Source organism: Thalassotalea sp. Sam97 (genome assembly GCF_041379765.1).
Lineage (GTDB): Bacteria > Pseudomonadota > Gammaproteobacteria > Enterobacterales > Alteromonadaceae > Thalassotalea_A > Thalassotalea_A maritima.
The window spans coordinates 1,037,336-1,095,006 of sequence record NZ_CP166919.1; the positions used below are offsets into that span (position 1 = coordinate 1,037,336).

General features: G+C 43.9%; 43 protein-coding genes, 4 rRNA genes and 1 pseudogene (1 of these 48 cut by a window edge). 30 read left to right on the forward strand and 18 right to left on the reverse strand.

Going from position 1 to position 57,671, the window contains the following annotated elements:
* From ACAX20_RS04575 to ACAX20_RS04610, 8 genes are all read left to right on the forward strand, one after another.
* On the forward strand, nt 1–486 hold the 3' end of the coding sequence (locus ACAX20_RS04575) for an amidohydrolase family protein (protein WP_371188917.1). 810 nt of this gene lie to the left of the window's left edge; 486 of the gene's 1,296 nt are visible here — the last part of the coding sequence; the start codon falls outside the window, past its left edge; the stop codon is at nt 484–486.
* A gap of 385 nt (nt 487–871) precedes the next feature.
* Nucleotides 872–1,777, forward strand: coding sequence for a 30S ribosomal protein S6--L-glutamate ligase (gene rimK / locus ACAX20_RS04580; RefSeq protein WP_371189580.1), 906 nt, complete (start codon nt 872–874; stop codon nt 1,775–1,777).
* A 101-nt stretch (nt 1,778–1,878) separates the two neighbouring features.
* Nucleotides 1,879–2,913: a succinylglutamate desuccinylase/aspartoacylase family protein gene (locus ACAX20_RS04585; protein WP_371188919.1), complete on the forward strand. Its 1,035-nt coding sequence runs from the start codon at nt 1,879–1,881 to the stop codon at nt 2,911–2,913.
* Nucleotides 2,910–3,341 carry an ATP-dependent zinc protease gene (locus ACAX20_RS04590; protein WP_371188920.1) on the forward strand — a complete coding sequence of 144 codons (432 nt, stop codon included), beginning with the start codon at nt 2,910–2,912 and terminating at the stop codon, nt 3,339–3,341. Before ACAX20_RS04585 ends, ACAX20_RS04590 begins: the two co-directional genes overlap by 4 nt.
* Nucleotides 3,342–3,581: 240 nt before the next feature.
* Nucleotides 3,582–4,352 (forward strand): ion transporter, encoded by a 771-nt coding sequence (locus ACAX20_RS04595; protein ID WP_371189581.1) that lies wholly within the window; start codon nt 3,582–3,584, stop codon nt 4,350–4,352.
* A gap of 169 nt (nt 4,353–4,521) precedes the next feature.
* Nucleotides 4,522–5,943, forward strand: coding sequence for an alanine/glycine:cation symporter family protein (locus ACAX20_RS04600; protein WP_371188922.1), 1,422 nt, complete (start codon nt 4,522–4,524; stop codon nt 5,941–5,943).
* A gap of 210 nt (nt 5,944–6,153) precedes the next feature.
* Complete coding sequence (locus ACAX20_RS04605; RefSeq protein ID WP_371188923.1) at nt 6,154–7,467, forward strand: DEAD/DEAH box helicase; 1,314 nt, start codon at nt 6,154–6,156, stop codon at nt 7,465–7,467.
* A gap of 39 nt (nt 7,468–7,506) precedes the next feature.
* On the forward strand, nt 7,507–8,142 hold the full coding sequence (locus ACAX20_RS04610; protein WP_371188924.1) for a hypothetical protein: 636 nt from the start codon (nt 7,507–7,509) through the stop codon (nt 8,140–8,142).
* Between the two features lie 29 nt (nt 8,143–8,171).
* Here ACAX20_RS04610 and ACAX20_RS04615 read toward each other — a convergent pair whose 3' ends face one another.
* Together ACAX20_RS04615 and ACAX20_RS04620 are read right to left on the reverse strand one after the other, a co-directional pair.
* Nucleotides 8,172–8,654 (reverse strand): hypothetical protein, encoded by a 483-nt coding sequence (locus tag ACAX20_RS04615; protein ID WP_371188926.1) that lies wholly within the window; start codon nt 8,652–8,654, stop codon nt 8,172–8,174.
* Between the two features lie 89 nt (nt 8,655–8,743).
* On the reverse strand, nt 8,744–11,158 hold the full coding sequence (locus ACAX20_RS04620) for a tetratricopeptide repeat protein (RefSeq protein WP_371188928.1): 2,415 nt from the start codon (nt 11,156–11,158) through the stop codon (nt 8,744–8,746).
* Nucleotides 11,159–11,373: 215 nt separating this feature from the next.
* Between ACAX20_RS04620 and ACAX20_RS04625 the strand changes: the two genes are divergently transcribed.
* A complete protein-coding gene (locus ACAX20_RS04625; RefSeq protein WP_371188930.1) occupies nt 11,374–13,341 on the forward strand; it encodes a cation:proton antiporter in 1,968 nt (655 codons plus the stop codon).
* A gap of 15 nt (nt 13,342–13,356) precedes the next feature.
* Here the strand turns inward: ACAX20_RS04625 and ACAX20_RS04630 are convergent, their stop codons facing one another.
* Nucleotides 13,357–14,511 (reverse strand): patatin-like phospholipase family protein, encoded by a 1,155-nt coding sequence (locus ACAX20_RS04630; protein WP_371188932.1) that lies wholly within the window; start codon nt 14,509–14,511, stop codon nt 13,357–13,359.
* An 85-nt stretch (nt 14,512–14,596) separates the two neighbouring features.
* The gene (locus ACAX20_RS04635; protein ID WP_371188933.1) at nt 14,597–15,178 is read right to left on the reverse strand and encodes a TetR/AcrR family transcriptional regulator; all 582 of its coding nucleotides are present in this window, start codon (nt 15,176–15,178) and stop codon (nt 14,597–14,599) included.
* Nucleotides 15,179–15,409: 231 nt separating this feature from the next.
* On the opposite strand from ACAX20_RS04635, the gene ACAX20_RS04640 reads away from it, so the two are divergent.
* The 3 genes from ACAX20_RS04640 (at nt 15,410) to ACAX20_RS04650 (ending at nt 20,424) form a co-directional block, all read left to right on the forward strand.
* Complete coding sequence (locus tag ACAX20_RS04640; protein WP_371188935.1) at nt 15,410–16,471, forward strand: efflux RND transporter periplasmic adaptor subunit; 1,062 nt, start codon at nt 15,410–15,412, stop codon at nt 16,469–16,471.
* On the forward strand, nt 16,471–19,503 hold the full coding sequence (locus tag ACAX20_RS04645; RefSeq protein ID WP_371188937.1) for an efflux RND transporter permease subunit: 3,033 nt from the start codon (nt 16,471–16,473) through the stop codon (nt 19,501–19,503). The genes ACAX20_RS04640 and ACAX20_RS04645 overlap by 1 nt, the downstream gene beginning before the upstream one ends.
* A gap of 447 nt (nt 19,504–19,950) precedes the next feature.
* The gene (locus tag ACAX20_RS04650; RefSeq protein ID WP_371188939.1) at nt 19,951–20,424 is read left to right on the forward strand and encodes a GNAT family N-acetyltransferase; all 474 of its coding nucleotides are present in this window, start codon (nt 19,951–19,953) and stop codon (nt 20,422–20,424) included.
* Nucleotides 20,425–20,579: 155 nt separating this feature from the next.
* On the opposite strand, the gene ACAX20_RS04655 is transcribed toward ACAX20_RS04650, so the two are convergent.
* The 6 genes from ACAX20_RS04655 to ACAX20_RS04680 all read right to left on the reverse strand — a co-directional run bounded on the left by ACAX20_RS04655 (nt 20,580) and on the right by ACAX20_RS04680 (nt 27,708).
* Complete coding sequence (locus ACAX20_RS04655; protein ID WP_371188940.1) at nt 20,580–21,506, reverse strand: hydroxymethylglutaryl-CoA lyase; 927 nt, start codon at nt 21,504–21,506, stop codon at nt 20,580–20,582.
* 19 nt (nt 21,507–21,525) lie between these two features.
* Nucleotides 21,526–23,538, reverse strand: coding sequence for an acetyl-CoA carboxylase biotin carboxylase subunit (locus ACAX20_RS04660; RefSeq protein WP_371188942.1), 2,013 nt, complete (start codon nt 23,536–23,538; stop codon nt 21,526–21,528).
* A 29-nt stretch (nt 23,539–23,567) separates the two neighbouring features.
* A complete protein-coding gene (locus ACAX20_RS04665) occupies nt 23,568–24,413 on the reverse strand; it encodes an enoyl-CoA hydratase/isomerase family protein (RefSeq protein WP_371188944.1) in 846 nt (281 codons plus the stop codon).
* Between the two features lie 12 nt (nt 24,414–24,425).
* Nucleotides 24,426–26,033, reverse strand: coding sequence for a carboxyl transferase domain-containing protein (locus ACAX20_RS04670; protein WP_371188946.1), 1,608 nt, complete (start codon nt 26,031–26,033; stop codon nt 24,426–24,428).
* A 68-nt stretch (nt 26,034–26,101) separates the two neighbouring features.
* A complete protein-coding gene (locus ACAX20_RS04675) occupies nt 26,102–27,271 on the reverse strand; it encodes an isovaleryl-CoA dehydrogenase (RefSeq protein WP_371188948.1) in 1,170 nt (389 codons plus the stop codon).
* Between the two features lie 32 nt (nt 27,272–27,303).
* Nucleotides 27,304–27,708 (reverse strand): MerR family DNA-binding transcriptional regulator, encoded by a 405-nt coding sequence (locus tag ACAX20_RS04680; protein ID WP_371188950.1) that lies wholly within the window; start codon nt 27,706–27,708, stop codon nt 27,304–27,306.
* Nucleotides 27,709–28,049: 341 nt separating this feature from the next.
* Between ACAX20_RS04680 and ACAX20_RS04685 the strand changes: the two genes are divergently transcribed.
* The 11 genes from ACAX20_RS04685 (at nt 28,050) to rrf (ACAX20_RS04735) (ending at nt 40,782) form a co-directional block, all read left to right on the forward strand.
* Nucleotides 28,050–29,237 (forward strand): acetyl-CoA C-acyltransferase, encoded by a 1,188-nt coding sequence (locus ACAX20_RS04685; protein WP_371188952.1) that lies wholly within the window; start codon nt 28,050–28,052, stop codon nt 29,235–29,237.
* A gap of 253 nt (nt 29,238–29,490) precedes the next feature.
* The gene (locus ACAX20_RS04690) at nt 29,491–30,648 is read left to right on the forward strand and encodes an acyl-CoA dehydrogenase family protein (protein ID WP_371188954.1); all 1,158 of its coding nucleotides are present in this window, start codon (nt 29,491–29,493) and stop codon (nt 30,646–30,648) included.
* A 9-nt stretch (nt 30,649–30,657) separates the two neighbouring features.
* A complete protein-coding gene (locus ACAX20_RS04695) occupies nt 30,658–31,434 on the forward strand; it encodes an enoyl-CoA hydratase (RefSeq protein WP_371188956.1) in 777 nt (258 codons plus the stop codon).
* Nucleotides 31,435–31,442: 8 nt separating this feature from the next.
* On the forward strand, nt 31,443–32,561 hold the full coding sequence (locus ACAX20_RS04700; RefSeq protein WP_371188958.1) for an enoyl-CoA hydratase/isomerase family protein: 1,119 nt from the start codon (nt 31,443–31,445) through the stop codon (nt 32,559–32,561).
* A 65-nt stretch (nt 32,562–32,626) separates the two neighbouring features.
* Nucleotides 32,627–33,520 (forward strand): 3-hydroxyisobutyrate dehydrogenase, encoded by an 894-nt coding sequence (gene mmsB / locus ACAX20_RS04705; protein ID WP_371188960.1) that lies wholly within the window; start codon nt 32,627–32,629, stop codon nt 33,518–33,520.
* Nucleotides 33,521–33,536: 16 nt separating this feature from the next.
* The gene (locus ACAX20_RS04710) at nt 33,537–34,298 is read left to right on the forward strand and encodes an SDR family oxidoreductase (RefSeq protein ID WP_371188962.1); all 762 of its coding nucleotides are present in this window, start codon (nt 33,537–33,539) and stop codon (nt 34,296–34,298) included.
* Nucleotides 34,299–34,461: 163 nt separating this feature from the next.
* Nucleotides 34,462–34,998 (forward strand): D-glycero-beta-D-manno-heptose 1,7-bisphosphate 7-phosphatase, encoded by a 537-nt coding sequence (gmhB, locus tag ACAX20_RS04715; RefSeq protein WP_371188964.1) that lies wholly within the window; start codon nt 34,462–34,464, stop codon nt 34,996–34,998.
* A 476-nt stretch (nt 34,999–35,474) separates the two neighbouring features.
* Nucleotides 35,475–37,014, forward strand: a 16S ribosomal RNA gene (locus ACAX20_RS04720).
* Between the two features lie 367 nt (nt 37,015–37,381).
* Nucleotides 37,382–40,263, forward strand: a 23S ribosomal RNA gene (locus ACAX20_RS04725).
* A 175-nt stretch (nt 40,264–40,438) separates the two neighbouring features.
* A 5S ribosomal RNA gene (gene rrf / locus ACAX20_RS04730) occupies nt 40,439–40,553 on the forward strand.
* A gap of 114 nt (nt 40,554–40,667) precedes the next feature.
* A 5S ribosomal RNA gene (gene rrf / locus ACAX20_RS04735) occupies nt 40,668–40,782 on the forward strand.
* The 16S, 23S and 5S rRNA genes sit together here, the layout of an rRNA operon.
* Before the next feature lie 261 nt (nt 40,783–41,043).
* On the opposite strand, the gene ACAX20_RS04740 is transcribed toward rrf (ACAX20_RS04735), so the two are convergent.
* Both ACAX20_RS04740 and ACAX20_RS04745 read right to left on the reverse strand, forming a co-directional pair.
* Nucleotides 41,044–42,204 (reverse strand): IS256 family transposase, encoded by a 1,161-nt coding sequence (locus ACAX20_RS04740; RefSeq protein WP_371188966.1) that lies wholly within the window; start codon nt 42,202–42,204, stop codon nt 41,044–41,046.
* 572 nt (nt 42,205–42,776) lie between these two features.
* Nucleotides 42,777–43,427 (reverse strand): HAD family hydrolase, encoded by a 651-nt coding sequence (locus tag ACAX20_RS04745; RefSeq protein WP_371188967.1) that lies wholly within the window; start codon nt 43,425–43,427, stop codon nt 42,777–42,779.
* Nucleotides 43,428–43,662: 235 nt separating this feature from the next.
* Here ACAX20_RS04745 and ACAX20_RS04750 point away from each other — a divergent pair, with 235 nt between their 5' ends.
* The 5 genes and pseudogenes from ACAX20_RS04750 to ACAX20_RS04770 form a co-directional block, all read left to right on the forward strand.
* A complete protein-coding gene (locus tag ACAX20_RS04750) occupies nt 43,663–47,346 on the forward strand; it encodes an ATP-binding protein (RefSeq protein WP_371188968.1) in 3,684 nt (1,227 codons plus the stop codon).
* Nucleotides 47,347–47,366: 20 nt separating this feature from the next.
* The gene (locus tag ACAX20_RS04755; RefSeq protein ID WP_371188969.1) at nt 47,367–47,978 is read left to right on the forward strand and encodes a condensin complex protein MksE; all 612 of its coding nucleotides are present in this window, start codon (nt 47,367–47,369) and stop codon (nt 47,976–47,978) included.
* Nucleotides 47,975–49,195 carry a phosphoenolpyruvate carboxylase gene (locus ACAX20_RS04760; protein WP_371188970.1) on the forward strand — a complete coding sequence of 407 codons (1,221 nt, stop codon included), beginning with the start codon at nt 47,975–47,977 and terminating at the stop codon, nt 49,193–49,195. The genes ACAX20_RS04755 and ACAX20_RS04760 overlap by 4 nt, the downstream gene beginning before the upstream one ends.
* A gap of 24 nt (nt 49,196–49,219) precedes the next feature.
* Nucleotides 49,220–49,591, forward strand: a complete 372-nt coding sequence (locus tag ACAX20_RS04765) for an HNH endonuclease (RefSeq protein WP_371188971.1) — start codon at nt 49,220–49,222, stop codon at nt 49,589–49,591.
* A 17-nt stretch (nt 49,592–49,608) separates the two neighbouring features.
* Nucleotides 49,609–49,659: pseudogene (locus tag ACAX20_RS04770) on the forward strand (hypothetical protein); the annotation flags it as partial.
* Between the two features lie 43 nt (nt 49,660–49,702).
* Here ACAX20_RS04770 and ACAX20_RS04775 read toward each other — a convergent pair.
* Complete coding sequence (locus tag ACAX20_RS04775; RefSeq protein WP_371188972.1) at nt 49,703–50,425, reverse strand: NAD-dependent deacetylase; 723 nt, start codon at nt 50,423–50,425, stop codon at nt 49,703–49,705.
* 98 nt (nt 50,426–50,523) lie between these two features.
* On the opposite strand from ACAX20_RS04775, the gene ACAX20_RS04780 reads away from it, so the two are divergent.
* Both ACAX20_RS04780 and ACAX20_RS04785 read left to right on the forward strand, forming a co-directional pair.
* Nucleotides 50,524–51,096 (forward strand): tRNA-(ms[2]io[6]A)-hydroxylase, encoded by a 573-nt coding sequence (locus tag ACAX20_RS04780; RefSeq protein WP_371188973.1) that lies wholly within the window; start codon nt 50,524–50,526, stop codon nt 51,094–51,096.
* Nucleotides 51,097–51,135: 39 nt separating this feature from the next.
* Nucleotides 51,136–52,362, forward strand: coding sequence for a hypothetical protein (locus ACAX20_RS04785; protein WP_371188974.1), 1,227 nt, complete (start codon nt 51,136–51,138; stop codon nt 52,360–52,362).
* Between the two features lie 52 nt (nt 52,363–52,414).
* On the opposite strand, the gene ACAX20_RS04790 is transcribed toward ACAX20_RS04785, so the two are convergent.
* The 5 genes from ACAX20_RS04790 to lipB form a co-directional block, all read right to left on the reverse strand.
* A complete protein-coding gene (locus ACAX20_RS04790; protein ID WP_371188975.1) occupies nt 52,415–53,071 on the reverse strand; it encodes a 3-oxoacid CoA-transferase subunit B in 657 nt (218 codons plus the stop codon).
* Nucleotides 53,072–53,073: 2 nt separating this feature from the next.
* On the reverse strand, nt 53,074–53,784 hold the full coding sequence (locus ACAX20_RS04795; protein WP_371188977.1) for a CoA transferase subunit A: 711 nt from the start codon (nt 53,782–53,784) through the stop codon (nt 53,074–53,076).
* 218 nt (nt 53,785–54,002) lie between these two features.
* Nucleotides 54,003–55,769, reverse strand: coding sequence for a mechanosensitive ion channel domain-containing protein (locus tag ACAX20_RS04800; RefSeq protein WP_371188978.1), 1,767 nt, complete (start codon nt 55,767–55,769; stop codon nt 54,003–54,005).
* Nucleotides 55,770–55,990: 221 nt separating this feature from the next.
* A complete protein-coding gene (gene lipA / locus ACAX20_RS04805; RefSeq protein WP_371188979.1) occupies nt 55,991–56,971 on the reverse strand; it encodes a lipoyl synthase in 981 nt (326 codons plus the stop codon).
* Nucleotides 56,968–57,582, reverse strand: coding sequence for a lipoyl(octanoyl) transferase LipB (gene lipB / locus ACAX20_RS04810; RefSeq protein ID WP_371189582.1), 615 nt, complete (start codon nt 57,580–57,582; stop codon nt 56,968–56,970). Before lipB ends, lipA begins: the two co-directional genes overlap by 4 nt.
* Nucleotides 57,583–57,671 lie beyond the last annotated feature (89 nt).

The following is a 57,671-nucleotide window of genomic DNA, read 5'->3' on the forward strand; positions in this document are numbered from 1 at the left end:
GAGCACGGTAGCTATGCGGATGCCGATTCGATTCAGTTGTTTAAGCAAACTGGCGCTTATTTAGTTCCAACATTACTTGCCGGTGATACCGTGGTGCAAATGGCAAAAAATAGCGACTTTATGTCACCTGCGATAAAGGAAAAGGCATTACGGGTTGGTACCGATATGATGAAAAACTTTAGTCGCGCGTACGAAAATGGGGTGAATATAGCCTTTGGCACAGACTCTGGTGTCTCTAGCCATGGCAATAACGCTTATGAAGCCGTGTTAATGCAACAAGCCGGTATGACACCGATGGATATCATTATATCAGCGACTGTTAATGCCGCGGACTTGGTGGATTTGAGTGATAGCTTAGGAACACTCGAACCGGGTAAGTTGGCCGATATTATCGCGGTTGATGATAACCCTCTGCAGGATATTAGCATGCTACAACAAGTGAACTTTGTTATGAAAGATGGCCGCATCTACAAGTATGTTCGTTAAATCACACCACCGTCCAGGACAGCCTTGCTGATTATATCTGCTTATCGCAAGGCATAAAAAACGATCAACAAAGACTTGTGAGCAAGCTATTTTAGCATCTCTACCCGGCAAGCAAGTCTCGTTGCAATAGAAGGTTAGCCATAAAGGCTAACCTAAACTAAAAACACTTAATCTACTAATTTTTCTAGCTTTTAATTGATTTTGCATATATTGTGCGGCCAATTTTGTGACACGTACCGTGAGCAGCTGAATAATGCTTGATAATTCTTGTTATCAATTTTGTCCTGCGCTGGACGAATGGCGCATTAACTACAACAATTAAACAAACCTTAATAATTAATTTGTGCCCCCTCACTTTTATATTGGCACCCCAACAGGAGAAATGATGAAAGTTGCCATTTTATCTCGTAATGCAAATTTATATTCCACTCGACGCTTGAAAGAGGCGGGTGAAAAACTAGGGCATCAAGTGGATATTATCGATACCTTGCATTGTTACATGGATATAACCAGTAGTCGCCCTGCTGTGCGTTACTACGGCGAAGAATTACCACTATATGATGCGATTATTCCACGTATTGGTGCTTCGATAACCTTTTATGGCACAGCGGTTGTGCGCCAGTTTGAAATGATGGGCACCTTTAGTATTAATGAATCGGTAGCGATCAGTCGTTCTCGCGATAAATTACGTTCGTTGCAATTACTGTCTCGTAAAGGTATCGGTCTACCGCGAACTGGCTTTGCGAGCCGGCCTGACAATATTAAGGATTTAATCAAGAATGTCGGGGGCGCACCCTTGGTGATTAAGTTATTAGAAGGTACACAAGGCATAGGTGTGGTATTAGCTGACACCAACAAAGCAGCCGAGAGCATTATTGAAGCATTCTTAGGCTTACAAGCCAATATTTTGGTGCAGGAGTTTATTGCTGAAGCTGGAGGCGCGGATATTCGTTGCTTGGTGGTGGGGGGTAAAGTCGTTGCCGCCATGAAACGTCAAGGCGCAGAGGGAGAGTTTCGTTCGAACTTACATCGAGGTGGCAGTGCGGAAGTGATCAAGCTTAGCAAAGAAGAGCGGGCTACCGCCGTCAATGCTGCCAAAGTTATGGGGCTTAACTTTTGTGGTGTCGATTTACTGCGTTCCAATCAGGGCCCAATGGTAATGGAAGTAAACTCATCGCCAGGCTTAGAAGGTATTGAAACCGCAACAGGGTTAGATGTTGCAACTAAAGTGTTTGACTTTATTGCGAAAAATGCCAAGCCACATGCTAACCGTACGCGCGGTAAAGGCTAGGTAGCTTAGTCTGGTTGCAAATGGTCAACATGCGCTGCGAGGAGCGTGTTGACTGACTCGGGCTCTAAAAGCTCGCCAATTAATAAAACAAGTGAAACAGTATGACGGAATTGACCATAGGTGAATACACCATCATGCCAGGTGAAACGAAAAAAATCGATTTACCTGTTGCTAAGTTGTATACAGACTCAGATATTCACATTCCTATTTACATTATTCGATCGAAGCGCAAGGGGCCGACGATTTTTATCAGTGCCGCGGTTCATGGAGATGAGTTAAATGGTATTGAAACCATCGGTCGGTTAATAACCATGAAGGGCTTTAAAATAACCTCTGGCACACTTATTGCGGTGCCTATGGTCAATGTTTATGGTGTTATTAACCAAAGTCGCTATATGCCGGACAGGCGCGATTTAAATCGCTGCTTTCCAGGCTCAGCAAAAGGGTCCCTAGCGGGGCGTCTGGCCAATACCTTTTTGACTGAAATTGTCAGTAAATGTGATTATGGGATTGATTTACACACAGGGGCGATTCATCGCTCTAACTTACCACAAATACGTGCCGATTTGTCGGATCCAGAAACCTTAGAGATGGCTAAGGCTTTTGCGGTACCGGTTATTTTAAATGCCGATATCCGCGATGGTTCTCTGCGCCAAGCGGCGGTTGCTAATGGCACCAAGGTGCTGCTTTACGAGGCTGGCGAAGCATTGCGTTTTGATGAGTTTTCAATTCGTGCCGGTATCAAGGGTATTATTAATGTGTTAAGGCATTTGAAAATGATGTCCAAACGTCGCTCCCGCAAACAGCAAGAAAATTACTTTATTGCTGATAAGTCGGGCTGGATTCGAGCCAGTGAAAGTGGCATGGTAACGCATCATTTTAAGTTGGGAGATCATGTAAAAAAAGGCGAGGTATTAGCCTCCATTGGTAGTCCCTATGGCGAATTGCTGGGTAATGTGATCGCCAGCAAAAGTGGGGTGATTATTGGCAAACAAAACATACCTTTGGTGCAAGAGGGCGAAGCTATGTATCACATCGCCTATTTCCAAGATGACAACGAAGAAATCGCCGAGCAAATTGAAACCATAGAAGATGAGCTCGTTAATAATGTTGAAGAAACCGAGGAATTACTATGAGCGATAAAATGATTATTGGCCATATTGAAAACCTTGACTTGCCTGAGTTAGGGATCACTCAGCTTACCGCTAGGGTTGATACTGGGGCGCAGACATCATCGCTTCATGTCGATAATATCCAGCGCACCCAACAAGATGGCAAACCGGCCATTTCATTTGATATTCACCCTGAAATTCATAATGTCGATAAAACCAAGCGTTGTACAGCGGTACTCATCGATGTACGTAAAATCAAATCATCAAATGCCCAAGTTGAGCAACGTTATGTTATCCAAACAAAAGCTATTTTGGCTGGTTATCATTGGGACATTGAAATTACCTTAACCGATCGTTCAGACATGACCTATTTAATGTTACTTGGTCGTCAAGCACTACGTGGCCACTTTTTAGTGGATGTCTCAAGCCCATTTATTGTATCGAGCCAATAATTACTGCCACATTCGCAACAGAACGAGCAAAGGCCGTTGCTCGTTTTTGTTATTGACATGTCTTTCTTTCGTTATTTCTTTTGGTAACCGCCTTATAGCGAAATATTTTGCGCAAAGATATTGCCTTTAAGTGAAATTCGAGGCAATCTTCGGGGTTTTCATTTCTGTCTGCATTTTACGAGAACCATAGTGAATATTTCAGTTTTACAGGCAACGCTAAAGCGTATCGATTCGAGCAAGATGTTTCAGGGCGTTGTGATCTCTGTAATCGTCTTGTCGGCTTTGTTAATTGGTGCACGCACCCATGATTTACCGACCGAGGTATTAACCACACTGCTGATAATGGATATGGCAGTAACGGTATTTTTTGCTGCTGAGTTGTTGATTCGTTACGTTGCGATGAACAATGCCAAGCAGTTCTTTCGTAGCGGTTGGAATATCTTTGATACCTTGATCGTCATCGGTAGTCTTATTCCTGCTGGTGGTAGTGGAGTGCTATTAGCTCGTTTATTACGTGTATTCAGAGTGCTGCGCCTTGTGTCAATGATTCCAGAGTTACGCTCATTGATTAATGCCCTGATCAAAGCCATCCCAAGAATGGGCTACATTGCTTTGTTGATGTTTGTCATTTTTTATATTTATGGTGCTATTGGCAGCATCATGTTTGCTGACATTAACGAGTTTTTATGGGGTGATGTAACCGTCGCTTTATTAACCTTGTTCCGTGTTGCCACCTTTGAAGATTGGACCGACGTAATGTATGAAACTATGGAGGTATATCCTCTAAGTTGGATTTTTTATATCAGTTTTATTTTCTTTACTGCGTTTATCTTTTTAAACATGATGGTTGGTACCATTTTAGAAGTGATGGGCGAAGAACACGAACTTGAACGTGCTCGTGCGCATGGCGAAAGTAAAGAAGGCGGAGAGCCTGCAACACGTGCCCAAATTGAGCAGTTACAGCAACAAATTGGCGAGTTAACGGCGTTAATCGCAGAAAAAAATAAATAAATATAAGTCGAGAGGACTAATATTTATTTTAGCATTGCTAACTAGATGCTATCGCTAGCCTACTTGAAGCGAATACCATAACGCTTTAGTCGGCTACATTATCGAAACCAAATCTAAAAAAGCGTAGCCACTAGTGCGCGCTTTTTATTGAAAATTGAAAGGAAATACTTTGTTGAGTGATGTTGTTGGTTTTTTAAATAACCTGCTTTGGGGGCAGCTGTTAGTGCCTCTGTTGTTACTGGCTGGCTTATGGTTCACTGTGCGTTTGCGCGGGATTCAATTTCGTCACTTTGGTCATATGTTTTCGGTTATGAAGCATAGCCGTAGCCATGACGGTCATGGAATATCATCTTTTCAAGCCTTATGTACATCACTGGCAGCTCGTGTAGGTACAGGCAACCTAATGGGGGTTGCCGTAGCGATTTCGTTAGGAGGCCCTGGCGCGGTATTTTGGATGTGGATGATTGCCCTTGTTGGTATGGCTACCGCGTTTGCTGAGTCAACATTAGGCCAATTGTATAAAGAAGAAAACCGCCAAGGTAATTATCGCGGTGGGCCGGCTTTTTATATGCTAAAAGGCTTAAAAAGTCCGGTATTAGCTGTGATTTTCTCGGTGTGTTTATTCATTGGTTATGGTGTGGTTTTTTCTGGACCACAAGCATACTCGATTGCCGAAGCATTTAAGTTTTCTTACGGTATTGAACCTTGGATCACCGGTGCGGTGATCACCATTCTCGCAGGTATTATCGTCATGGGCGGGATGAAAAAGATCGCCCGTTTCTCCGAAATGGTGGTGCCTTTTATGGGCGTTATTTATTTCATTGTTGCAATCTGGGTTGTGTTTAGCAATCTACAACAAATACCTGGTATTTTGTCTGATATTGTCATGTCGGCATTTGGCTTACAAGAGGCTGGCGCGGGTATGCTAGGTATGGCGATGATGCAAGGTATTAAGCGAGGTTTATACTCTAATGAAGCGGGTATGGGTTCTGTACCGAACGCGGCAGCGGCTGCTACGCCTTATCCGCCACATCCGGTATCGCAGGGTTATGTACAAATGTCTGGGGTATTCTTTGACACCATAGTGTTGTGTACCTGTACCGCATTTATCATTATGCTCAGTGGCATTGAGTTAGGGCAAACATTTGGTATTCAACTAACCCAACAAGCCATGGAGAACCTAGTGGGTCCTTGGGGCGGTGACTTTATTGCCCTTGCGATTATGTTTTTTGGCTTTACTTCAATTGTTGCTAACTACGCCTATGCCGAGAACGCGCTGCCATTTATGAAGCTGAATAATAAAATCGGCCGATTGTTATTCATAACCGTATTCTTAGGGATGATCTTCTACGCATCCATTGCCACTTTAGGCGAAGTGCTTGGTCTGGCTGACTTAGCAATGGGACTGATGACAGTGATTAACATCGTAGCCATATTATTGTTAACGAAAGTATTGGTTACGTTGGCTAAAGATTATAATCGCCACATCGATAAAGGCGAAGTTCCACGCTTTGTTGCCAGCAAGCAACAAGAGCAGGAGATGAACTTAACCCCTGGTATTTGGAGCGAAGAAAATACCCGCTTACCATAGTCATGATTTGGTATTGTTGCGTGGTTAGCAGGCGATAATCTTAGCTTTGGCTTGACCAGTCGCACGACGACAGCAGTATTTTAAGGTTGTGCGGTATAGGCTTATACTCATTAATAGCGCCATTTTACGGCGCTATTTGTTTCAATATGTGGGCATTTTTGCTATTCTCGCCGACAATTTATTTACCACCTCATTATTATCAGGATAAACATGAGTTTCGATACCATTGGCTTACCAGAACCGCTATTACAAGCCGTAAAAGAATGTGGCTACAAACAAATGACGCCGATTCAACAACGCGCTATCAGCGCTGTAAGAAGTGGTCAAGATGTACTTGCGAGTGCGCAAACCGGTACCGGTAAAACGGCGGCATTTTCGTTACCTATTATCGAGCAATTGTTAACGGCGAAACCATCAACTGTGCCAGTTTTTAAAGCGTTAGTGTTAGCACCAACGCGAGAGCTAGCAAATCAGGTTGCCGAGAATATCAACAATTATTGTAAACACACGCATTTGCAAACTGTGGTGGTGTTTGGTGGCGTCGGCTCAGCGGGCCAAGAAAAACGTTTACGTGCTGGTGGTGATATTTTAGTGGCAACGCCTGGCCGTTTACTTGAGCATGTGCAAATGCGCCATGTAAATTTATCGCAAGTAAAACACGTGGTGCTTGATGAAGCCGATCGTATGTTGGATATGGGCTTCTTAGCGGATATCGAAAAATTGTTTATGCAACTTAAGCATAAGCATCAGACATTACTGTTTTCGGCGACGTTCTCTAATAAAGTGAAGTTGCTTACCAAACAGATATTAGATAACCCGCGTATCATTGAAACGGCCAAGCAAAACGCTACCAATGCTAAGGTTAAACACTTTGTTTATCCTGTTGAAGAAACACGTAAAAGTGAAATGCTTGCTGAACTTATCGGTGTCAATAACTGGCGCCAAGTGATGGTGTTTGCTGGTACCCGAGAAAGTGCCAACCAAATTGCTAAAGAGTTAAAGCTTGATGGTATTAAAGCGGCGTTGTGTCATGGTGATATATCACAAGGCTCGCGTAATAAAGCGTTGCAAGACTTTACCGAAGGTAAAGCGCGCGTATTGGTTGCCACTGATGTTGCCGCACGGGGCATCGATATCCCAGACTTAGAGTACGTGGTCAATTATCACTTACCGTTCTTGCCAGAAGATTATGTACACCGAATTGGTCGTACGGGGCGAGCGGGTAAAACAGGTACGGCAATTTCATTATTATCACCAAAAGATAATAAATTTTTGGCTAATATTGAAAAAACAATTGGCCAGAAAATCGTCCAAATTAAATTACCTGGTTACGAATTTGATCCGCTTGCTTATCAATCAAACGACGAAGCAACAGCGGCTAAACCTTTAGCTAGGAACCGCCATCAGGCGCAACGCGATAAGAACCGAGCGATAGCACAAAAGCAAACCGCTAAACCGAAAAAGTCTAGTACCTCTAAAAAAGCGGTTAAACCTAAAAAGCGTAGCCGTTATTCAAGTAAGTAATGTGCTTGTAGGGTCAAGACACATAGCTAAAGGATGAGCATGTTATCATATCAAGCGATCGACGTACCGTTTGCTAACCGACATCAATGTTGGTTTTGTGGCGAGCCTTACTTACGGTCGCTTGCCTTCCCAGCATCTAATTCATTGCACCTTGATTGTCCTCACCCAGCGATTTTCATTAACGCTTGTGGTGAGTGTTTTGAGCTTGCCAGTCAAAGCAATGGTCACACTATATTTAGCTGCCGACAAGATGTAAAACTAGCACTGTTAAAGCGCTATCATAAAGATTTAGCGATAGGTCAAAATTGGACGCAGCAAGAGCTCGCTGATGCAGGTTTTGAAGGTGGCAATTTTGCCGGCTTTGCCAAGAGTGCCTGGTTTATGTATGAAGTTGCCAAACAACGGGTCAATTTTGCAGGGTGGCCGATACAAGTTGCGGGGCAGGTAGTCGATGATACCTATCAAGGTAAGCAGTTTCACTTTGATGGGGTGACTTATCCTGACATTTATCAAGCGGTGGATTTTTATCGCAAAGCGTTTGATGTTAACAAAGACTTTGTTTTGGCATTATTACAAAAACTCGGTACGAACAAATTTGCTGTTGCGATTCGTATTGCTCGTCAATGTGTCGGCTTTACGCCACAGGAGCGACAACAAGTATTACGCGATTTGTAATACTATGTTATCGCCCAGCGTTTTATACTCTAGCGCGCATGACCAACGATAATGATCGGATCGTAACCGCTGCCTTCACATGCTTTAACCGCAACTTCGTATGTATATGTGCCTTTGTGATGCACCTTGCATTTAAGATCACCATCGCTACCTGACTTTAAATCACACTGTTTAAATGGTGTTTTGTGATTTGGGTTTGATGAGCTTGTCAGCTGAATTTCAAATTCCTGTGCAGGCACGATTTGCCAAGTAATGTGTTTATCTTTGTTACTGCAAATACAGTCTTTTTTCCCCTTACATGGATTATTTTCGTCGCCAAACTCCGCTTGACAATTATCGTGTTGATCGGCGGTGATGCTCTCGACGCAATTATCGGCATTGACGTTAATGGTTAGGGTTTGATCTTTTATTTTATGGTCATCGGCCAGTGCATCCGATAAGGCAAGGGATGCGACAAGCACTGATAAGCCGATTAAGACATAACGAACCGTGGTTGTTACAGTGGCATTCATATAGATTTCCTCGTTATATGACCCTAGTGGCCGATTAAGAAATCGAATAGACGCCAAAACGCAGGGTAGGTTGTACTCATATTTTGTTATTAAAATATGTTATTAAGTTGATGTTTATAGACCAAAAACTGAGGATCTGCCAGTATCAGGTCTTTTGGATAACCTAGTTCAATCGCTTGCAATAAATGCTGCTCTGTAGACAATAACTGTTGACAATTTATGCCCACCAGCGCCAGCGAATAATGTGTATAAGGATCGCTAATCGCCGATTTGAGAAGCTCTTTTCGATAGGCGTTGGCATTGTTACAGTCGCCAATCTCCGAGTAATAACGACTTATTTTCGAACGCAAGCTTTTGCTTTGCGGATTTACCAATTGTAGCTCTTGCGCCATGGTAAGCGCGGTTTGATAGGTCTCTAGTGCCAAGTGCTGCTGATCGTGAGAATACTTGTATGCATCGGCTAAATTTGCCCAGACAATATGATTATTTGGCGCGAGTTCTAAACTTTTTTGATATGTTTTTGCGGCTTGCTCAAATTTTTGGTCATAAAAATAACTGGTTGCCAAATTCGCATAGGTCATTGCTGTGGGCTCCAGTGCTAACGCTTGTGACCAATTATCACTGGCACTTTGCCAATTCATTAACAAAAAGTAGGTACCCCCTAAAGCGTTGAATAAATTAGCCGCTTCACTGTTTAACGTTAACGCCTTATTAAATTGTTCTATCGCCTGTTGATATTGACCGCTTTCAAAAAACATTAAACCGTAATCGTAATAGTTTTGCCAAAAGTCGGGTTCTAGTTTTATTGCTCTTAAAAATAACTCTTGTGCTTTCTCTATTTGCTGTTGTTTGGCAAATGTCTTTGCCAATGTTTTCAGCATGGGAATGGACTCGCTGTCAATCTCAAGTCCTTTGTAGAGGTATTGCTGCGCTTTATTAATGCGACCCTTGGTGAGATTCAATTTACCTAAGGATAAATACGAGGCGACGCTACTTGCTTGATAACTTGCCGTCATTTCGCATACGTCGCTACCTTGTTGGAAATATGACGTATCACTTGAGAGTAAATAAATTTCCATGTAGGCCTGACACAAGGAAGCAGAGGCATTGACAAAACTGGGATCTAAAACCAAGGCTTGCTTTAAGCTATTAATTGCGTCGGTTAGTGAGTTGATGGTTTTGTTGTCGCGTAGTTGTGCTTTACCTTGCAAGTAATAGTCAAACGCGTCGCTGTTTTCGGTAGGCATGGTCGCTATCTTACTGATTTCGTTACTGGGAATCGCTTGTGCTAAGGCGTTAATTACCTCCCTCCCTAAACGCTGGTAAAAGCTATAAATATCGTTACTTGCAGTGGCAACCTTGCCTCCCCAAATCTGAAATCCGGATAGGGTATCGATAAGCTGTAGGTCGGCAGTGATATTGTTATTGATAACACTTGCTGAGCCTTCAATTAAATAACGTACCCCTAGACGATTTTTAATGGTCGCCAAATTATCGGTTGCTGAAAGTACCTGCACGGCGCGTAAAGACGCCACTTTGTACTCTGGACGATTCGCCAATATGGTTATTAATTCATCTTGAATCTGCGCTAATGCGTAATTGTCTGCATCATTTAGCTTAAAGGTCATAACAGCCACAGCATTGTCACTGATTGGTTTTGTTATACTGGCGCTAACAGGTGTTGCTGAAGCAACCGCTTCTTCGTCGATGTAGGTAATAAGGTGGGTCGATAAAAAGTAAATAACCACCAACACAATACCGACGAAAAACGAATCGACAGCCAGCTGTTGATAAAAAAAACGTGAAGGCTGACCATGTTGTTGTGCGCTACGACGCTTTTGTCTAAGGTCGCTAAACCACTGAACGGTTAACACCAGCGGAAAGCCGATGATAAGGATCAAAGTGACGGCTTTTAACGTCCAATCGGGGGCAGAGAATATGGGTAAAATAACCGCAAACACTTGCAGTAAAACCCAACTGATAATGACGTAAGCAACGCTTGCTTTAAATAAACGGCTACTTTTTAGAATCGATAACGGTAAGCTCCAGCGCTGATGAGAACCTTGAGCTTGGTGTTGTAGCGCATAGACATTGGCCATGGCTTTTTCTTCACACGGCACCATTAACCGATAACCTTTTCGAGGTACGGTTTGAATAAACGTGGGGCACTCAATATGATCCCCTAGGGCATGACGTATTTCGCTAATGGTGTGGGTGACATTGGTGCTTGAAAGTGATTTGTCGCCCCAGCCAAACTCTAGAATTTCTTGACGGGACACTAACTGACATTCTTTACTTGCCAAAAATACTAATACTTCCATTGCTTTGGGGGCTAAATGAAAGCGTTCGCCATTACGGATCACAACACCACTGTCGGGTTCGACAATCACATCAGCTAGGCTAAAGCCTTGATGCAATCTTAATAGTGATGCACGCCCCGCTAGATTTGACTTAGCGCCGTTGTTATTGGTATTTGATTTAGTTATTAAGTCTTTGCCACTCACACAAGTTGCCTATCAACAGGTTGTTGTCATTTAACAGTGCCTCGCTAAATTAAGTATGAATGCAGTCTAGGGGTTTGCAACACGGTAATCGTAAACAATTGGCAAAGCAGACGTTGTCACTGCATTTCATCGCTAACTTTGATACAGTGGTTTGTAAATACTTGGTAACAGACTCGGCGCTAGCAAAGAGCGACCCCTAGTGAAAAGGACCTAATGTGGAACACTTGTCAGAAGTTTTGGTCATGTTACTTGCTGCCGTTGTGGTGATTTGGCTGTTTCGACGCATTCATTTACCGGCAATTTTAGCTTACCTTGTGGCAGGAGCCCTCGTAGGTGAGCATGGTTTAGCAATGACAGGGGAGACCATAAACTACGATTTATTCGCAGAGATCGGTATCGTATTTTTATTATTCACCTTAGGCCTTGAGTTTTCGTTACCTAAATTATTGGCCATGCGCCATTTAGTGTTTGGCGTCGGCTCAAAACAAGTCGTTATTTCAGGGCTGTTATTTTTAATTATTGCTATGACGTTTGGGATCAGCTTTGAAACCGCCTTAGTTATTGGTGGCATTCTTGCGTTGTCATCAACGGCCATTGTTATTCGTCAACTCAATGAAAGTGGTTCAATTAAGCGTAAGTCGGGGCAAATATCGGTTGCTGTCTTGTTATTTCAAGACATCGCGGTCGTCCCCTTATTGATCATCATTCCTCTTTTGTCTCTTGGCAATGACAGTTCAATGCTTACAGCGTTATCAGTTGCCTTGTTAAAAGGAGTGTTTGTTATAGCCTTGCTCCTAGCGATCGGTAAATGGGTGTTGCCTCGTATTTATAACCAAGTCGCCCAGGTGCGTAGCGATGAGTTATTCGTACTTACCACGTTATTTGTCGCTTTATCGGCTGCAGGTATTACCCATGGTTTTGGCTTATCTATGGCACTCGGCGCGTTTGTTGCGGGGATGATGCTGGGAGAGTCACAGTATAAATATCAACTGGAAGCCGATATTCGCCCATTTCGCGATATCTTAATGGGGCTATTTTTTATTACCGTTGGCATGAAAGTCGATGTAATGACCATCATTAATGAGCCACTTATGATAGTCGCTCTGCTGGTGTTTTTCATGGCGGTGAAAATTTTAGTGGTACGTTGGGTAGCGGTGCGTGCTGGCGAGTCAAAAAAAGACGCTTGGGCAAGTGCGTTCATGTTGGCGCAAATGGGCGAGTTTGGCTTTGTGCTGATTTCTCTAGCAGCAAGCCATCAAGTGTTAACCAGTGAGCAAACCTCGATTTTATTAGGGGCTGGTATTATCTCGATGGCAATCACCCCATATATGATAAAAAATGCTCGCTCTTGGGCTGTGGCAATCGCGTACGATGGCAAACAAGACGATGATGACGAGTTGCAAAAGCGCAAAACGAGAACCTTATCTAATCATGTGGTGATTTGCGGTTTTGGTCGTGTTGGTCAAACCGTGAGTCGGTTTTTAAAACAAGAAGATATACCTTTTGTTGCCATAGACATTGATCCGCTTCGTGTTAATGAAGCACGAGAAGCCGGTGAGCACGTGTTGTTTGGCTCTGCTCGGCAAACAGAGGTTTTGCAAGCAGCGAATCTAGCAAAAGCGCGCTTAGTGGTGATATCCTACGGTGCCGCAGAGCAATCACTAGAGGTTGTACAAAAGGTCAGAGCTATGTCGAATGACGTACAAATTCTGGTACGTACCCGCAATGACGATGCCTTAGAGTCATTAAAGACAGCGGGCGCTAATGAAGTCGTCCCTGAATCGTTAGAGGGGAGTCTTATGCTGGTCTCACAAGTACTGAATTTGTCAGGCATCCCGTTTGCAAGGATCGTCAAACGCATGCGTGCAGAGCGCAAAAACCATTACAATCGTTTGCATGGCTTTTATCCCGGTGTTGATACCAATATGAGTGCTGAGGCAATTGAGCGGCTTGAGTTTATTCATCCCACTTTACTATTAGATAATGCATGGGCCAATGGGCGCACCATTGCCGAATTAGATCTTAGAAGGCGTCGAGTGGGCATTATAGCCATCCGCCGTGATGAGCAAGAGATCACTACATTTGATGATAGTTTCACCTTTCAAGCACAAGACACCGTGGTTTTGCAAGGTAAGCCAAGGCGTGTCGAACGACTAGAGCGCTTGTTACAGCAAGGAATATAACGCAGTTACGTGCGTTTACAAATCAAGAAAGTCGATGATTTCTTGCTGTCGCTCCATGCCATCTTCAAAGCCAATTTGAATTAGCCGCTTACAGTAGTTTTGTTGGAACAAAATATAAGACATTAATGTGGAGTCGGAACCTCGGCCACTGCCCATTAACCTTAAAATGGCGCGCAAAGCCCATTGTAATTCGTCATAATGTTCGTTAGCGAGCACATGGAAGTTTTTACTGGGGTTGATGAGCAAACTGTCGATATGCTTTAGTGGCGATTGCTGTTTTGCCTCATCATCAATAAGAGATAAGGTTTGATTAATACGCTGTAAACGCTCTAAATCACCGTTAAGTGCCTCACTAAATACGGTATCCATTAAATGGCCAGTAATTTCGGCGCCACTAGGCGGTTGATGAAACGCCACAGCTTGGTGAATGTGTTGCCTAGGTTGTTCAACACCAATGATAAAGATACGTCGTGCGCCTAAGTGGATAGGCGCACTTAATGGCGATAGCTGACTAACAGAACCATCACCAAAATGCTCATGCTTAATCTTCACCGACGGAAAAATCAAAGGTATCGCACTGGATGCCAGTAGATGAGTGGCATTTAATGTCGTTTGTACGCCACGGCGTTTGGCTCTAGCCCATGGCTTAATCGACTTATCTGCTTGATAAAAGCTAATCGAATCACCGCTGCTATAGCTTGAGCAGGTCACCGCGATCGACGACAAGTAATCTTTACTAATATTGGCGTCGATGCGGCGAAAGTCGACAACTTGATTTAATAATTGCCGTAAAGGCTCATTATTGAGCAAACTTACGGGCCGTTTACTGGCGTAACCAGCACGCATACCGTCTAAAATGCCTCTGGCAATATGCGAAAAAACTAACCAAGCATCTGAGTGATAAATTTTACTGGTATGTAAGTTGTTATAAACATATTCGAGTTTGCGTACCCCTAAGTGGTAACAGGATGCGTAACAGGCGATGGTAGTTGCATTAATGGCGCCTGCGGATGTTCCACAAATAATGGGAAAAGGAATGCCATGATTGCGTGGTAAAAATCGAGCGATAGCTTTTAAAACACCTACTTGATATGCCGCCGTTGCACCACCGCCGGTGAGTAACAACGCAGTTTTATATCCTTTGTAGCTTTTCTTTTCGGTAGCTAGCATCAGTGGCGATCTTTGTCGGTGTTATTATTTACTTCTTATAATAACTATGTAAAAAGATAGCGGTACTGTAAAGTTTATTATTGGTTTAACTGTTGTTTTCAATACGGGTTGCTTGACGATACACGCTAATTAACTGATCAATGCGTTGTTCGATGCTTAATCGTCGGTTGGTATGGATCAATCCTTTAAAGTTAATCTCTATCATTTCAGCCAGTTCAAAACTGGACACGTTTAACGTATCTAGACGTATTTTCTTGGTATCTATCGCATCTTCAAGCAAGGATTGAATGTAGCTGACGTGATTTTGCCTATGTTGATCAATGATATCTTGAGCGTATTTACGGCCAGCATAAAGCAGTTCATTGCGGATCATATCTTGTTTTATGTCGTTAAACATAGGCTCGGCAATTGCTTTTAATGCCGTTGCTATAGTTGCCCAAATATCTTGGTTTTGTTGCTTTAACTGAGCAAATAACGCGTTTTGTCGTTGACAGTGATGCTCAATAACAGCACGCAGTAACACATCTTTTGAACCAAAGTGTTTATGTATCGTCACACGAGAAATCTCCGCATAACGACTGATCATAGAAATGTTGGTCGCTTGATAACCATGCTGTAAAAAGCATGCTGTTGCAGCGTCTATGATTTGTTGCTTACTTTTTGCCACGTAACTGCGTCTCTCATTACTGTTGCTTCAATCATAGCAAAAAACGCCATGCTATTGCCGAGTCAATACAGAGCATAAACATTTGTTTAACACAATTCAATGTTTACACTTTTTGTAAAGGTGTTAACATTGTCGGCCTAAATCTATGTGTTGTTTAAATTTTCAACTTATACTTGGTAGGTAATCTTTTATCGTTGCCTGCACCTTACCGAAATATACCTAAGGATATCTATGAATATCGTTGATAAAGCTATGATTTTCGCTATTGTTCTACTAGTAGCTGGTTGTGGAGACAAGGCGACAGATGATGCGCCAACAACTGTGCAACCGCCCGTTGTGCAATTACGCGATGTGGTTGCCACACCACAGCAAAATCACTATACCTTTCCTGCTGAAGTATCTGCGGTAAAAACCCTAGATTTAAGTTTTGAGGTATCAGGGCGTTTGGTTAAAACCGATTTACTGACGGGCTCAACGGTTAAAAAAGGAGCGCTACTAGCGGCAATTGATGGTGCCCCGTTTTTAAGAAAGGTAAAAGAAGCACAAGCGAAACGTGATCAAGCCTTACGTGAGCGTAAGCGTCTAGCCGCATTGATTGAAAAAAATCTTATTTCCCGCTCATCAATGGACAAAGTTACCACCGAGTTGGAGCTTGCCGAAATTGCGCTACAAAAAGCGAAACAAGATTTAAGTTATACCAAATTGTATGCGCCATTCGATGCACAGGTATCTGAACGACTCGTAGATAACAGTAACTTTGTTAGCTCAGGCCAAACGATTGCGACATTGCAAGACATGTCACGTATATTCTTTACCTTCAATGTGCCTGAGCGACTAATCACCAACTATAAAGACAATACGATTTTATCGGCGAAAGCGCGTTTAGTTCACCAAACGGAGCAGTTTGATATCGTTTATGTTGAGCACTCGACTGCGGTTGATCCTATCACCCAAACCTACGAGGTGGTATTTGCTATGAACCCGATTGCTGGGCGCAATATTCCTCCTGGCGCACGTGGCATTGTCGATATTATTTTTGCCAGTGAATTAAATAACGACGGCTTGATGATCCCGTTTTCTGCACTTATTGGTAGCGAAGAAAGCGGTTTTTCCGTGTTCAAATTTGATGCCACAACTCAGCAAGTACAAAAACTTGCAGTGAAGCCCACCAAAATCGTTGAAGGTTATGCCGTGATCCGCTCTGAATTAAAGGTTGGCGATAAGGTTGTCGCCGCTGGTGCTAATCAGCTTAGCGATGGCATGGTCGTGCGTCAGTATCAGGGTGAGCGCTAATGAATATTGCCCGTTACGCAATTAAAACACCCGTAAATGTATGGCTGGTTATTATTCTATGCTTACTCGGCGGTATTATTGGTTTGAGCAATATTGGTCGTCTTGAAGATCCTGCATTCACCATAAAGCAGGTGAAAGTCATTACCACCTTCAATGGTGCAAGTGCCGAGCAAGTTGAGCGAGAAGTGACTGAGCCAGTGGAAATAGCCCTGCAACAAATGCCACAACTAAAGCGCTTAACATCAGTGTCTAAACCCGGTGTTTCAGAGGTTATGGTGGAGATCAAATCGCATTACGACGGCGATACCTTACCGCAAATTTGGGATGAATTAAGAAAACGCCTGACTGACCTAAAACCGCGTTTACCTAAAGGCACCGGAGCACCGCAAGTCTATGACGATTTTGGTGAAGTCTATGGTTTATATTTTGCGTTAACTGCGCCAGACTTTAGCGCTCGTGAAATGCGCGAATTCGCGCGTATTATTCGTCGTGATCTGCTCACCGTAGAGGGCGTCGCCAAAGTCGAGGTGACCGGTGTAACCCAAGAACAAATTGTCGCTTATATGGATCCCAACCATATAGCCGGGTTAGGTTTGTCATTTCCTGATGTGGTTAACTTACTTGCTAATAACTTGCAACCCGCACCTGGGGCGCGGATTCGCGTTGAAGATAAAAAGGTGCGCATTATCGTTGAAGAGCCCACCAGTAGCATCGACGAAATTAACCAGCTAACATTGGTTGCGCCTGGCACCAATAGTGCCACTAAATTACAAGATATTGCTCGCATGGTCATAGAGCCTGTCGATGTGCAGCGCAGTATCATTCGTTATAACGGCAGCCCAGCGATAACGTTAGCCGTTGCAGCGATCAGTGATGTCAATATTGTTGAAGTGGGGCAACGTGTTGATGTGAAAATTGCGGAGATATTAGCGAGTTTGCCACTGGGAATTGAATTGCAGCCAATATACAACCAGGCCAGCATTGTAGATGAAGCCGTAGGCGGTTTTATCATGAATTTGTTTATGTCTGTGGCCGTCGTTGTGATCACCCTATGTATTTTTATGGGCTGGCGTTCAGGTATTGTGGTTGGGTCGATATTGCTGGTGACCGTAATGGGTACCATATTGATCATGTGGCTAATGAACTTACAACTACAAAGGATTTCTTTAGGTGCCATGGTTATTGCCATGGGGATGTTGGTAGACAATGCCATTGTTGTAGCCGAAGGTATGATGTTACGCATGCGCCAAGGCAAAAACGCCATTGAAGCCGCGAGCTTTATTGTTAAACGCACCCAATGGCCGTTGCTTGGGGCAACGGTTATCGGTATTGCTGCGTTCTCGGGCATTGGCTTGTCTGATGACGCCACGGGTGAATTCCTCTACTCGTTGTTCGCAGTGATCATGATTTCCTTGTTGTTGAGCTGGGTATTAGCGGTATTGGTCACGCCACTATTTGGTTCGTATTTATATCAGCAAGGCACAGGTCAAGAAGAATCATCACAAGGTTTTTTACTGAGCGGCTACCGAAAATTTTTACGGCTAGCTTTAGCGCATCGTTGGTTAACGGTGGTGTTTTTGGTTGCCGTGACAGTCATTGCCTATGCAAGTTTTGGTAAGTTAAAGCAAGGCTTTTTCCCGCCATCTAATACACCTATCTTTTTTATGCATTATTGGGGACCGCAAGATCAGGATATCCGCACCACCAACAGCATAATGGAGCGAGCAGAGGAGTTGGTATTAGCACAAGAAAACGTTGACTCGGTGGCAAGTTTTGTCGGTCAAGGCGCGAGTCGTTTTACCTTAACTTATGGGCCAGAATCAAGCAATGAAAGCTATGGCTTGTTGTTAATTCGAGCCAAAGATCCAAGTTTCATTGACGAGCTCGGCCGCACTTTACTTTCCGAGCTTAAGCAACTGGACTTTAATTCCAATGTCTATCTTGAGCGCATGCAGTTTGGACCCAGTAATGGCGCCAAACTGGCGGCGAGATTCTCCGGACCAGATGCGGACGTGCTGCGCGACCTTGCTGAGCAAGCGATGGTTATTTTGCGAAACGATCAGCAAGTACGCGATATTCGTCATAACTGGCGAGAAAAGGGCAAAGCGCTGAATGGTCATTACGATAAAATTAATGCCGGTATCTCAGCGATATCGCGATCAGATTTTAATGATGCCATTCAATACGCCAGCTCAGGCTTACAGCTTGGTAGCTTACAAGATGGTGATTACACCTACAAAATCATGGCAAAAATGGCTAACGCTGATGATAACGAAATCGCCGCCATTGAAAATGCCCTGGTTTGGTCGTCGCAACAACGCCAATACGTGCCATTTAGACAGGTGTCGACAGGACTTGAGTTAGTTAGCGAAGAAGTGCGTATTCAACGTCGTGATCGGGTGCGTAATATCACCGTGTTTGCTGATCCGGGTTTTAACGAAACAGCCGGCGCTGCACTAGACCGTGTCCGCCCGCAAATCGAGGCGATTAAATTACCTGCCGGTTATTCATTAGATTGGGGCGGTGAATTTGAAGCACAAAAAGATGCGCAAAAGGCTTTAGGACAAGGCTTACCTGCTGGCTTTTTAGCGATGCTGATCATCTCCATCTTGCTGTTTGGACAGGCAAGACAACCGTTGATTATTTGGCTTGTGGTGCCGATGGCCGTGGTGGGTGTTGTCGCTGGTTTATATGTAACTGACTTACCCTTTGGCTTTATGGCACTGCTTGGCTTTTTAAGTTTATTCGGTATGCTGATAAAGAATGCCATTGTTTTACTTGAAGAAATCGACTTGCAGCGCCAAGAGCTTGATGACGACAAAACCGCTATTGTCGAGGCCAGCGTCAGTCGTTTACGTCCTGTATCGCTGGCGGCAATCACCACTATTTTAGGTATGGCCCCACTATTAAGTGACGCATTCTTTGCCGATATGTCAGTGACCATAATGGGCGGTTTAGCATTTGCCACCATACTGACACTTATCGCAGTACCGGTGTTGTACGCGTTACTTTATAGGATTCGGTATCGTTAATACCTCAACGCGTTAAATCAAAGGATTAAAAGAGCTAGCTAGAGCGTGTTGATCTTTCAGGGTTAAATTTTGTTCGAATTAAATGCATTTTTATCGCGGCACTTGTGATACGCATAGTTATTCTACGCACAGAGCAAGTAACAATGAAAAAATGCATTTAAACGAATCCAAAGGACAGCTTCTGTGACGCCTTTCTACTGTGTTATCAATCACTTATGTGGATTAACCACACAACATACGTTCTGCCTTGTATAAAAACAACCTCAAAAGATCAACACGCTCTAGATATTTTGCTAGCTCTTTTTTGTGTCCTAGGTCTACAACCCCTAGTTTGGCATACTCGATATTCTATGTTGACATCAATTAGCCATTGCCTTGTGCGATGCTATGTTTTAACTTGAAATTTCGTTAGAGAAAATACCACGAGATAAAAACATTACGATAAGCATGGAAGTTAAAATACAAAAAGACGATCTAAGTAGTGGCTTAGTTGCTAAATTACTCAATGCACATTTACAAGAAATGCACAGGTATTCGCCGCCTGAAAGCATACACGCATTAGATACTGAAAAATTAATGGATCCAGCCGTGACCTTTTGGTCTGCGATTATTGATAACAATCTCGCCGCCTGTGGTGCGTTAAAACAGCTCTCACCTGATTATGGCGAGATAAAGTCGATGAAAACCGATGAACGCTATTTACGCAAGGGGCTTGCTGCTAAGCTATTGACTGAAATTATTGTTGAGGCAGAAAAACGCTCGTATAAGCGCGTTAGTTTAGAGACGGGCAGTAATGATGCTTTTAAACCAGCCATTGCCATGTACGAGAGGTTTGGCTTTGTTGAATGTGGTCCGTTTGGCGATTACCAGCCAGATCCCTACAGTAAGTTTTTTACTAAAGCTCTTGGTTCAAGTAGCTAAGGCCTGTTGATTTAACGACTTAAAGTCGTAAACAGCTTATACAAAAAGAGGATTATGCTTTCAAATTTATCGCACAATCCTCTTTTATGTCACTTATCTCAACCGTTAAACAATCGGCTGGCTTTTCGCCAATACGCTTAAGGTCGAGTTATAAGCTACCCTTGTTTCGCCCGCATCGCATTGGAGACTTTGGAAACAGGGTCGCGGCCTAAGGTGTCGCTAATAAACCAACCAGCTAGAAGCAATTTGTTTAAGTCAATACCGTGTTCAATGCCAAGGCCACTGAGCATATACACCACATCTTCGCTAGCAACATTACCTGACGCGCCTTTAGCGTATGGGCAACCGCCTAGGCCGGCAACGGCACTGTCGATAACAGCAATACCCATTTGTAAGGCAGCATATATGTTGGCAAGTGCTTGGCCGTAGGTGTCATGAAAGTGCACAGCAAGGTGTTTAATAGGTACTTCCTTACTAACGGCGCTAAGCATAGCTTGGACACTAGCAGGCGTGCCTACACCTATCGTGTCACCTAGGGATATTTCATAACAGCCCATCGCAAATAATGCTTTAGCAACCTTGGCGACTTGCTCTGGGGCAATGTCACCTTCATAGGGGCAACCGACTACGCAAGAGACATAGCCACGGACTTTGATGCCACGAGCTTTGGCAGCATCAACAACTGGTTGGAAGCGCGCGAGTGATTCTTCAATCGAGCAATTAATATTCTTTTGGCTAAAGCTTTCTGATGCTGCGCCAAATATAGCGACTTCATCAACGCCAACAGCCACAGCGGCATCAAAACCTCTAAGGTTTGGGGTTAGCGCTGCATACGTAACCCCCGATTTTCGTGTTAGCTGGCTGAATATATCGCCAGAAGTCGCCATTTGTGGCACCCATTTCGGTGACACAAAGCTGCCACTTTCGATATAGCCAACACCGGCATCAGCAAGCATGTTAATGAGCGTTAGTTTATCGTTTAACTCAATTAACTGCGCTTCGTTTTGCAAGCCATCGCGTGGACCAACTTCAACGATTCGAACCTTACTTGGCAGAGCAGTTACGTTGTTTGCAATCTTCATTAGTACTCCTGCTGCTCGGTTATTGCTGTGGGGCTGGGCTAAATGATAGTAACTCAGCGCCGCCATCGACCATATCACCGGCAGCGAAATAGAACTCATCGACAACGCCGTCAGCTGGTGCTTTGATGGTATGTTCCATTTTCATCGCTTCCATAATCAATAACGGCTGCCCCTTTTCAACCGAGCTACCCGCTTCGACAAGCAAGGTTACCATGGTACCGTTCATTGGCGCTGTTAAACCGCCGTGCTGTTCCGCTTCGCTGTCATCACCCATATCGATGGCTGTAAGGTTAAAGTGAATAACACCTGTATCGGCAAACAAGCTAAATTGTTGCTCGTTTTCAGCAATTCTAAAACGTCGACGATGACCGTTAATCGTCGCGATTAGCTCATCACCAACAACCTCACCTTGTGCATCAAATACGTTATCGGCAATGCGTATTAAATAGTGAGTTGCACTGCCCGAACCTCGAATTTCCACTTCAACTGGTACACAATTGTTGTTCACATCGACGCTAAAGCGATTAATACTCGCTTCATTTAAACGCCAGCTATTGCTGTTGTTCCAAGGTGAGGTGATATCGCGCTGGTTATGTAAACACGACCCTGGTTGTTGCTGGTGTAATTGCAAAAATAGTGCGGCAATAACCTGTTCATCTTCCATAACGTGACGATCATTGTGGAAAATACTGTCTTTGTGTTTTTCGATAAAGCCTGTATCTAGGTCGGCCTCAACAAAAGCAGAGCAGGTCGCCAAATTGAAGAGAAAATCGATATTGGTGGTTACCCCTTTAATGCGATATTCACGCAATGCTTTTTGCAAACGCTGTAGAGCACGGTCGCGGTTTTCATCCCATACAATAAGTTTGGCAATCATTGGGTCGTAAAACACGCTAACATCATCGCCTTGGCGAACACCGGTATCAACACGAACGTATTTACTTTCATCTGGTGTTTGTAAAAAACTTAGCTGCCCGGTTGCTGGTAAAAAATCGTTATTGGCATCTTCGGCGTAAATACGCGCTTCAAAGGCGTGACCTGAAATCGCCAATTCATGCTGCTGACAAGGGAGTGGTTGGTTAGCTGCAACTCGCAATTGCCATTCGACCAAATCCTGATTGGTAATTTTTTCAGTAACCGGATGCTCTACTTGCAAACGGGTATTCATTTCCATGAAGTAGAAACTGTTGTCGACATCTAATAAGAACTCAACCGTACCGGCACCTTGATAGCCAATCGCTTTCGCTGCTTGAATAGCTGCTTCGCCCATCTGCTGGCGGAGTTCATCGTTAAGACCCGGGGCTGGCGCTTCTTCAATAACTTTTTGATGACGGCGTTGTACCGAGCAATCACGTTCAAATAAGTACACAGCATTACCGTGGTTATCGCAGAACACTTGGATCTCAACGTGGCGCGGCTGGGTAAGGTACTTTTCAACTAACATGCGATCGTCAGCAAACGATGACATAGCTTCGCGTTTTGCTGCAGCAAGTTCGGCTGCAAATTCAGTTTGTGACCAAACTTGGCGCATACCTTTACCACCGCCGCCAGCGGTTGCTTTTAATAGCACAGGGTAGCCCATGTCATCAGCGGCGGCTTTTAATATCGATTCTGATTGGTCGTCACCATGATACCCTGGTACTAATGGTACATTGGCTTGTTCCATGATCTGCTTGGCGGCAGATTTTGAGCCCATCGCGTCAATCGCTGCAACGGGGGGGCCAATAAAGGTAATGTTGTTGGCGGCACACAAGCGACAAAACTCGCTATTTTCAGATAAAAAACCGTATCCTGGGTGAATGGCTTCGGCACCAGTTTGGATGGCAGCTTCGATGACTTTGTCAGCATCTAAATAACTTTCTCTAGATGGTGACTTGCCAATGTAAACGGCTTCGTCAGCCATATTCACATGCATTGCATCGCGGTCAGCATCAGAGTATACAGCAACGGTTAAAATGCCCATATCACGAGCGGTACGCATAACACGGCAGGCAATTTCACCGCGGTTGGCAATTAATATTTTTTTAAACATAACGGATCCTAAAACCTTCGCTTTATGCTTTATGGTTGTTTGTTTTTCCATGCAGGTTGGCGCTTTTCAAAAAATGCTTGCAGGCCTTCTTGGCCTTCTTCACTTACACGAATTCGGGCAATGCGCTCACTGGTATCCTGCAAGAGGGCGTCATCTATGCTTTGCTGAGCAACATCAAACACTAATTGTTTGGCTTGTTGCACTGCAGCAGGACTGTTTGCCAATATGGTTTGTACCATGGCATCGGTTGCTTCATCGAGGGCATCGGCTGCGACAACTTGATCGACCAACCCTAGCTGTTGAGCTTGTTCGGCAAAAAATCGCTCGGCGGTTTGAAAGTAACGGCGTGCGGCTTTTACGCCCATCGCTTGTACGACATAGGGGCTAATAGTGGCAGGGATCAAACCAAGTTTGACTTCCGATAAACAAAAGCTGGCTTTATCGCTAGCAATGGCAATATCACAGCAACTTACTAAACCTACTGCACCACCAAACGCCGCACCTTGTACTTTGGCAATGGTTGGCTTTTGCAAAAAGTTAAGCTTTTTCAGCATGATCGCTAAGGCGTTTGCATCGGCTAAATTTTCATCATAGCTGTACGACGCCATGCGTTTCATCCAAGCAAGATTGGCTCCTGCACTAAAGCTTTTGCCTTGTGCCGCTATTACCACCACGCGCACTTCAGCATGGGTATCTAGGTAATCAAACACTTGTGTTAAACGGGCAATGATGACGTCATCAAAGGCATTATGTTTGTCTGGATTGGTTAGTGTTACAGTCGCTACGCCACGAGCATCGACAGCCACATCAACAAAATCTTGCGACATTGGTAATGATGACTCAGTTGTTAGTGATTTGGAGAATGAGTTAGTCATTTGTCTCTCCCATTACATTCTGAATACGCCAAATTGCGTATCTTCAATGTCTTTGTTTAAAGAGGCAGAAATCGCCAAACCTAATACATTGCGTGTCTCAGCAGGGTCAATAACACCATCATCCCATAAGCGTGCCGAGGCATAGTACGGGTGGCCTTGTTGTTCATAAATATCGACTATTGGTTTTTTAAAGGCTTGCTCTTCTTGCTCGCTCCAATCTTCGCCTTGTTTGGCTTTTTGATCGCGTTTCACTTGGGCAAGAACACCGGCCGCTTGCTCACCACCCATTACCGAGATACGCGCGTTTGGCCACATAAACAAGAAGCGTGGATCGTAAGCTCGACCACACATACCGTAATTACCGGCACCAAAGCTGCCGCCAATGAGTACGGTAAATTTAGGTACTTTAGCAGTGGCAACCGCGGTTACCATTTTCGCACCGTGTTTAGCGATGCCACCAGCTTCATATTGCTGACCCACCATAAAACCAGTGATGTTTTGTAAAAACAACAGAGGAATTTTACGTTGTGCACATAGTTCAACAAAATGCGCACCTTTTTGTGCCGACTCAGCAAATAAAATGCCGTTATTGGCTACGATGCCAACCGGGTAGCCAAAGATATGAGCAAAACCACATACTAACGTGGTGCCATATAATGCCTTAAATTCGTCAAATTCGCTGCCATCAACGATGCGGGCGATAATTTCGCGAACATCGAACGGCTGACGCGAATCTTTCGGTACGATACCGTATATTTCTTTACTGTCGTATTTCGGCTCAACCACGCTACGCGTAGCGACTTGTTGTGGCTTAATGCGATTTAAGTGTGATACTGAATTGCGCACTAATTGCAATGCGTGTTGATCGTTTTGCGCATAGTGATCAGCCACACCTGAAGTACGACAGTGCACATCCGCGCCGCCTAAATCTTCGGCTGACACTTCCTCACCTGTTGCCGCCTTCACTAGTGGAGGACCAGCAAGGAAAATAGTACCTTGTTCTTTTACGATAATAGACTCATCAGCCATAGCTGGCACATAGGCGCCACCAGCGGTACACGAGCCCATTACTGCGGCAATTTGCGGAATGTTCTTCGCCGACATATTAGCTTGGTTGAAAAAGATACGACCAAAGTGCTCACGATCTGGAAACACTTCATCTTGGTTAGGTAAATTGGCACCACCAGAGTCCACCAGAGAGATACACGGTAAGTTGTTTTCTTCGGCAATGGTTTGTGCGCGCAAGTGTTTTTTCACCGTCAGCGGGTAATAAGTGCCGCCTTTAACCGTCGCATCATTAGCGATAATCACACATTCTTGACCACTGACACGACCAATACCGGTAATGATACCAGCGCTTGGTACGTAATCGTCATAGACTTGATGTGCGGCTAACTGTGAAAATTCTAAAAATGGAGAACCAGGATCGAGTAGGTTGTAAACGCGATCACGTGGAAGTAATTTTCCTCGTGCGACATGGCGTTGACGTGATTTTTCATTGCCACCCAGCTTAATATTCGCCACAAGCTGATTTAAATCGTCAACCTGCGCTTGCATATGCTCAGCATTATCGGCAAATTCCTGGCAGCGGGTATTTATTTTGCTATTAATTACGGCCACGATGAGCCCCCTTAAATTCCGGTAACAAACGAAAAAGGGCAAAATGACTGCCCTTTAAGTTGATAGTGTTATTTTGATTCGTTGAATAACTCACGACCAATCAGCATGCGACGGATTTCTGATGTGCCTGCGCCAATTTCATATAGTTTGGCATCACGTAATAAACGACCGGTAGGGAATTCATTGATGTAGCCGTTACCACCAAGGATCTGAATAGCATCTAATGCCATTTTGGTCGCCAACTCTGCTGAATATAATATGGCGCCGGCAGCGTCCTTGCGGGTTGTTTCACCGCGATCACAGGCTTGAGCAACATGGTAAACATACGAGCGTGCAGCATTCATTTGCGTGTACATATCGGCGATTTTGCCTTGAATAAGCTGGAACTCGCCAATTGATTGACCAAATTGCTTACGGTCATGAATATATGGCACAACGATATCCATAGCGGCTTGCATAATGCCTAATGGACCGCCAGATAGCACCACGCGCTCGTAATCAAGACCGCTCATCAATACCGCTACACCACGACCCACTTCACCTAGTACGTTCTCTGCAGGTACTTCGCAGTCTTCAAACACTAATTCACACGTGTTTGAACCGCGCATGCCTAACTTATCGAGTTTTTGATGACGAGAAAAACCCGGGTAATCACGTTCAACGATAAACGCAGTAATGCCTTTTGAACCGGCGCTAATATCGGTTTTTGCGTAAATAACGTAAACGTTGGCGTCAGGACCATTGGTGATCCACATTTTATTGCCGTTTAATATGTATTTATCGCCTTTTCTCTCAGCACGAATTTTCATGCTAACAACATCGGATCCGGCATTCGGCTCACTCATTGCCAAGGCACCAATGTGTTCACCAGAGCATAACTTAGGCAAGTACTTTAATTTTTGCTCGTGAGTACCATTGCGGTTAATTTGGTTAACACATAAGTTTGAATGTGCGCCGTAGCTTAAACCGACTGATGCTGAAGCTCGTGAAATTTCTTCCATTGCAACAACATGCTCAATGTAACCTAAATCGCTACCACCATACTGTTCAGGTACGGTCATACCTAGCAGACCCATGTCACCGAATTTGCGCCATAAATCGTTTGGAAATTCGTTATCAATATCAATTTGCTCTGCACGAGGGGCAATTTCATCACGGGCAAACGCGTTAACTTGATCACGGATCATGTCAACGGTTTCACCAAGATTAAAATTAAGTGAAGAAAACTGAGAAATCATATTGTTACCTTTGTTGTAATGTGTTGTTTTAATTATTTTTGATTTGTGTGTTCAGCTAAGGCGTCTCGGGTTTGGGCACAACGTTGCTCAAGCGTCGATAGTTCCATTAGCACCACTTTGATGTCTTTTAACTGTTGATCTAAAGCTGCTTTTTTTTCGCTAATTAGCGCCATAATGGCGTCAAGTTGGCTAGCACTGGTTTTATCAGCGTCATACAACTCAAATAAGCGGCCTGTTTCTGCTAATGAAAAACCAAGTCGCTTACCTCTTAGGATGAGTTTTAAGCGCACTCTGTCACGGCGTGAATAGATTCGTGTTTGACCATTACGCATAGGAGAAATTAATCCCTGGTCTTCGTAAAAGCGAATACTGCGTGTTGTAATGTTAAATTCTTTCGCTAATTCGCTGATACTAAATTGCAGCTTTCCTTGTTCCATCGTCGCCTCAGATCAGTCATAGGGTTAACGTTTCTTTTACTTTAGAGTAAGTTTACGTAAAGGTAAAGTGACTGTTTTGACTGTAAATGACTATTCACTTAAGCGAATTCTCTGGATTAAGAGTCTGATAATTATTGTGTAAACTGTTTATGTTGTTGTTTTGATTGGGTTTTGTTGTTTGTTTTGCTTTATCTCAGTTTGGCGGTAGTACTTTTTGGCAATTTATTCTTACAGTATTAATAAAATGTTATTCGTTTACGTTGGCGTAAACTGGTGTTTTGAGTTAGTCTTGAATCACTCTAATGATAAAACTTATTACAACAATCAAATTAGGAAGCGATATGTCTTTAAATGATCCTATTGTAATTGTCAGTGCGATGCGTACCCCGATGGGGGGGTTCATGGGCGGTTTAAGCGCTGTGACAGCACCGGAACTAGGTAGCACCGCAATTAAAGCGGCGGTAGAGCAAGCGGGTATTGCCAGTGATCAGGTTGATGAACTCATCATGGGTTGTGTGTTACCAGCAGGTTTAAAGCAAGCACCTGCGCGCCAAGCAGCACTGGGTGCTGATTTAGCCTTATCAACCGTATGTACAACGATTAACAAGGTTTGTGGTTCGGGCATGAAAGCGGCGATGTTCGCTTATGACTCGTTAGCGGCTGGTAGTATTGATGTTGCCATTGCTGGCGGTATGGAAAGTATGAGTAATGCGCCGTACATTTTGCCAAAAGGACGCCAAGGTTTGCGTATGGGGCATGGTGAGATTAAAGATCACATGATGCTAGATGGCCTCGAAAATGCCTACGATGGTATTGCTATGGGATGTTTTGCGCAAGATACCGCAGATGACGTTGCGTTTACCCGTGAGCAAATGGATGAATTCGCCTTAACGTCGTTGTCACGCGCAAATGAAGCGATTAACTCTGGCGCATTTAATGACGAAGTCACGCCGGTTACCGTAAAAACTCGCAAAGGTGATATAGAATTTACCACCGATGAACAACCAGGTAATGCTCGTCCGGAAAAAATCCCGACATTACGTGCAGCGTTTAAACGCGATGGTACGATTACTGCTGCTAACTCAAGTTCAATTTCAGACGGTGCTGCAGCCATGGTAATGATGCGTTTATCCGAAGCTGAAAAACGAGGCTTAACACCACTATGTAAAATTGTTGGTCATGCAACCCATGCACAACAACCAAGTGATTTCACGGTTGCACCGGTTGGGGCAATGGATAAGCTATTTAGTAAAGTGGGCTGGCACAAAGATGATGTTGATTTGTTTGAAATCAATGAAGCATTCGCCATGGTGACGATGTTAGCGATTAAAGAGCTTGATTTAGATCACGCGAAAGTTAACGTACACGGTGGTGCTTGTGCATTAGGTCATCCTATTGGTGCAAGTGGGGCTCGTATTATGGTGACATTAATTCATGCTCTGAAAAATCAAGGCTTACAAAAAGGTGTTGCTAGCCTTTGTATTGGTGGTGGAGAAGCTACCGCGATCGCAATCGAAATGATGTCTTAATCATAAGATCGTTTATGTAGCAACTTGATGATGTGTACTGCTGATTGATGTCAGTGCAACATTATTTAGTGATCTACATGGTTAACTAGGTGATTTCAGTAACGGCTATTTAGTGTCCCGTTAAACGCTAAAACTTATATGTTCAACGTTGATTTAGCGTAGCTAAGGTTATAGCCAGCGGTTAAATATTCAAATAACAACAACACCGCGCACGCTATCGTTGCTGTCAGTCACCTTTTATGGGGAGCTGATAATGAATTTTAATTTAACCGAAGATCAGCAAATGTTTGCTGATATGGCGCACCAATTCGCACAAGCTGAATTTGCGCCTAACGCTGCTCAGTGGGATGCAGAGCATATTTTTCCTAAAGGTGCTATTGCCAAAGCTGGAGAGCTCGGCTTTTGTGGCTTGTATAGTCCTGAGTCAGTGGGCGGTCTGGGGTTATCTCGCCTTGATGCGTCGATCATTTTTGAGCAGCTATCGATGGGCTGTACCACGACAACCGCAATGCTCACCATCCATAACATGGCAACGTGGATGATTGCCACATGGGCAAATCCGTCAGTACAGCAAACATGGTGCCCAGATCTTGTTGCCGGTAAGCGTCTTGCATCGTATTGCCTAACCGAGCCAGGCTCAGGCTCCGACGCCGCATCACTGCGCACGACCGCCAAAAAAGATGGCCAAGATTACCTCATTAACGGCTCTAAGATGTTTATCTCTGGGGCTGGTGAAACCGATGTGTTAGTTGCTATGGTTCGTACAGGTGAAGCTGGCCCTAGCGGCATCTCTGCCGTCGTGATACCTGCCGATGCTCAAGGCGTTATTTATGGCAAAGCAGAAGAAAAGCTTGGTTGGAATGCTCAACCAACCCGTCTAATTACCTTTGATAATGTACGCATTCCTTGTGAGAACCTTCTGGGTGAGGAAGGCCAAGGCTTTAAAATTGCTATGCGGGGCCTTGATGGTGGTCGAATTAACATAGCCTCATGCTCAATTGGTACAGCACAACAAGCCTTAAATACCGCAAAAGCATATATGCAAGAACGTGAGCAATTTGGTAAACCGATCGCGGCATTTCAAGGCTTACAGTTTAAGCTTGCCGATATGGCCACGAAGTTAGTTGCTGCAAGACAAATGGTTCGATTGGCTGCCTTTAAACTTGACACTAGTCACTCGGAAAAAACCGCATATTGTGCAATGGCGAAACAATTTGCTACCGATGTTGGTTTTGAAGTGTGTGATGCCGCACTGCAAATCCATGGCGGTTATGGCTACATAAAAGAGTACCCACTTGAACGACACTTTAGAGACGTTCGGGTTCATCAAATCTTAGAGGGTACCAATGAAATTATGCGACTTATTACTGCCCGACGTTTATTGAGCGAAGGTGCTGGTGAGTTGTTGTAAGGAATTAAAATGACAGAATTATTAAAACTAGAAAAACAAAATAACACGGCAATTATTACCTTTAATAATCCACCAGCTCATACATGGACTATGGAAAGCTTAACGGCTTTGCGAGATCTGGTTATTGAGTTGAATAATGACAAAAGCATCTACGCATTAATCTTAACGGGTGACGGTGAGAAATTTTTCTCTGCCGGTGCTGATTTAAACGTATTCGCCAATGGTGACAAGCAGGTTGCTCGCCAGATGGCTGAATGTTTTGGCGAAGCTTTTGAGACGTTATCTGCATTTCGCGGTGTATCAATTGCAGCAATAAACGGTTGGTCTATGGGCGGTGGCTTGGAAGTGGCACTGGCCTGTGATTTACGTATCGCAGAAGAACATGCCGTGATGGCATTGCCTGAAGCAACGGTAGGGCTATTACCTTGTGCTGGCGGAACACAAAACTTACACATATTGGTTGGCGAGGGTTGGACTAAGCGTATGATTTTATGTGGTGAGCGTGTTGCAGCCGACACAGCAGAGCGCATTGGCTTAGTTGAACAAGTCGTAGCCAAGGGGGAAGGTCTTAGTACGGCATTATCTCTCGCCGAAAATGTTGCTCGTCAGTCGCCCGTTGCGGTTGCAGCGTGTAAAGACTTGATTCAAAAATCACGTCAAATGCCTATTGCGCAAGCTTTACCTATCGAGCGTGATGCATTCGTCGACTTATTCGACAGCAAAGATCAGGCTGAAGGTGTTAATGCCTTTTTAGAAAAGCGTTCGCCGATGTGGCGCAATGAGTAGGAGTTGCTATGTCAGATATCGTTTTATTTGAAGAACGTCTTTGCGCGAATGACAAAAAAATAGGAGTTATCACCTTAAATACACCTAAGTCATTAAATGCGCTAAGCCATGCCATGGTGAACCTGATCACGCCAGTGCTAAATGAATGGCAAGATAACGATGAGGTTGTTGCGGTATTTTTGCAAGGCAGTGGTGATAAAGCGCTATGTGCAGGTGGTGATATTGTCTACTTATATAACAATTTACCAAACAAAAATGGTGATAAAGCACCAGCTATTGAACAATTTTTTAAAGATGAATACGAGCTCGATTATTTGATTCATAGCTACCAAAAACCATTTATTGTTTGGGGACACGGTATTGTTATGGGGGGCGGTTTAGGGCTTATGGCCGGAGCAAGCCATCGAGTGGTTACCGAGCAAACCCGAATTGCCATGCCTGAAATTACTATCGGCCTCTACCCTGATGTTGGTGGTAGCTATTTCCTTAATAAAATGCCAGGTAATTGTGGCCTATTTTTGGGGTTAACAGGGGCTTCCATAAATGGCTGCGATGCCAAGTACCTTGCGCTCGCCGATCACTTTATTGCCCATCAGTTTAAAGACGAATTACTCGCACGACTCGTTGAGGTGCATTGGGGCGAAACCAAAGCGTTAAATGAAGAAAAACTTAACGATGCCTTATTAGAATTTGAGCAACGCAGTAAAACCTATGTACCTCATGCAAATGTGAAAGCCCATCAAACACTGATTGACGAATTAACCGCAGGTGATAATTTAATTACTATTGTCGATAATATCGTTAATTTGGAAATTGACGATAAGTGGTTTAATAAAGCACAAAAGTCCCTTAAAAACGGTAGTGCGTTAAGTGCCCATATTGCTTATCGCCAGTTACAGCAAGGGAAGAGTCAAAGCTTAGCTGAGTGTTTTCAAATGGAGCAGACGATATCGCGTAAATGTGGGGAGTTCGGTGAATTCAAAGAAGGTGTAAGAGCTTTACTCATAGATAAAGACAATCAACCAAACTGGCGCTTTAAAGATGTCGCGAGCGTAGACGCAAAGGTCATTGATTGGTTTTTCAGTAACGATGATATACCAAGCACTGAGCTATTCGCGGATAGTTAATAAATCGGTCTGGTCACAAAAATAATAATAAATAAAATACAACAATAATTTACGAGGAGACGACCTTGGCTAAGATTGCATTTTTCGGGTTAGGTAACATGGGCGGTCCAATGGCAACCAATTTACTTAACGCGGGTCATTCTGTAAAAGTATTTGATCTTGTTGACGAAGCCGTTCAGCAATTAGTCGCCCAAGGGGCGACGACCGCACCAAGCATGGCTGAAATGGTCGTGGATATTGACGTGGTTATTTCTATGCTACCTGCAGGGAAACATGTTGAGTCACTTTATTTAGGCGCCGAAGGACTAATTAACCACCTAAAACCAGGTAGCTTGGTTATAGACTCGTCGACCATTGACAAGCAGACCGTGATTAAAGTTGCCCAAGCATTAGCGACTAACCAAATCGCTATGGTCGATGCGCCAGTATCTGGTGGTGTTGCTGGCGCAGCTGCTGGCACCCTATCTTTTATGGTTGGGGGCAGCGAGAGCGCTTTTGAACGCGCAGAGCCAATATTGCAAAATATGGGTAAAAACATCTTCCACGCAGGGGAGCCTGGTGCGGGTCAAGTTGCTAAGGTTTGCAATAATATGTTGTTAGCCGTGTTAATGGCGGGGACATCCGAGGCACTCCAGCTGGGAATTGCGAATGGCCTTGATCCAAAAAAGCTGTCAGAAATCATGTTACAAAGCTCTGGTCGTAACTGGACCTTAGAACTTTACAATCCGTGTCCTGATGTGATGGAAAACGTCCCGTCGAGTAATGATTACCAAGGTGGCTTTATGGTGGATTTAATGGCTAAAGATTTAGGTTTAGCGCTGGATACGGCGGTTAGTAGTCAGTCATCAACGCCAATGGGCGCCTTAGCTCGCAGTTTATTTGCATTGCATGCGAGTCAAGGTAACGGAAAAAAAGACTTTTCAAGCATTTTTAAGATGTTTGCTAATGAACAACAATAAATGAGGATCAATCTCAATGAATATAAAAGATAAGGTAATTGTAATTACAGGAGCCGGCGGTGGCTTGGGTCGTTCTATGGCGATCGACTTTGCTCGCCAAGGCGCAAAGCTTGCGCTGCTTGACTTAGGTGAAGACGCGTTAAACGTTACCTTAGCAGAAGTTGAGAGTGTTGGCGGTCAAGGCCGAGTTTACGTGGCCAATGTAACCGACGAACAAAGTGTCGAAACAACCTTTGAGCAAATCGCAGCAGACTTTAATGGTATTGATGGTTTAGTAAATAATGCGGGTATTTTACGTGACGGCATGTTTGTTAAAGTAAAAGATGGCGAAGTGGTAAAAAAAATGTCGCTTGAGCAATTTCAGTCCGTTATCGATGTGAACTTAACGGGTGTGTTCTTATGTGGTCGTGAGGCCGCAGCACAAATGATCAAATACAAGCGTCAAGGTGTCATCATTAATATGTCATCAATTGCGCGTCAAGGTAATATGGGCCAAACCAATTACTCAGCATCGAAAGCCGGTGTTGTTGCCATGACCGTTACATGGGCACGAGAGCTTGGCCGTTATGGCATTCGTGTGGGGGCCATCGCTCCAGGTGTGATTCGTACAGCCATGACCGATGCCATGAAGCCTGAGATGCGTGAGCGTTTAGAGAAAATGAAACCAGTCGGCCGCTTGGGTACCCCAGAAGAAATCGCTCATACCGCGAAATACATTTTCGAAAATGATTTCTTTACTGGTCGCGTTGTTGAAATTGATGGCGGATTGTCAATGTAGTTAATCACTGCTGTTACTGATAACTGACCGTACAATATTACTAAGCCAGTATATAAATCGTATCGGACAGCAGTTGATAAATTATTAGTATGAATGAAAGAGCGACATTAAATCGCTCTTTTTAATTGTATACCCTTAATATAGCTCTAAGGCAGTAAGTGGAATGAAAAAAGCATTGTTTCTTGATCGCGATGGTATTATTAATGTCGATCATGGCTATGTATATAAACAAGAAGAGTTCGAATTTGTAGATGGAATTTTCGAGCTTTGCCAAAAGGCCTTAAGTCGTGGTTATGATATTTTCGTCATTACTAATCAATCGGGCATTGCCCGTGGCATGTACAGTGAACAGCAGTTTGCAGATTTGACAGCATGGATGAAAAACAAATTTGCAGACCAAGGAGTCACTATATCTGATGTGTATTACTGCCCACACCACCCGACAAAAGGCAACGCGCCTTATGTTATGTCATGTGATTGTCGCAAACCTGAGCCGGGAATGATCCTTAAGGCTGTATCTGAACATAATGTTGATGTATCTGAAAGCATGTTTATTGGCGATAAACTGTCGGATATGCTTGCGGCGGAGCGAGCTGGTGTTAAGGACAAAGTATTGGTTCGTAGCAATTATGCCGATGAAGAGGTCAGCGTGGCCGAAGAATTTGCAAATATCCGCTCAATTACTGAGCGTTTTTTCTAGTTGTTGGCTATAATTTGTTCGGTTGAACGCTTTTTTGAAAATTTATTAAATTAATCGTTGACGCCGTCCAAAAAATCCCTAAAATGCGCATCCACTTCCACGGGGCAACATGGTTGCACGAGGAATGGGTTTCGAGTATCTAAAGCTTATTTTTACTGGGATTTAGAGTTAAACGTTAAATTGAAAAAAATTCAAAATTAACGGTTGACATCGAAACTGAGATGCGTAGAATACGCATCCTCTTCAACGGCAAACGCCGCGGAAGTTCAAGCAATAACGAATGCGATTATTGCTTCAATTCTTTAACAAATAGTTATCATGCAATTTGTGTGAGCACTCACAAGAAAATGGTTTTACCATATTGTCTTTAAGACATAACTTGATGAGTGACACGCAAAACGACATATGTCAAGTTGGTAGCAATACCAACAAGCGTAATTCATTGAGTCGATTCTTCGGAATCACGATTTAATTTTTAATTGAAGAGTTTGATCATGGCTCAGATTGAACGCTGGCGGCAGGCTTAACACATGCAAGTCGAGCGGAAACGATTCTAGTTTACTAGAAGGCGTCGAGCGGCGGACGGGTGAGTAATGCTTGGGAATATGCCTTTAGGTGGGGGACAACAGTTGGAAACGACTGCTAATACCGCATAATGTCTACGGACCAAAGGAGGGGATCTTCGGACCTTTCGCCTTTAGATTAGCCCAAGTGAGATTAGCTAGATGGTGGGGTAATGGCCTACCATGGCGACGATCTCTAGCTGGTTTGAGAGGATGATCAGCCACACTGGGACTGAGACACGGCCCAGACTCCTACGGGAGGCAGCAGTGGGGAATATTGCACAATGGGCGAAAGCCTGATGCAGCCATGCCGCGTGTGTGAAGAAGGCCTTCGGGTTGTAAAGCACTTTCAGTAGGGAGGAAAGGGTAGTCGCTAATATCGGCTATCTGTGACGTTACCTACAGAAGAAGCACCGGCTAACTCCGTGCCAGCAGCCGCGGTAATACGGAGGGTGCGAGCGTTAATCGGAATTACTGGGCGTAAAGCGTGCGTAGGCGGATTGTTAAGCGAGATGTGAAAGCCCAGGGCTCAACCTTGGAACTGCATTTCGAACTGGCTGTCTAGAGTATTGTAGAGGGTGGTGGAATTTCCAGTGTAGCGGTGAAATGCGTAGAGATTGGAAGGAACATCAGTGGCGAAGGCGGCCACCTGGACAAATACTGACGCTGAGGCACGAAAGCGTGGGGAGCAAACAGGATTAGATACCCTGGTAGTCCACGCCGTAAACGATGTCAACTAGCTGTCTGTGGACTTGATCTGTGGGTAGCGTAGCTAACGCGCTAAGTTGACCGCCTGGGGAGTACGGCCGCAAGGTTAAAACTCAAATGAATTGACGGGGGCCCGCACAAGCGGTGGAGCATGTGGTTTAATTCGATGCAACGCGAAGAACCTTACCATCCCTTGACATCCAGAGAACTTACTAGAGATAGTTTGGTGCCTTCGGGAACTCTGAGACAGGTGCTGCATGGCTGTCGTCAGCTCGTGTTGTGAAATGTTGGGTTAAGTCCCGCAACGAGCGCAACCCCTATCCTTATTTGCCAGCGCTTCGGGCGGGAACTCTAAGGAGACTGCCGGTGATAAACCGGAGGAAGGTGGGGACGACGTCAAGTCATCATGGCCCTTACGGGATGGGCTACACACGTGCTACAATGGCGGATACAGAGGGCAGCAAGACCGCGAGGTGGAGCGAATCCCAGAAAGTCCGTCGTAGTCCGGATTGGAGTCTGCAACTCGACTCCATGAAGTCGGAATCGCTAGTAATCGTGGATCAGAATGCCACGGTGAATACGTTCCCGGGCCTTGTACACACCGCCCGTCACACCATGGGAGTGGGTTGCAAAAGAAGTAGCTAGTTTAACCTTCGGGAGGACGGTTACCACTTTGTGATTCATGACTGGGGTGAAGTCGTAACAAGGTAACCCTAGGGGAACCTGGGGTTGGATCACCTCCTTACCTTAAGTAAAACATTCCTTGTCGAGTGTTCACACAAATTGAATGATAACATTCGCATGCCTAAGTCATAGATTTAGACATGATGCTCTTTAAAAATTTGGAAAGCTGATATTAAACCCGGTATTTCATAGAAGACTATGTCGCGTAGTTCTTCAATAAAATGTGAAATACCAAAACGAAGAAGAAATTCTTCAAAAATTGATTTTTAAAATCAATTTCTTTCAAGGTCGAATTTAGTACATCCATGTACAATTCGACATCCAAACATCCGTGTTTGGAACATTCATTTATGAATGCGTGAACATGTCAGACATACATTTGGTCTTGGTTTTGTCACCAAGGCACTCGAAACTTTTTGGGGTTGTATGGTTAAGTGACTAAGCGTATGTGGTGGATGCCTTGGCAGTTAGAGGCGATGAAGGACGTGTTAATCTGCGATAAGCTGTGTTGAGCCGATAAAAGGCGTTATAAGCACAGATTTCCGAATGGGGAAACCCACCTGTCATAAGGCAGGTATCGTTAAGTGAATACATAGCTTAACGAGGCGAACCGGGAGAACTGAAACATCTAAGTACCCCGAGGAAAAGAAATCAACCGAGATTTCCTTAGTAGCGGCGAGCGAACGGGAATTAGCCCTTAAGCGGTTTGTGAATTAGTGGAATAAGCTGGAAAGCTTGACGATACAGGGTGATAGTCCCGTACACGAAAATGACCTTACCGTGAAATCGAGTAGGACGGAACACGTGAAATTCTGTTTGAATATGGGGGGACCATCCTCCAAGGCTAAATACTCCTAACTGACCGATAGTGAACCAGTACCGTGAGGGAAAGGCGAAAAGAACCCCTGTGAGGGGAGTGAAATAGAACCTGAAACCGCATACGTACAAGCAGTGGAAGCCTTCGGGTGACTGCGTACCTTTTGTATAATGGGTCAGCGACTTACATTTTGTAGCAAGGTTAACCGATTAGGGGAGCCGTAGCGAAAGCGAGTGTTAACTGCGCGTTTAGTTGCAAGGTGTAGACCCGAAACCCGGCGATCTACCCATGGGCAGGTTGAAGGTTGAGTAACATCAACTGGAGGACCGAACACACGTATGTTGAAAAATGCGGTGATGACCTGTGGGTCGGAGTGAAAGGCTAATCAAGCCGGGAGATAGCTGGTTCTCCCCGAAATCTATTTAGGTAGAGCCTCGGACGAACACCACTGGGGGTAGAGCACTGTTAAGGCTAGGGGGTCATCCCGACTTACCAACCCTTTGCAAACTCCGAATACCAGTGAGTGATATCCGGGAGACACACGGCGGGTGCTAACGTCCGTCGTGGAAAGGGAAACAACCCAGACCGCCAGCTAAGGTCCCAAAGTCTATGTTAAGTGGGAAACGATGTGGAAAGGCCCAGACAGCTAGGAGGTTGGCTTAGAAGCAGCCATCCTTTAAAGAAAGCGTAATAGCTCACTAGTCGAGTCGGTCTGCGCGGAAGATGTAACGGGGCTAAACATAGCACCGAAGCTGCGGATTTGAACTTAGGTTCAAGTGGTAGGGGAGCGTTCTGTAAGCCGTTGAAGGTGTGTTGTAAAGCATGCTGGAGGTATCAGAAGTGCGAATGCTGACATGAGTAACGATAATGGGGGTGAAAAACCCCCACGCCGAAAGACCAAGGTTTCCTGTCCCATGTTAATCAGGGCAGGGTAAGTCGGCCCCTAAGGCGAGGCGGAAACGCGTAGTCGATGGGAAACAGATTAATATTTCTGTACTTCTTATAATTGCGAAGGAGGGACGGAGCAGGCTAGGCAAGCATGGCGTTGGTTGTCCATGTGAAAGTATGTAGGCTGGGGATTTAGGCAAATCCGGATCCCTAAGGCTGAGATACGAGACGAGACTCTACGGAGTTGAAGTTGTTGATGCCATACTTCCAGGAAAAGCTTCTAAGCATCAGATTATAAGGAACCGTACCCCAAACCGACACAGGTGGTTAGGTAGAGAATACTAAGGCGCTTGAGAGAACTCGGGTGAAGGAACTAGGCAAAATAGTACCGTAACTTCGGGAGAAGGTACGCCGGCTAGTGTGAATCCCTTGCGGAGTAAGCACCGGTCGGTCGAAGTAACCAGGTGGCTGGAACTGTTTATTAAAAACACAGCACTGTGCAAAATCGAAAGATGACGTATACGGTGTGACGCCTGCCCGGTGCCGGAAGGTTAATTGATTGGGTTAGCGCAAGCGAAGCTCATGATCGAAGCCCCGGTAAACGGCGGCCGTAACTATAACGGTCCTAAGGTAGCGAAATTCCTTGTCGGGTAAGTTCCGACCTGCACGAATGGCGTAATCATGGCCACACTGTCTCCACCCGAGACTCAGTGAAATTGAATTTGCGGTTAAGATGCCGTATACCCGCGGCTAGACGGAAAGACCCCGTGAACCTTTACTATAGCTTGACAGTGAACATTGCTCCTACATGTGTAGGATAGGTGGGAGGCTTTGAAGCAGGTACGCCAGTATCTGTGGAGCCATCCTTGAAATACCACCCTTGTATGCGTGATGTTCTAACCTGGGCCAATTATCTTGGCTGGGGACACTGTCTGGTGGGTAGTTTGACTGGGGCGGTCTCCTCCCAAAGCGTAACGGAGGAGCACGAAGGTTGGCTAAGTACGGTCGGACATCGTACGGTTAGTGCAATGGCATAAGCCAGCTTAACTGCGAGACAGACACGTCGAGCAGGTACGAAAGTAGGTCATAGTGATCCGGTGGTTCTGTATGGAAGGGCCATCGCTCAACGGATAAAAGGTACTCCGGGGATAACAGGCTGATACCGCCCAAGAGTTCATATCGACGGCGGTGTTTGGCACCTCGATGTCGGCTCATCACATCCTGGGGCTGAAGTCGGTCCCAAGGGTATGGCTGTTCGCCATTTAAAGTGGTACGCGAGCTGGGTTTAGAACGTCGTGAGACAGTTCGGTCCCTATCTGCCGTGGGCGTTTGAGAATTGAAGAGGGCTGCTCCTAGTACGAGAGGACCGGAGTGGACGAACCTCTGGTGTTCCGGTTGTCACGCCAGTGGCATTGCCGGGTAGCTATGTTCGGAACTGATAACCGCTGAAAGCATCTAAGCGGGAAGCAGGCTTTGAGATGAGTTCTCACTGGGACTTTAAGTCCCCTAAAGGGTCGTCGGAGACTACGACGTTGATAGGCAGGGTGTGTAAGCGTTGTGAGGCGTTGAGCTAACCTGTACTAATTGCCCGTGAGGCTTAACCATACAACACCCAAGAGGTTTTCCTCAGGTGTATATGGTCTGACATAAAAAAGTTCAAGCATTCATATTGAAAGAAAAAGTTAATATCAGATTTCCAGATTATTAAATACGTGGAGTCGTCGCTCCTAGCCATCCATGGCTTCGCGACATAAATACATCCATGTATAAAAGTTTTTTGTCTGGCGACAATAGCACTTTGGAACCACCTGAACCCATGCCGAACTCAGAAGTGAAACGAAGTAGCGCCGATGGTAGTGTGGGAGTTCCCATGTGAGAGTAGGTCATCGCCAGGCTTCAAATTCTGAAAAGCCCGTTCAAAGGGACGGGCTTTTATCCTAAGCTTTAAGCTAGGTTCACTTAGTTTTATAGTATAGTGAATATACCTTAACGTTTAGAAAAGTTTTTTGTCTAGCGACAATAGCACTTTGGAACCACCTGAACCCATGCCGAACTCAGAAGTGAAACGAAGTAGCGCCGATGGTAGTGTGGGAGTTCCCATGTGAGAGTAGGTCATCGCTAGGCTTCCAAATAAAGAGAAAGGCTGCCAGTGTGCAGCCTTTTTTGCTTTAAAGCTTGGAAACAATAAAATACTTATAACTGTTTTAATCATATTTATGTCATCCCACTGAACCCATGCGCTCTTACCAAAACAGCAGAAGTAAATGAAGTAGCGCCGATGGTAGTGTGGGAGTTCCCATGTGAGAGTAGGTCATCGCTAGGCTCCTAATTAGGTACCGTCCCAGAAAGTGTGTCTCTCTTATTTTAATTTCAGTTTCAAATTACCTAGTTAAACAAGTTACTTTTCTCAAAGCGACTTATCGGGTATTGGTAAGTCGTTTTATTCATATCCAGTGCTACCTTACTTAGAATGGTTAATACAGAATCAACACTTGGCATGGAATTCCTTATTTTTAACGTTCGTTTGAATGATTTATTTAATCGTTCAATCCAGTTGGTAGTATAAATCATATTGCGGATGATCGGCTCAAAGTCCAAGTATGTGGCGTAATACTGCAAGTACGGCTTATCAATAAACATCTTAAAGTTAGGATATCTCTTACCCCACTTCTCATATAACCACCGAGCGCGGATCATAAGTTCTTCACGGTCATCTGATTGATCATCTAAATTAAAGACAAACCTCAAATCATCAGCGACTTCACCACGATGAGACTTCTTCACTTTTTTTAAGATGTTGCGTTTCATATGTAAGACGCACTTTTGAATTTTACATTGATAATGCCGTTCAATGGCCGAATCTAAGCCCGATAGGTTATCAATCACAGCAAGGTCGATTTGCTTGAGGCCACGCTCCTTTAAATCTAACAAGATGTCATCCCAATTGGCTGCTGATTCGGTCGGTGCATTGTAAATACCAATCACTTCACGAGTCATGTCGTGCTTTACCGCTAAAACGATATAGTAGGCTTCGCTAGAAACCGTTTCACGCTTTGTTTTGATAAATGTCGCATCGAGATAAATGATGGGGTAATAATCGCATAACTTCTGTTTTCTGAAGTCTTCCATTTCCTCATATAGGCTCTTAGTAATGCGCGATACGGCGCTTCGAGTGAGCTTTTGGCCATAGATAGATTCAGTTATTGATTCAATTTCTCGAGTTGTAAGCCCCTTGGCATAAAGCTCAAAACAAAGTTCGTTCAGTGTATCGCTTTGCTCTTTCATGACATTGAGGATCCAAGGCTTGAATTGATTTAATCGATCACGAGGTACCTGTAAAGATAGAGCATCACCTATACCTAAGCCTGCCACAGGTCTATAGCCATTGCCTTTGTTACCTTGAGAAGATCTTAGGTATTCCGTTCGCTCAGCTTTCATAAATGAATTAAGGGCGAGCTCTAATACCTGATTTAGACCACCTGGCTTTTGGATTAAAGAATCTAATGCTGCTTGAATTTGCTTACTATTCAGCGTTAAATTAGTCATAGTCTCTCTCCGTTTGTTGTTGATTGTTTTTTGGTCGAAACTTTCAACTAAACTAAGAGAGACTTTTTTATTTGTCTAGTGGGACACACTTTAGTGGGACGGTATGCCTAATTAAAGAAAGGCTACACATTGTGTAGCCTTTTTTACGTTTTACATCCATGTAAAACGCCCTTTGGGAAGATTCGCTTAGAAAAATTGTTCCCAACAATTTTTTGCTTTCTAATCTAGCAACACACCCTAGTTATTAATCATTGTGCATTATCGGGCATAGCTAGCCCCTTATCCTAAACCTATCGTACACCGTTATACCAATCACATTAAGTTATTGCTCACTCAGTGAGAATTTAAAGGCTTTTAAGTAAGGCTTTGATTGCAGAGAATGGTTATTCCATTGTCAAAATCAGTTACGCAGCATAAAAGCCTTTAAAACTCACCCGTAGGGAGTTTACCAGAGGCCCATTTACGGCCCTATATTTCATTAATATAGAATGACTATTTCAATGAAATCTATGTTGTAACTGAACCTCTGCTCTAACTCTGAGTTGGGCACAAACTTAGTGTAATTGGTATTACTAACCTATAACTAATTTACTCAGCTCACTAACAGAATGTACCATACGAGTTGGTCTTCGTTGATTCAATTCGTCGATATGTCCCGCTCCATGGGTTATTGCAATACTGTCTATTCCTGCATTATGTGCCATGTCTATATCGTACCGACTATCACCGATGTACACAGCCTGTTCTCTTTCAATGCTTAACGTTGTTAATATTTGCTCTAGCATATCTGGATCAGGTTTGGCTTTGGCGTCGTCAGCACAACGCAAACAGTGAAAAAAGTCAGTTAGCTTGGTTTCACTAAGTACCTCTTCTAATCCATAACGACCTTTGCTCGTTGCAATAGCTAGCTTTTTATCCTTATCTTGAAGCGCTTCAAGTAATTCAATGCTGCCTTTAAACATGGGAGAGGCAACTTGGTTAAAGGATATAAAATGTTGCCGATATGCCTGTTGCAGAGCATGTAATTGTCTATTACTGGCATTAGGAAATAAAATATCACATGCATCATGTAATCCTGCGCCAATTATACGTTTGCATGCAGGTATTGATGGAACGGGTAAATCAGCTTCGCTTGCCGCATGTTGTAATGAGGTGACAATTTTACCTATCGAATCCATTAAGGTGCCGTCCCAATCAAAAATATAAAGCTGATAATGGTGCATACTCATGATCCTTTTAATGTACTGATGCTGATGCGCAAAATTGAAAGTATAAACAGACTACGAAATATATCAGCTAACGGATGTATTTGACTGTTTTTATGTTGATAAATTAAGCAGTAAACACGCCTCTGTGAGTTAATGCTAATCATCCTGTATTTATCGCCAATAACGGGTTTACAAGGCCTTTAAGCGTATTTAAGATAGAGCGATTATGATAAAAAAGGCTGCTTAATTTATGTCCGGATTACAACGGATCATTCTGATCGATACCCACCTACCAGGGCTTGTTGAGTTAAAGCTTAATGGCCATACCAATATTTGTGGTACTAACGCCTCTGGTAAGACAACGTTACAACGTCTTGTGCCCGTGTTTTTCGGTGAATCACCGAATAAGGTCGTGCCTGCCACACGAGATAACTTTCAAAAATGGTATTTGCCTCGCGAGTCGAGTTACATTATTTACGAATACCAGCGTGTCGATGGGCAAACCTGTATGGCGGTGTTAACGTCATCCGCTACCGGGGTGCTATATCGTTTTATTGCTAAGCCGTTTGTTAGCAGCGATTTTATCGCCGATGATATGACCGGCAAACGAGCAATAAATGTCTTAGAAGTCATTAAAGCGGCAAAACGTGAAGGCGTTGCGGTTACCAAGGCACTTAATAACAAAGAGTTTAAGGCGGTTGTTCAAAACGATCGAGCAATGATGAATGCCAGTGCCAGTAAACGCGATTTGGTTAATGCCGCACGCTTGTTTAGCTTGTGCGAACACAATGCCAAGCTGCGCCATATCGAAAAATTGATCAAAGCAGTACACTCTAAAGAAGGCAAGATGGAAACCATCAAAGCCATGATTGCTGCGATTTTGGAAGAAGATGGCGTACAAACACCAAGCAGTAAAATATCTAAAAGTCAGGTCGAAGATTGGCGCAAAGAATGCTCATTGATCCGTCAGTTTGATGAGCTCATGCCACAATATGACAAGCTTAAAGTGGTTAACGCTGGCTTAGAGCAAAGTGAACAACGTTTAGCGCAGCTGCAACAGCAAATCAGTCATGATTACACGTTATTAGCTGAATCTGTGGTAAAAGCGCAAAGCGATCAGCAAATGTATAAAGGTAAGTTAACTGACCTGAATAATGACTTTGAGGCCGCTCGGGATAGCTTTAACCGTGATATTTCGATTGCTAAAGCGGATATCACCACAGCCGAGCAGAACTTAGATAAAATTGAAGACGAGTTTAATGCTTGGCAGGATCAAGATATAGAGCAGCATAAGCTGAACATCGATAAAATCCCAGCCTGGCAATCGCAATTGCAGTCGTGCTCAGAGCAACATGCGTTGTTAACCGAAGAGCATCAGGATATCGAAGCGGCCTTCCATAAGCGTCAAGCAGAACTTGAGAAAAAGCAAAGCAAAACGCTGAACCAGTTAATTGAACTAAAGGATCTAGTAAGTGCTCAGTTGCAAGCTCAGCAAAAGCAAGAAACAGCCGCATTACATCAACTCAAAAGCCAACAAGACAGTAAATACCAGAGATTATTGACCGACTACGATAGTCAAATACAGCAGGCCAATATTGCTCTGCAAAAACTCAAAACCGAAATCGAGTTAAGCGGCCCAAGTCAGCAAGAGCAGCAAGCTTTGGCGATAGTTGAAAATCAATTAGATGAAGCGCAACTCGATGAAGATAGCGTTCGTGGACAACTTAGCCAAGCACAAGAATACGCTCAGCAATTAAAATATCAACAAATCGCCGCACACGAAAAGCTACAAAAAGTCTCGGCTAAGGTGAAGCAAGCGCAAAATAAGGTCGCTGATATCGACGCTTGGTTAAATCCTGGCGAGCACACGTTATTAGAATTTCTTCGCAGTGAATGCCATGGCTGGCAAGAACAATTAGGCAAGCTTATCGACCCGCAATTGCTTAATCGCAAAGATTTGTCGCCACGTTTAGCGGATGATCATCTCCAACAGCAAAGTTTATTTGGTATTTTGCTTGATACCAATGTGATTAATCCTAGCGATATTTTGCAATCTGAAGCTGAGCTTGAGCAACAATTGCAGCAAGCTCAACAAGAACTCGCTCAAGTCTTGGCCGATAAGCAACAGCTTGAAGAGCAGCTACAAGGCATTAATAACCAGGTTAAGACTGCCGAGCAAGAATGCACAGCGTTAGTTTCGAAAAGTCAATTTAAGCAAAAAGCTCGTCTTCGTATTCAAGAAGAAAAGGCTCAATTGAAAGCCGAGCATAAGCAAGCTTTGCTTGAGCGTAAACAAAAGCGACAAAAAGAGCTGACGAACGAGCAAGCAAAAATTGATAAGCTCAACAATCAAAAAGCAGATGCCATCGAAGAGCACCAAGATGCTTGCCATGACGAAAAAATGGAGCATGAGCTACATTGGCAGCAAATTATTGGCGATATTGAGCAAAAGCTAACTAGCGCTAAAGTTCAAATTGATGAGGCCAAAGAGCAACACCGCTTAGGTTTGAAAGCTGCGAAAAAGTGGTATCAAGATGAACTTGCTAAGCGTGATGTGGATGTTGAGCAAATCGGCCAGTTAAAGCGCCAAGTCGATGAGCTAAAAGAGCTTATTGAAACAACCAATAAGCAACGAGATAACGTTGCTCAATACTTACGTTGGTATGATGTGGTATTTAGCCAACAAAAGGCGCAGTACTTACAGCAACAGTCGCAGGCAAAAGAAGCTAAAGCCAAGAACGAGCGCGAATTGACTCATGCGCAAACTGCGCATAAACAACAACAGCGACAATATCATGAGCAGCTTAACCAACTCGATAAGGTATTAGCAGAGCAAAATGAACTAGTCAGTCAAATCAACCACATTAAGCAGCAGTATGCGCTACTTAGCTTACCGAACGTGGAACTCGTTGAAGAAACGGCCTCGATAACATCTCGTGTATCAGAAATCACCGAGCTGTTTAGCCAATACCGTCAAGCGCTAAAACAAGTGGATGATTATGTGCATTTCTTTGATAATGCTATTGGCCAAAAATCAGGGATCTCGTTAACAGAAACCTGGGAACGTGCGCGCAGCGAGTGTCAAATAGAAAACAATCAAGGCATTATGGTACTTGATTGCCGTAAAATGGTGAAAGAACTTGAATTACTGCTAACGGTATTGGTGCCGCAACACCTGGAAGGGGTGCGTAATAACGGCTTAAACTTTGGTAATGATTTAACTCAGTATTACAATATTCTAGCCGATATTGACAAGCGTATTGGTTCGCAATCTCGTCGTATATCTAAAGAAGTGGATCACGAGTTGTTCCTAGATGGGGTGAGTGATTCGAGCGTAAAAATCCGCTCAAAAGTTAGTGAATTCGACTTTTGGCCAACCTTGCAGAAATTTAACAAGTTACATCAACAATGGCTAGCGGATGAAGAAGCTATATTACCTGATGAAGATTATATGCAGACCATAGGTGAGGTATTAGAAGTCCTTGGCCGAGCAACCATTAGCGGTGGTGTCGGGCAGTTACTGGATATTGAATTACACCTCAAAGAAGGCAATTCAAATTTGGTGATTCGAACCGATCGTCAGTTAAATGAATCTTCGAGTCATGGTATGGCTTATCTCATTTTATGTAAGTTCTTATTAGCCTTTACCCGTTTATTGCGTGGCGAGTCTCAAGCTATTATTCATTGGCCAATTGATGAAATTGGGACCTTAGCCAATAAAAATGTGAAGAAGATTTTCGACGCGTGTAAAGCCAATAACATCAGTGTGTTGGGAGCGTTTCCAAATCCTGAATCGGATGTATTGCATTTCTTTGATAATCGTTACTTAATTGACAAAAATGCCAAAGCGCAAAAACTCCGTATGGTACAGCCTAAAACTAATCCAATCGCAGAGAAGTTAAAACAGCGCCGTCAACAGGAGGCCATCGCATGATAAGTTTACAAGGCAAGATAATGGAAACCCTTTTGAGTGGTGGCTTTATCTGTAAAACCAGTGATGAGCTTGCATATCAATACCTGCAAAAAGCGGAACATTATGATGCGATTGAGCGCCAGCTAAATACCATGAATCGCACCTTGAGCTCAGCTAACGACGGTAATGTGTTATTTTGTGCGTATCAGAGTATTGGCGATGATGAACGTAAACAGGTCAATAGCCAGTTCAAAGAAGTTTCATCATCCTTATTGCCACTGGTTGAATGGTTGGTGTTGGTGCAAGAAGCTCAAGGTGACAATACTCCAATCAGTGAAGGTAAAGTTATTCGCCTTAATAAGCTACAAACGGTTATTGAGGATGTGCCAGCATTTGCCGAGCAATTAGCCAAAATCGCGCGCTACAGCTTATTTAATTCCTCCAGTAGCGCCATTGATAATCAGCTAAAGCAAATTTTTAAACGTTTGACTGAGTTAGGTTACTTGTTGCGTCCAAACCCTGAAACGCAAATTTATTTGGCCACCGGTAAAGTTGATTATTTATTCGATATTATTCGTTTTATTGATGAAGCGGAAAGCCTAGGATTAGAGCAGCAAGCTGAAATGGCGGTTCAGCAGGGAGATCTGCTGTGAGCTCACAGTTAAGTATTAGTGGGGTTAAGTTTTTAAAGGCGCTTGCTAAGCATGCTGATATTATTATGCAAGCGTATCTTTCTGGGCGTGTCAGTGAAATGGACTTTGACTTGAACACCCTAGAAAAGCTTATGGAGCTTGGCGTACTTTGGCGCCCAGAGCCGGGCGAAGATTTACGCCTTAGAAGTTCGGTTAGAGCCTTACTTGAAAATAATTTAAAGGATGAGCGTAATCGTCAATTAGATGCAAACGTAGGTTCAAAGCTTGCCACCATTAAAACGGTCACATCGCACTATAAAGAAGCCCTGCATCATCATCTTGATGCCGAAGCGGAAGTGCATTTAGAAGATTTAGCGGAGCAAGTTTACACCTTAGTCGACAGCTTAAAATCAAGCGTACGAAGCTTATGGCGTCGCATTCATAATGAATTTGGCTATGTTGCATCAATCAACGCTAAAATCCGCGAAAATGAACTTGCTCAAGGGCAGTTAACGCAAATGCGTCAACAGCTGGAAATGTTCCAGTTTGATGAATTGGCAAAATTAGCGGGCTCGAATCGTGAACTGCGCCGCTTATTGGTTGTACAGTTACAAAAAAGCCATACAGAAATCAGTCAAGAATTGAGTATCGCTCAGGCAAAGCTTATTGATCTATTGGGTAAGTTTAGGGAATACCTGCATCGCTCACAGCTGCTTAAAGGCTTTGTCTTGCATCATCAGCAAAAGCCAGATTATCAAATCAAAGATTACAGTGTGTTGCATCAGTTACCAAGCTTGTTTAACCGTGCTCAGCCAATCATTAAACCGGCTAATATCGATGTCAATAATGTTGCATATGAACAATTGTTTAGCCAGCTGGTTAACCAAATAAAACAGGTGCGTCATAACCTCGATGCAAATCAAGAGCAACGCAAAGCACAAAACTTTGATGTTGCCGCCATTGAAGGCATTGATATAGAAAGTGATGGTTTAAAAGAAGCGATCGAGCAATATTTTGTCCATATTATTGATTCTGCAGAGCGTATGTCGGCGTTGGAGTACCATCAATGGCAGCAGCTCGATTTTGATCAAGAAGTTTGGGTGTATGGCGTTATTAATGGTTTCACAGGCCTTAATAGCGAAGAGCAAGACTTCTTCGAAATTGGTGTTGAAGGGCATCCGCATCCAGAATTTGATGGCAACTTTATTATCGAAGATGTTGAACTAGGACTAAGGTAACCTTAAGACAAAAGCAGAGGTAACATGGCAGCAGTGACTTTTATTGTTGGTGGCAAAAGTCGACGACAGAATTACGTCGATGTTAAGCGTGCATATACGGGTATTTACAAGTGGTTAATAAAACACGCTAATGCTCCTCAAAAACAGGCTATTTTGTATTCGCAAGATAGCGGTACTGAGTCATTTGTTGATGCTGAACAGGTGCCTTATCGTCCTAAACTGGTTACCCCTAGCTTTTATCTTACTGCGCCATGGCTTGAGCTTAGACAGCAAGCCATGGAACGAGATGAGTTTTGTTGCGTTCGCTGTGGTGCGAGTCGCAGAGAAGACGGCGCGAAGCTCGAAGTTGACCACATCAAAGAGCGGGCGACCCACCCTGAGCTAACGCTGAATTAAGCAATTTAGAAACGCTCTGCAAGCCTTGTCATCAAGCGAAAACCAATCGCTTTAACCGTAAGCGCTAATAAACATTTTCGTACCGTCAGCAGTTTAGCTTAGTCTAGCTATTTACCGCTGAATATACTCACTGGCTGTCATTTTATAGTAGGTCACATTGGCATAGTCAATTTCTACGGGATTAGGGTCGACTATTTCGATGTCTATTTGGTTGGTGAACGCTGCACGTAATGCCATCTGCGTGATGTTGACGCTAAACGAGGTGCCCATAAACACCATTTTATCGGCGTTATACATGCGTTGTTCGGCTTCACTAATACGATATAAATCGGTGTAGTATTCGTCAAACAACAAGACATACGGTTTGTAAGAAAAGTTTAGCTCAGGTCGCTTACTGGTTTTATTGATGCGAAAGATGTCTAACAGTGATTCACTTAAGTTCGCATCATCAACGTCATCCCACGGCGTTGTCAAGGTACTAACATGCTCACCTTGAGTATGATATAAGGTCATCTGGTCGAGACGACCGTGGATGGCGATATAGTTTCGGTTGCCCGCTTTACCGTCTAAGCCGTCAATGTTTTGAGTGATCAAATTTTTATCACTTAACCATTGATGTACAGCGTTGGGGCCATGGTTTCGATAGGCGGCAAAGCGATGGTAGTACCATTTTAAAAATTCAACCGGGTTGTTTTCATACATGGCCCGGGTGGCCATTTCCATCGGCGTGTAATTGACGCTGCCAATCGTCCAAAAACCATCCTCGCCACGAAAGGTTGGGATACCTGATTCGGCACTGACACCGGCACCCGTGATATAGAGCGTAGAATCCATAGAACAGAGGTAATTTATTAGAGAATTTGCATTTTACTATAATGCCATAAAGTTTATGTGTAAAATGGCACCAATTTTGGCAAAACGATTGTAGTTAGATGTTTGAATTAAAATACCATACCCCAAAAGAGTGGGCCGACGTTGCCCTAGAAGACTTTGATTCTTTTTTGCAAGACCATGCCGCAGCTGAGAAAAAAGCATCAGGCATGGCGGTATCTATGTTGTCACATTACCCTGATCGCACAAAATTAGTGCGGGCAATGACAGACCTAGCATTAGAAGAATTAATCCATTTTAAGCAAGTGTTAAAGCTGATGAGTGCGCGTAATGTGATTCAAGCAAATGACGAACGAGACGCGTATATCCACGAAATTCGTAAGCTGTTTCGTCGTGGCCGTGACGAGTTCTTATTAGATCGTTTGTTGGTTGCCGGTGTTATTGAAGCCCGTGGTCACGAGCGCTTTGCATTGATTGCTGAAGCCTTACCAGAAGGTCGTGACAAAAAGTTTTACGACGATATTGCCAAGTCTGAAGAAAAGCATAAAAACTTATTTGTTGAGCTGGCATTAGAGTATTTCCCTGAAGACGAAGTCTACAGTCGCTTAGAAGAAATTCTTATCGCCGAAGCCGAGATTTGCGAGAAGCTTCCATTTCGAGCAGCATTGCATTAACCGAAACAAAGATAATTATCCCGTTGCAATGGAGCGCTAATGACCAAATCTCAACGTGTTATTGATAAGTACTTACAGCAATACGCGGAATCTGAGGTGAGCTTGCTCGATTCGCTATCGCCAGGTCATGCTTACCAACAGGTGATTGTGATCCCTGCATATAAAGAAAGCGATGCCTTTGTGCATCGCTTTTTTGCATCTCGGCTAAGCCAAACGAGAACATTGTTGATTGTTGTCGTTAATCAGCCTCAGACAGATACTAACCAGCAGAGTCAAGAATTACTCTATCAGCAGTGCTTGCAGTTGGGTAAAATCACCTTTCGTAACGACAATATCAGCTTAGTTAACGTGCGTGCGAATAATAGTGATGTATTACTGATTGACCGATTTAACAAGCCAATTTCAGATAAACATGGTGTTGGTTTAGCACGCAAAATAGGCTGCGATTTAGCCGTTTCTCTGATAAATCAGGGGCTGATTACGAGCCGATTTATCCACTCAACCGATGCAGATGCGAGCTTGCCGGATAATTACTTTGATGGGGCGCATCACGCTGGTAAACAGGTGGTGGCGATCGGCTTTGAATTTAGGCATCAATCGAACGAACCGTTAATTCATCAAGCCAATGCGATATATGAGCAGGCGCTGCGTTATTATGTTCAAGGGTTAGCAAGTGCTGGCAGTCGTTATGCGTTTTTTACCATCGGCAGTACGTTAGCATTCGATGCTGTGGCATATTGTCAATGTCGTGGTTTTCCCAAACGCAGTGCCGGTGAAGACTTTTATCTATTAAATAAACTGGTCAAACTTGGCCACTATCAGTTTGCCCAAGACATAGTAATTCATTTACAAGCAAGAACATCTGATAGAGTGCCGTTTGGTACAGGACCTGCTGTCGCTCGAATTGTCGAGTTACTTAAACAGCAACAAGATTACCATTATTATCATCCCGAGGTGTTTACGGCTCTAGCAGAAGTTCTCAGCGCATTTAGTACGTTATACCGAGAGCGGGAACGACTTGAAGCATGGTATCAACAATTCCCTAGTACGATTGTGCAGGCATTAACAGGTATTGGCCTTGATAAGTTTGTGAATAGCCAGAAAACGACAAATGAGACACAGTTTTACAAGCAATTACATGGCTTTTTCGATGGCTTTAAAACGTTAAAGTTTATTCATGTTCTGCGTGAATTAGCGTACCCAGACACGCCACTATTTATCTGCAACAATGAAAAGCCTCCTTTAATTGGGCGCTTAATAAAATAAGAATCCCAGCAGTAGCTGGGATTCTTTATGTAATGTAGACCTTGTTTAACGATTAAAATTGCATCTCAGGTACGTGCTCAGGTACCACCATTTCACCAGCGGTTAAACGGACAATTTCTTCAACGCTAACGCCAGGAGCGCGTTCTAGCAAGTGGAATTTACCGTCTTTTATTTCAATAAAGGCCAAATCGGTTAATACCTTTTTGATACAGCCTTTACCGGTAAGTGGCAGGGTACACTCAGTTAATAGTTTCGAGTCGCCGTGTTTTGATGCGTGGGTCATGGTGACAATGATGTTGTCAGCGCCAGCCACTAAGTCCATTGCGCCGCCCATGCCTTTGATAAGTTTGCCTGGGATCATGTACGAGGCAATATTGCCGCTAACATCTACTTCAAAGGCACCTAATACGGTTAAATCAACATGACCACCACGGATCATGGCAAATGACTCGGCACTATCAAATAAAGATGCACCTTTGGCCATTGTTACGGTTTGTTTTCCGGCATTGATAAGGTCGGCATCAATCTCGTCTTCGGTAGGGAAGGGGCCCATACCTAACAAGCCATTTTCAGACTGCAACATAACTTCCATGCCTTCTGGTACGTAGTTAGCGACGAGCGTTGGAATACCGATACCTAAGTTAACATAATAACCATCTTCTAGTTCTTGAGCGACGCGCATCGCTAGTTGTTCACGAGTTAAAGCCATGGTTATTCTCCTTGTGTTGCACGCACGGTACGTTGTTCAATACGCTTTTCAAAATCGCCTTTGATTAAGCGGTTTACGTAAATACCTGGGGTGTGAATTTCGTTCGGATCAAGCTCTCCGGCTTCAACGATTTCTTCGACTTCAACAACGGTAATCTTACCCGCAGTAGCCGCCATTGGATTAAAGTTTCGCGCGGTATTACGGTACACTAAATTACCGTAGGTATCTGCTTTCCATGCTTTAACGATAGCGAAGTCCCCAGTAATAGATTCTTCAAGGATGTAATTACGACCGTTGAACTCACGTTCTTCTTTACCTTCGGCAACCGGCGTACCGTAACCTGTTGCAGTAAAGAATGCCGGAATACCCGCACCACCGGCACGCATTTTTTCAGCAAGGGTACCTTGTGGTGTAAGTTCTACGTCGAGTTCGCCCGCCATCATTTGCCGTTCAAACTCAGCGTTCTCGCCAACATACGAGGCAATGATCTTTTTGATTTGGCGATTGGGTAATAGCAAGCCTAAACCAAAATCATCGACACCACAGTTATTTGAAACAACCGTTAGGTCTTTGGTTTGTTTGTTTACGATTTCCTTGATCAGGTTTTCAGGAATGCCGCATAAACCAAAACCGCCGGCGATAACCGTCATACCATCTTCTAGGCCTGCCATCGCTTCTTCATACGAATTGACGACTTTATTAAATCCAGCCATTTATGTTCCCCATGTAGTTTGTGCCTTGCTATGGCAATATTTTATTATCTTGAGGGCTATATATTACTGCTATAACAACTCATTTTCGCAGATAAACTACCTAAGATTATGTGTTAACACAATGTTTAAACGCATTCGTACTACTAAAGAACCGGAAATAATTGTGGACAGGGTAACAACTGAGCAAGTTTGTCGGGATAATGAATGCAAGTAAGCCGCTAGCTGGCTTTATCGCCTTTATCTTTGCTGATACCCAACTCGTCAAAGCGCTGCTTAACCGCTTCTGATATCGACCATTTAGCTTCTTCAAGATCGGGGGAGCGGACCCAAAACCTGGCAATATACTTCACTTCAGACTCACCCAGCTCGTAGACTCTAGCATGCTTGTCTCGATCGTGTTCAACCACCGGGCTTTTATCTAGCTCTTGCGATATTGCAGATAGTATGGCTTTGGAGTCGCTGGTAAATGGCGCACTAAAAAATAAGTCCATGCGTACGTGTGGCTCGGAGGTAATATTGTGAATAATGTCTTTCCAAATGGTATTGTTCGGTACGGTTAAATGGTGATTTGCAGAGGTGAATATCGTCGTCGTTACCAATGTCATCGCTCGTACTCGACCTTCAAAGCCTGCAACACGAATTTTATCGCCAATATCATAAGGACGATAAATTAAGATCATGATCCCTGAGGCAAAGTTGGCGATGGTTTCCTGTAAAGCGAAACCGATAACAAAGCCCATAATACCTAAACCTGCCAGTAGTGGACCAACTTGTAGGCCCATTTTCGACAGGGCATAAAGTAACGCTAATAAAATCACTAAGCGACCGGAGCTGACGGTTAAAAAGTTACGCGCAAGTTCCGACATATTTGGTCTGCTGCGTTTTAAGCTGACACTGACGATATAACGTACCAACCGAGCGATAATAAACGCAGCAACGAAAATACCAATAAAGGTTACTAGACTGCCAATAATCCCCGGCCCTTGGCGACGTAACCATGTACGAAAGCTAATCCACCACTCGGTTACCAAGTGGGATAATACTTGTTCGTCGAGCACTTCTTCACTTAAGGTATTACGTGCTTGAATGACCGTTTTTTTGTACAGTGCCGCGGGTAATTTTAGATCTTCAAGCAGGGCGACCAGTTGTTGTAAGCGGTTTGCGTATTCTTGAATTTCTAAGTTGAGTAGGGCGGTTTGTGAGATAAGTTTTTTACCCGTTTCAGATTCGTTCCGTACTGCAGCTTTTTGTTTTTGCAGTTGCAGTAGCTTGTCTTCATTTAAGCCGATTAAGCCTGATAATGTATCTGATTGTTTTAATATCTTATCTTTTGCAATATCGAGGAACTTTTGGTTTTTTAAATCTAAAAACGATGATTTTCTTGATAAGTTTACCAGCGCGTAATACAAGTCTTCTTGGTAGCGGCGAGCTAAATTTAAGCGCCAGTTGAGTTGCTCAAGCCGAGATTTCGCGGGACCTGCATTGACTGTGAAAACACTTTGCCGCGCTGTCGCGATTTGTTCTTCTAATTCTCTAACCCGTTCATCACTGAGTTCGATGTCCGCATAAATATCAAGTAGAGCACTGGTTACGAGTGAGCGTGCCGATTTTTTGTAGTTGGCGATAAACGCCTCATCCTGATGATTTTTTACCTCATCAATATACTGCAATAGCAAGTTACGATAACGAGTTAACATCGTTTGCCGCTGTTTTTCCAAGGCTCGTTTTTGATAGCCTATGGTATCGCTACCTTCTTGATTAATTTGCTCGATTAATGCCTGATAATCATCTATTTCGGTTAATGTTTGTTGCAGGTTTTGCTCGATGGTGTCTTCTGATTTTGACGGAGGCTGTTGTTGCCAAGCATACACAGACACGCTCAAGCAGGCATGCATTAGAAACATAACAATAGCAAATGTAACGCTCCGCGAGTCGCTAAGCACAGCAGGCATTCCGATTAATGAAAAGGTACGTTTATTAACCATAGCAAAACACCACAGAAAACCGCGAGATTTTGTATTTGTATCAGTGTCGATTGTTGCCAGAGTATTGGCATAGAGTCATAAAATACTAAGGGAATCGTATTGATTAGGAGGAGCTGCCATGTGTTATGTTAACGGTAGCGATAAACAGGCAACGAAAAAAAACGGGGTAGCGATTTACGCTACCCCGTTTATGGTATTGATGTACTGGGTGTTGAAGTCGTTTATTTTACTTCTTCACCGGCTGCTTGCTTATCAGCGTGGTAACTTGAACGAACTAATGGACCACAAGCTGCGTGCTCAAAGCCCATTTTCATGGCTTCTTGACGGAACATTTCGAACTCATCAGGATGCACGTAACGTTCAACCGGTAAGTGGTGCTTACTTGGTTGCAGGTACTGACCGATGGTGAGCATTGTCACGCCATGGGCACGTAAATCGCGCATAACTTCAAGGATCTCTTCGTTGGTTTCGCCTAAACCTACCATCAAGCCGGACTTGGTTGGCACATTCGGGTTCGCTTCACCAAACTTTTTCAATAGATCCAATGACCACTGGTAGTTGGCACCTGGACGTGCTTTTTTGTATAAGCGCGGTGCGGTTTCCATATTGTGGTTAAATACGTGCGGTGGGTGAGCATTTAAAATCTCTAAGGCTTTATCCATACGACCACGGAAATCAGGTACTAAGATTTCGACTTTGGTGTGCGGTGCGTGCTCTTCGATTTCACGGATACAGTCAGCAAACTGCTGAGCACCGCCGTCACGCAAATCGTCACGGTCAACCGAGGTAATAACCACATATTTCAATGCCATGTCTTTTAACGTCATAGCCAATTTCTTCGGCTCTTCGCTATCTGGGGCTAATGGACGACCATGGCCAACATCGCAGAATGGACAACGACGGGTACAGATATCACCCAAAATCATAAATGTCGCGGTACCGTGGTTAAAACATTCCGCTAAGTTAGGGCATGATGCTTCTTCACATACCGAGTGTAAACCACCTTTGCGTAAGCCGGCTTTCACTTTGTCAATGTTTTCACTGGTGCGTGGCAATTTGATTTTTAACCACTCAGGTTTACGTAGCATGGTTTCACGTTCCGATGGAATTACTTGGATCGGAATGTGTTGCATTTTATCGGCATCGCGTAACTTAGTACCCGCGGCGACTTTACTGGTTTTTAAGCGCTCAGTATTGCTCATAGATCATCTAAACCTGTTTTATAAGAAACGTTATCAGCGGCTAATAAACGCTGAAATTGCTGTTGTAAACTTTGGCCGGCGTCTGCGACACTCTCTGGACCACCTAAGTCTTTGGTTTGAACCATCTCTAAACCAGCATAGCCACAAGGGTTAATACGTAAAAATGGTTCCATATCCATATTGATGTTAATTGCTAAGCCATGAAACGAGCAGCCTTTGCGCACTCGCAGACCTAAAGACGCAACTTTCTTTTCATCAACATACACCCCAGGAGCATCGGCTTTTGCGTAAGCATCAATGCCGTAGTCGGCAAGGCTAGCGACAATGCCATTCTCGATTAAGGTCACAAGTTCACGCACACCGATTTTTCGGCGTCGTAAATTGATCATAAAATAGATAACTTGCTGCCCTGGGCCGTGATAAGTTACTTGTCCGCCTCGGTCAACTTTTACCACAGGGATATCCCCAGGCATTAACAAGTGCTCTTCTTTACCTGCCTGGCCTTGGGTAAATACACGAGGGTGTTCAACTAACCAAAGTTCATCGGTAACGGTGTCATCACGATCATCGGTAAACGCTTGCATGGCATGCCATACCGTTTCGTAATCCATTGTGCCAAGTTGGCGAATAACCAAAGGTTGCGTCACGTTATATCCAAAGTTTGAAATTTAGGCGCCATTATAGCGGTAAAAAATAGAAA

Bases quoted from the DNA above. Each gene is read 5' to 3' on its own strand.
- rimK (WP_371189580.1), top strand. From the start codon at position 872: ATGAAAGTTGCCATTTTATCTCGTAATGCAAATTTATATTCCACTCGA.
- ACAX20_RS04585 (WP_371188919.1), top strand. From the start codon at position 1,879: ATGACGGAATTGACCATAGGTGAATACACCATCATGCCAGGTGAAACG.
- ACAX20_RS04590 (WP_371188920.1), top strand. From the start codon at position 2,910: ATGAGCGATAAAATGATTATTGGCCATATTGAAAACCTTGACTTGCCT.
- ACAX20_RS04595 (WP_371189581.1), top strand. From the start codon at position 3,582: ATGTTTCAGGGCGTTGTGATCTCTGTAATCGTCTTGTCGGCTTTGTTA.
- ACAX20_RS04605 (WP_371188923.1), top strand. From the start codon at position 6,154: ATGAGTTTCGATACCATTGGCTTACCAGAACCGCTATTACAAGCCGTA.
- ACAX20_RS04610 (WP_371188924.1), top strand. From the start codon at position 7,507: ATGTTATCATATCAAGCGATCGACGTACCGTTTGCTAACCGACATCAA.
- ACAX20_RS04615 (WP_371188926.1), bottom strand. From the start codon at position 8,654: ATGAATGCCACTGTAACAACCACGGTTCGTTATGTCTTAATCGGCTTA.
- ACAX20_RS04630 (WP_371188932.1), bottom strand. From the start codon at position 14,511: ATGCTAGCTACCGAAAAGAAAAGCTACAAAGGATATAAAACTGCGTTG.
- ACAX20_RS04640 (WP_371188935.1), top strand. From the start codon at position 15,410: ATGAATATCGTTGATAAAGCTATGATTTTCGCTATTGTTCTACTAGTA.
- ACAX20_RS04645 (WP_371188937.1), top strand. From the start codon at position 16,471: ATGAATATTGCCCGTTACGCAATTAAAACACCCGTAAATGTATGGCTG.
- ACAX20_RS04650 (WP_371188939.1), top strand. From the start codon at position 19,951: ATGGAAGTTAAAATACAAAAAGACGATCTAAGTAGTGGCTTAGTTGCT.
- ACAX20_RS04655 (WP_371188940.1), bottom strand. From the start codon at position 21,506: ATGAAGATTGCAAACAACGTAACTGCTCTGCCAAGTAAGGTTCGAATC.
- ACAX20_RS04660 (WP_371188942.1), bottom strand. From the start codon at position 23,538: ATGTTTAAAAAAATATTAATTGCCAACCGCGGTGAAATTGCCTGCCGT.
- ACAX20_RS04665 (WP_371188944.1), bottom strand. From the start codon at position 24,413: ATGACTAACTCATTCTCCAAATCACTAACAACTGAGTCATCATTACCA.
- ACAX20_RS04675 (WP_371188948.1), bottom strand. From the start codon at position 27,271: ATGATTTCTCAGTTTTCTTCACTTAATTTTAATCTTGGTGAAACCGTT.
- ACAX20_RS04680 (WP_371188950.1), bottom strand. From the start codon at position 27,708: ATGGAACAAGGAAAGCTGCAATTTAGTATCAGCGAATTAGCGAAAGAA.
- ACAX20_RS04685 (WP_371188952.1), top strand. From the start codon at position 28,050: ATGTCTTTAAATGATCCTATTGTAATTGTCAGTGCGATGCGTACCCCG.
- ACAX20_RS04690 (WP_371188954.1), top strand. From the start codon at position 29,491: ATGAATTTTAATTTAACCGAAGATCAGCAAATGTTTGCTGATATGGCG.
- ACAX20_RS04695 (WP_371188956.1), top strand. From the start codon at position 30,658: ATGACAGAATTATTAAAACTAGAAAAACAAAATAACACGGCAATTATT.
- ACAX20_RS04700 (WP_371188958.1), top strand. From the start codon at position 31,443: ATGTCAGATATCGTTTTATTTGAAGAACGTCTTTGCGCGAATGACAAA.
- ACAX20_RS04710 (WP_371188962.1), top strand. From the start codon at position 33,537: ATGAATATAAAAGATAAGGTAATTGTAATTACAGGAGCCGGCGGTGGC.
- gmhB (WP_371188964.1), top strand. From the start codon at position 34,462: ATGAAAAAAGCATTGTTTCTTGATCGCGATGGTATTATTAATGTCGAT.
- ACAX20_RS04740 (WP_371188966.1), bottom strand. From the start codon at position 42,204: ATGACTAATTTAACGCTGAATAGTAAGCAAATTCAAGCAGCATTAGAT.
- ACAX20_RS04745 (WP_371188967.1), bottom strand. From the start codon at position 43,427: ATGCACCATTATCAGCTTTATATTTTTGATTGGGACGGCACCTTAATG.
- ACAX20_RS04750 (WP_371188968.1), top strand. From the start codon at position 43,663: ATGTCCGGATTACAACGGATCATTCTGATCGATACCCACCTACCAGGG.
- ACAX20_RS04755 (WP_371188969.1), top strand. From the start codon at position 47,367: ATGGAAACCCTTTTGAGTGGTGGCTTTATCTGTAAAACCAGTGATGAG.
- ACAX20_RS04765 (WP_371188971.1), top strand. From the start codon at position 49,220: ATGGCAGCAGTGACTTTTATTGTTGGTGGCAAAAGTCGACGACAGAAT.
- ACAX20_RS04775 (WP_371188972.1), bottom strand. From the start codon at position 50,425: ATGGATTCTACGCTCTATATCACGGGTGCCGGTGTCAGTGCCGAATCA.
- ACAX20_RS04780 (WP_371188973.1), top strand. From the start codon at position 50,524: ATGTTTGAATTAAAATACCATACCCCAAAAGAGTGGGCCGACGTTGCC.
- ACAX20_RS04785 (WP_371188974.1), top strand. From the start codon at position 51,136: ATGACCAAATCTCAACGTGTTATTGATAAGTACTTACAGCAATACGCG.
- ACAX20_RS04790 (WP_371188975.1), bottom strand. From the start codon at position 53,071: ATGGCTTTAACTCGTGAACAACTAGCGATGCGCGTCGCTCAAGAACTA.
- ACAX20_RS04795 (WP_371188977.1), bottom strand. From the start codon at position 53,784: ATGGCTGGATTTAATAAAGTCGTCAATTCGTATGAAGAAGCGATGGCA.
- ACAX20_RS04800 (WP_371188978.1), bottom strand. From the start codon at position 55,769: ATGGTTAATAAACGTACCTTTTCATTAATCGGAATGCCTGCTGTGCTT.
- lipA (WP_371188979.1), bottom strand. From the start codon at position 56,971: ATGAGCAATACTGAGCGCTTAAAAACCAGTAAAGTCGCCGCGGGTACT.
- lipB (WP_371189582.1), bottom strand. From the start codon at position 57,582: ATGGATTACGAAACGGTATGGCATGCCATGCAAGCGTTTACCGATGAT.